The following is a 57,671-nucleotide window of genomic DNA, read 5'->3' as shown; positions in this document are numbered from 1 at the left end:
GGGAGAGGGGGTCAAGACGGTGCTGCCCAACCAGGCCCACGCCAAGATCACCTGCCGCCTGGTGGCGAATCAGCAGCCGGCCCGCATCCGGGAGCTGATCGCGGCCCATATCAAACAGCACACGCCGCCCGGCGTGAAGGTCAACGTGCATCCCTTCGCCAGCGCGGCTGACCCCTATCGCATGCCGGTGGACCACCCCGGCAACCAGGCGGCCCGGGCCGTCCACCTCCAGCTCTACGGCAAGGAGCCCTACTACGTTCGCAGCGGCGGCACCATCCCGGTGTGCAGCCTCTTCCTGCAGCACCTGGGCGCCTACACGGTGAATTTTGCCTTCGGGCTGAAGGATGAACAGGCCCACGCGCCCAACGAGTTTTTCCGTCTGAGCAGCTTTGACCGGGGCCAGCAGGCCTACTGCCTCCTGCTCCACCAGCTGGCCACCGTCGACAGTGCCGACTAGATAGGGGTAATCGTGCCTACCACAGCCAGTGGCGTGCTCGGGAAGGCCGCCCGGGGGGCCGGTGTGTTGCTCGATCCCGAACGCTCTTTTCAACCCGGGCCAGACGATGTCCGTGTGCCTGCAAACCTGATCCGCCGCTATGAACTGGTGGAAGGGGCCACGGTGGCCGGCCCTGTGCGCCGCCAGAAGGGGCGGGCCGTCCTGGCGGATGTCACCAGCATCTGCGGGCTGCCCCCCGAACGCTTCCGGGAGCGCACCCCCTTCCAACAACTGGTGGCCATCGATCCCAACGAGCGCTTCGACCTGGGGGCCAGCGGGGAGATCAGCATGCGGGTGGTGGATCTCATCGCGCCCATCGGCAAGGGGAGTCGGGCCCTGATCGCCGCGCCGCCCAAGGCAGGCAAGACCACCCTCCTGGCCCAGATGGCCGCGGCGATCCACGCCGTGGACCCGGAGACGCGGCTGATCATGTTGCTGGTGGACGAGCGCCCGGAGGAGGTGACCCACTTCCGGCGCACCGTCCCGGCCGAGGTGCTGGCCAGCTCCAACGATCAGCCCATCCGGGAACATGTGGCCCTGGCCGAGCTGGCCCTGGCCCACATCCGCTGCGAGCTGGAATGTGGCCGCAACGTGGTGGTCTTCATCGACAGCCTGACCCGCATGGCCCGGGCCTTTAACCTCCACGGCGCGGGCAGCCGGCGCACCCTCTCCGGTGGCGTGGATGCCGCAGCGCTGGAGATCCCCCGGCGCTTCTTTGGCCTGGCCCGCAACATCGAGAACGGCGGCTCGGTCACCGTGATCGCCACCGCCCTGATTCAGACCGGTTCCCGCATGGATGATTACATCTACGAGGAGTTCAAGGCCACAGGGAACAGCGAGCTGGTGCTGGATCGCAGCCTGGCCGAAGCCCGCCTCTTCCCGGCGGTGGATGTACTGGCCAGCGGCACCCGCAAGGACGAGCAGCTCTACCCGCCGGAGCTGGTGCCCCGGTTGACCAAGCTGCGCCGCTGGTTGGCCGGTGGCACCCCCAAGGTGGCCCTGAGTTCGCTGCTCAAGCTGCTGGAGCAGGTCCCGACCAACGAGGAGTTGCTGCGGCGGATCAACGTCTGAGGCCAGGAAAGCTTACCAAACAAAACAGCGAGCGACCAGTACAGTCTGGCGTAAATACCACGGCAGAAATTCGGCGGCATTCCCTCTGGTGGGAACCATCGGCGAATTTCTGCCGGGATTTACGAGATCGCCCGCTGTTTGCTTGATGGCACTTCGTGGACTGGGACCACCCCGGGCAGGCCCGGATGGTCCTCAGGGGGCTGTTACTGGACCGACAGACCCAGCACTTCGCCCGTCTCCGCGTCCACGGCCACGATGGCTTCCTTGCCCTGGCCGGAGAGGCTGACCACCCAGATGGTGCGGCCGTTGCGGACCTGCTGCTCCGCAGAGGCGGAGTCGAACTCGGTCATCAGGCCGGTGCGCTCCAGGGCCCGCTTGGCGATGTCGATGGCGTCGGACAGGGAGACGGCCGTCTGCGTCTGACCCTGGCTGCCGCTGCCCGGCCGCTCGCCCAGGGTAACCTCCAGGGTGACCTCGTCGCCGTTGCGCAGGATCTGGAGGGGCACGGTGTCACCCGGGTTGGTGTGGTTGAACAGGTAGCTGAGCAGGTCTTCGAAGCGGGTCACCGGCTGTTCCCCGATGCCCACGATGATGTCCTTCTCCTGGACGCCGGCTTCATCCGCCGGGCCGCGCCGCACCACGCTCTGCACCAGGACGCCCAGGGTGTTGGCGGGCAGGTTCTCCTCCTTGGCCACGTCGGCGTTGATGGTCTGGCCGGCGATGCCCAGGTAGGCGTACTTGAAGGCACCGTCCTGGATCAGGGCAGGGACCACCTTCTGGACCACCGAGACGGGAATGGCGAAGCCCACGCCCGAGTTGGCCCGCACGGGCGAGTTGATGGCGAAGTTGACACCCACCACCTCGCCGTTCAGGTTAAGCAGCGGGCCGCCAGAGTTGCCGGGGTTGATGGCCGCGTCCGTCTGGATCACGTCCGGCAGGGAGTACTGGCCGCCGGTGCCGCTGTCGCCCGTGGGCAGGCTGCGGCCCAGGGCGCTGACGATGCCCATGGTCATGGTCTCTTCCAGGCCAAAGGGGCTGCCCAGCGCGACCACGTAGTGGCCGACCTTCAGGCTATCGGCCTGGGCCAGGGGCAGGGGCTGCAGGTCCAGGCCGGCGGGAATGTCCACCTTGAGCACGGCCAGGTCCGCATAGGGATCGGTGGCCACCAGCTCTGCATCGGCCCACATGCCGTTGTAGAAGTAGACGGTGATGGAGTCGGCGTTTTCCACCACGTGGTTGTTGGTCACGATGTGCCCCTGGTTGTCGTAGAGGAAACCAGTCCCCTCGGCCTGGGCCTGGCGAGGCGTCTCAGGCGGTGTGAACGGGAAGCCGAACGGAAACTCCGGCACGCCAGACTGGGCGCTTGGTTCGGTCACGGTAACCCGGATGTTCACCACCGACGGGGCGGTCGTTTCGTAGAGGCGGGCCAGGGTCTCCTGGTCCGGCAGGACCGAGGCGGCCTGGCTCTGGGGAGCGGTCACGGCACGGGCGACCGTCTGCTGCAAGGCCGGCGCTGCGGTGACGGTGCTGCCCGGCTGTACCCACTGTCCAGCTCCAAAGGCGATGACCAGGGCGACAACTAGAATCGCCGCAGTCAGGTAGATGGCTTTGGACAGGAGTTTGGGTTGCTTCATCGTCTTTTCTCCTTATTGCTCCAGAATTCAGGTTCTACTTCAGGCCCTTCTGCAAAAAGCCACGGATTGCACGGATGTCTTGACTGCAACAAGGTCAAACAGGACGCTGACTCTCGCAGATGAACGCTGATGCCAGGAATTCTCTCTTGAGTTTCTCTGCGTCTTTGCGCCCTTGCGCCTTTGCGTTAAAAAACACCCTTCTGTGAAATCTGTGGTTTCTGCAGTGGACCCACTTCAGGAATCACTGCTGGAATACCCTGTTTCCTGCATTCATTATAGCAGGTTCTTGATCCGCCTTCCTTAACTGCAGGCTAAACGATGCTTAGCGTTTCCTCATATGCCAGGCCATATGCCAGGCCGGTTCATCCAGGCTGGCATCCTCTGCCGGTCTCCATGGTAGAAGATGTTTGTCTTGCTCGCGTATGCAAACTGTATGTTTTTTGTCTGTTCCTTTCTCCGGCTCCAGCCAGGGCGGAGGGTTTGCAGCGCGGAGAGCCCCTGGACCAGGGCCAGAATCCCCGGTTACTTTGACCATCCCCATGCGCCTGTGCTACAATCCGCTTGCACTGCCGACCGCTTGCGCGCGGATGAGGGTGCATCTCACTGGGGAAGAGCTACGCATAGGGCGGCCGTGCCCGGCTCCACCTCCCAACAAGGGGTGCGCACTCCACGGATTACGGCACAGGGCAAAACCATGGAATCCTATCCGGAAGGGGTGAGGCAGATCCAACAGGGGCCCATTTCCTGGTCCACGGGGGCGGCGGAGATGCACCAGGCCGTCAACCTGGCCCAGGAGTCTCGACGGACGCTGGACCTGGCCATCATCATCCTGAACTACAATACGGTAGAGCTGCTACGCCATTGCCTGCGCTCCGTGTTTGCCAGCCAGGTGGACTTCCGCTACCAGGTGATTGTGGTAGACAACGCCAGCACCGACGGCAGTGCCGAGATGGTGCGTGCCGAGTTCCCCCAGGCCCGGCTGATGGTCAACGGGGTCAACGTGGGGTACAGCGCCGGCAACAACGTGGCCCTGCGGGCTCTGGGCTTTGCCCAGGAGAGCAATGGCGCAGCACCGGCGGATCCGGCCTTGTTGCCCCGCTACGTGTTGTTGTTGAATCCGGACACGGTGCTGCCACCCACGGCCCTGGCCGAGATGATGGCCTTCATGGAGGCCAACCCCCGGGTGGGGGTGGCCGGTCCCCGGGTGCGCCGGCCGGACGGCAGCCTGGATCGGGCCTGCCGGCGCAGCTTCCCCACGCCCCGGGTCAGCTTTTACCGCCAGGTTGGCCTGAGCCGACTCTTTCCCAAAAGCCGCCGCTTCAACGCCTACAACCTGGAGTACCTGCCGGAGGATGGCGTCTACCCCGTGGATTCGGTGGTGGGCGCATACATGCAGATTCGCCGGGAAGCCATCCTGCAGGCGGGGCTGCTGGACGAGGCGTTCTTTATGTACGGCGAGGACCTGGACTGGGCCAAGCGGATCAAAGACGCGGGCTGGGAGGTCTGGTACAACGGCCAGGTGGAAATCACCCACGTCAAAGAGGCTTCCAGCCGCCAGAGCGGCAAGTCTCGGGTCGATTTCTACGAGGCCATGTGGATCTTTTACGACAAGCATTACCGCGCCGAAACCCCGTGGCTGCTGGATAAGTTGATCCTCTGGGGCGTGGTGGTCAAGGGGGGGCTGGACATGGCCCTCCATCTGTGGCGCTTCTGTCGACGCCCCGCTTCGGGCTGATGGATGCCGGCAGATTTCGCGATACACGGGTTTAACGGTTAGCGTACGCTCGTATGCAGCAAAGTCTTACTGAGGTTACCAGCTACGAGGAATATCGAGCCCGGCGAGGGCAGCGGCCTCTCCTGATGAAGCGGCCGCAGTTTTTCTTTGTCCTGGCGCTGGTGATCCTGGACCTGGCTTGCACCTGGCTTTCTTTTTTCCTGGCCCACACCCTGCTGGACCGGAATCCAGACGTCATCATCGGCCCCTTTCTGGAATTCTGGCCCCTGCCCACTGTCTACTCGGTGGTGATGGTCATCACCTTCTTCTGGCAGCGCATGTATCAGCGCCGCCGGCTGATCAGCCACCTGGACGAATTCATCAAGATCTTCCTCTACAACGTTTTCACCACCCTCATCACCGTAGCCCTGTTGACCCTGGGGCTGCGGGACTTTGAGTACCACCGCTCCTTCATCGCCTACGCCCTGGGCATCAACATCCTCGCCATGACCCTGGTACGCACCCTCCACGCCCAGGTTCAGTGGCGGGCCCAGGCCCGGGGCATCGGCGACGACCGGGTGCTCATCATCGGCAGCGGCGAAGTGGGCCGCATGCTGCTGCAAAAGCTCATCCAGAACAAGAAGCTGGGCTATCAGGTGGTGGGCATCGTCACCAACGGACCGGAAGAGCGCCACCAGACCATCCTGGGCGTGCCTGTGCTGGGCAACATCATCGACACGCCCTGGATCATCGAACGTTACAACGTGGATGAGGTGATCGTGGGGCTGCCCGAAGCCAGCCACCAGGAACTGGTGGGCATCATCAGCCTCTGCGAGCGGGAGAAGGTGGGCATCCGCGTCTTCCCGGACGTCTTCCAGATCATGGCCAGCGAAGTCAACATCGGCGATCTGGGCGGCCTGCCCCTGCTCACCATCCGGGATGTGGCGCTGCAGGGTTGGAAGTTGACCCTGAAGCGGGGCATGGACATCGTGGTCAGCGCCGTGGGCCTGGTCCTGTTGAGCCCCTTCCTCCTTCTCACCGCGCTGCTCATCAAGCTGGATAGCCCCGGGCCGGTCTTCTACATCCAGGAGCGCATGGGGCTGGATGCCAAGCCCTTCAAGATGATCAAGTTCCGCTCCATGCGCCAGGACGCCGAGGCCAATGGGCCTGGATGGACGACGCCGGACGATCCCCGGCGCACCAAGCTGGGCACCATCATGCGGCGCTTCAACATCGACGAATTGCCCCAACTCATCAACGTCCTCATCGGCGACATGAGCCTGGTGGGCCCCCGGCCGGAGCGCCCGGTCTACGTGGAGCAGTTCCGCCAGAGCATCCCCCGCTACATGGATCGCCACCGGGAGAAGGCCGGCATGACCGGCTGGGCCCAGGTCAATGGCCTCCGCGGGGATACCTCGATTCTGGAGCGGACCAAGTACGACCTCTGGTACATCGAGAACTGGTCCCTGGCCCTGGACATCAAAATCCTGATCCGGACCGTGATCCAGTGGATCTTGAATACCGACCGGAACGCCTACTGACCCCTGCGTTTTGACTCGAGCCTTCCCCGGCCATTCCCAGGCCATCCTCTCCGTCGGGTAGGACCCCATTCAACCGTGGTCCATCCATCCGCCAGATGACTGGGGACATACCCGTGGCGCGCCATCCTTTGACATGCGCGCGTGGCAAGTGATATGATTAAAAAAGGAGAAGTTTTAGCACTCGGTCTGTTGGAGTGCTAGTCGATCCCGGCAGAAATTTGCCGAGCGTTTCCACCAGAGGGAGTGCGCCCAAAGGGCACCCGGAATTTCTGCCGTGGTCCTTACGCCAGACTGTACTGGTGGCCTGAGGCTAGTTTCAGTCGTTCACGATTTCGACTCGTTCACGGTTTCGACGCGGAGTCGGCACCTGAGAATGCTCACTCCGCCAATGGGTAACCATCGCGAAAGACTGAATCTGTGGTTTTTGCCGTTAGAGTCACAGAATGAGACGGGGACGCGAACCGGCCGAGCATGCCGGCAAGGAGTTACAACCAACCACAATGGATGCGGACCGTTTAACCGAGCGCCAGCGGGAGCTGTTGCGCATCGTCGTTCAGGAATACTGCCGCTCGGCTCAGCCAGTGGGCAGCAACACCATCGCCCAGAATTACGATTTGGGCGTCAGCTCGGCGACGATCCGCAACGACCTGGCCGCGCTGGAGCGGGAAGGGCTCCTGACCCATCCCCACACCAGCGCCGGGCGCATTCCCACCGATGCCGGCTACCGGTTCTTCGTGCACAACCTGATGTTCGACCCGGAGCTACCATCGGCGGAGCGGCGCAACATCCGCATCCAGTTCCGGCAGGTGCGCCAGGATCTGGACCAGTGGCTGCGCCTGAGTACGGCCGTGCTGGCGCGCACCGCCCAAAACGCGGCCGTGGCCACCGCACCCCGGGCCAGCAATAGCCGCTACAAACACCTGGAGCTGGTGGCCATCCACGGCACCAAGGTGCTCCTGATCCTGGTCCTGCAGGAAGGCACGGTGAAGCAGCAACTGCTGGACCTGGACGAGCCCATGGAACAGCACGAGCTGAGCCGCATCAGCAACGAGCTCAACGACCAGTTGGCCGGGGCCAATGTCCAGGCCATTGGCGAGCGGTACGCCAGCCTGACCCCCTTTGCCCAGCAGGTCGCGCTCCTGGTGCGGGACATCATGCAGCGCATCGACCGCCAGATCGATGGTGAAATCTACCGGGACGGCCTGGTCCAGGTGCTGGAGGCACCCGAATTTGCTGAAGGGGAGAATGCCCGGCGCATTGTCCACGTGCTGGAAGAGCGCTCCTGGCTGGAGCAGATCATGGATGAATACGGCGACGACAATGCCGACATCCATGTGGTCATCTCCGGCGATGGACGCTTTGCCCAACTGCGGGACATCAGCCTGGTACTGGGGCGCTACGGCGTCAACGACCGGGCGACCGGCGTGCTGGGGGTGATCGGCCCCCTGCGCATGTCCTATGGCCGCACCATCGGCGCGGTCCGATTCGTGGCCACCCTGATGAGCGAGATCGTGGAGGAGATCTACGGCCCTTCGTCCTAGCGGGAGGCTAGGAGCGGCTCACGGACCCGCCCGATGGTGCCACACCCAGGCGGGCGAAGGGACGGCGACATCTGGCCAGCGCATACACAGGTTATACACACTTCAAACACAGATCTAGCGTCGATCTGACATTGATCTGGCAGAGGTCTTCATAGAGGACTTGGTGATAGAGGACTTGGTGGATGTGTCCCCCATTGGGGGTGAAATCCCAGGAGGGGCACCGTCTGCTCGGGAGGTTCCGACTGTGACATGGTCCCCTACCTGGGATTGGCTCTGGGATTGACCTGGAGATGGTTGTCATGGATGGGATGGACATGGACACCAGGAACCAGACGGGCAATTATCAAACAAACGAAAAGATGACCGGACAAAATATGGCAGAGAAAAACTGGACAGAACAGAACGAGAACGGCAAGCCGACGGCTGGTGCCCCAGGGGCCGAAGAGCCCATGGCACAGGGCAATGCCCCGTCGGAGGCTTCCGCGGGGGGGAACGGCCTCGGCCAGGAGGAGGCCCAGGTCCAGGGGCGTGAAGGGGAAGGCGAAGAGGCCCTCCCTGCGCCTGTGGCCGAGTCCACCATCGGCTCCGACGGCACCTCCGCCGAAGCGGAAGGGGACGAAGTGGCGCGCCTGCGGGAAGAGCTGGCCACCGTCCAGGCCCGGGCCGACGAGTATCTGGACCAGTTGCAGCGGACGGTGGCAGAATTCCAGAACAGCCGCCGTCGCCAGGAAAAGCAGCTGGCCGACGAGATCGAACGGGCCAACGCCAACCTGATCAAGCGCCTCCTGCCCATTCTGGACGACTTCGACCTGGCCTTCCAGAACGCATCCGCTACCCTGGAGGGTGGGCAGGCGGCCACGGTCGAAGCCCAACAGGCGTGGCTGGAAGGCTTCCGCCAGATTCAAAAGAAGCTGCTCTCCATCCTGCAGGATGAGGGGGTCACCGTGGTGGCCGATGGCGGCCCCTTTGATCCCAACCGTCACGAGGCCATCAGCAGCGAGCCCTCGGACACCGTGGAGAGTGGCCACATTATCGAGGTCGTCCGGGCCGGCTATGAGTACAAGGGCCGGGTCTTGCGGCCAGCGCTGGTGCGGGTGGCTGCCTGACGCCGGCACACTCCGGCGTCCGTTCCCCCAGAGGGCGGGCCACTATCCTGGTTCAGAGCAGATTTTCTTGACGGATATGATATGACGGCCATCAACGCTGCCCCCGGCTGTTTCCAAAAGGAGCTCCAGACGGGCATTCGTCCCTTCGACATCGGCCGGGACCTGCGCCCCGTGGCCGAGCTGATTGCCGACGCCTTCACCGACGAGCTGGATCCCCGGGGGCTGGCGGCCCTGCGCGAGATGCGCATCATGAGCCATGTGAGTGGCCTGCTGAAGCTCCTGAGCCGCAGCACGGGCGAGTTCGACGACCTCTTCGGCGGCTTCGTCTGGCTGGAGAGGGGCCGGATCGTGGGCAACGTCACCGTGCAGCGGGCCGACCGCTACGGCAACCGATGGCAGATCGCCAACGTGGCCGTCTCGCCCCAATTCCGTGGCCGCGGGATTGCCCGCAGACTCATGCAGCGGGCCCTGGACCACATCGCCGAGTGCGGTGGCCAGTGGGCCGTCCTTCAGGTGTATGAACAAAACCAGGTGGCCCGCACCCTCTACGAACACCTGGGCTTCGAGGAGGTGGGCGGTACGGTGGAACTCCGCCTGGACCGGGTGCCGCCGGTTCCCTTCCCGGAGCCAATTCCCAACTTCCGCGCGTTTTCCGCCCATCACTGGCAACCCCTTTTCGAGCTGGCCAGCCATCAGCTCAACGGTCAGGCCCAGTGGTGGCGTGCCCTGCGCCGTAGCGACTTCCAGCCCAACCTGGAGCAACTGTTCCTGGAGTGGCTGTGGCGAACCCTGGGCCGCCAACGCATCTATCGGCGCTCCATCCAGACCACCCGCCGCTTTGAGGCGGCCCTGATCCTGACCGCCCAACGGTGGCGCGGGACCCATACCATCAACCTGTGGGCCCGGCCGGAAAACTATGGCCGCTACGAACAGCCCATGCTCCAATGGGCCCTGGCCACCCTGCAGGCCTATCCCAAATGGCCGGTGAAGATCAGCCTGAACAAGGAGCACGAGGCGGCCCTGGCCGTCTGTGAAAGCTTTGGCTTTCGACGCCAGCAGACCCTGCTCACCATGCGGCGCCGCATCGACGGGGCGCCGATCACCCCATCGGCCCCATCCGCTCCCTAGACGAGCCGGGATGGCCGGTTACATCGCTGTACGAACATGCGCAGCCCTGGCGCGCTGCCTTTGGCGCCATGGCCCAAGTCAGTTCAACGTGGTTGCCCTGCTGCGGCCTATGGAAGGAGTCATCCCATGTCCCGTCTGGTCCTCCGGCTCGTCATCAATGCGGCGGCCCTGTGGGTGGCGGCTCGCCTGGTCAGCGGCATCGCTGTGGAAAGCGACGCCGTCAGCCTGTTGATCGTGGCCCTGATCTTCGGCCTGGTCAACGCCCTCATCAAACCTATCGTGGCCCTGTTCACCTGTCCCTTCTACCTGCTCACCCTGGGCCTCTTTACCTTTGTGGTCAACGCCCTGATGTTGATGCTGACCAGCTACCTCTCCGGCGGGCGTTTTGTGGTCCAGGGATTCGTGCCGGCGCTGCTGGGCGGCATCGTCATCAGTGTGGTGAGCACGGTCCTGAGCATCGTTCTGGTAGACGAGGACTAGACGCACCAGCTATGCAGACCCGCTTTCTCCACTTTGCCGACTGTCACCTGGGCTACTGGCAGTACAACAGCCGGGATCGCTACAACGACTTCGCCCGGGCCTTCTTCTCCATCATCGATACGGCTGTGGCCGAAGAGGTGGACTTCGTCATCCTCGCCGGCGACCTCTTCCAGAAGCGCGCCATCGATGCCCTCACCCTGAACCAGGCCATGCGCGGGTTGGAACGGCTGGCCGCTGCCAATATCCCGTGTATTGCTGTGGAGGGAAACCACGAGCGGGCCTATTTCCAGGAGCACATCGGCTGGATGGAGTTCCTTGCCCTCCGGGAGCTCCTGATCCTGCTCACACCCGAATTCAGCGAGGGAGCCGTCCGGCTGAAGCCCTATACCAGCCGCCACGGCGCCTACTTCGACCCGGTGCCGGGGGTGCGGGTCTACGGCCTGGGCTACTGCGGCGCCAGCACGGCCCGGGCGGTGGAAAGCTACGCCGAAGCCCTGGCCGCTGCACCATCTGACGGTGTGGAGTACACCATCTTTGTGGCCCACGCCGGCGTGGAAGGGGTGCTGGCCAACCAGGCAGGTGGCCTCAGCGTCCGCCAGTGGTCCGTCCTGCGCCCCCATGTGGATTACCTGGCCCTGGGGCACATCCACAAGCCCTTCGATTTTGACGACTGGATCTACAACCCCGGCAGCCCGGAGACCTGTTCCGTGGCGGAGGCCGCCTGGCCGGAGCGGGGGTACTACCTGGTGGATGTGAACACAAAGCAGACGGAGGGGCCCAAACACCAGGCCCGGCTCTGCGCCAACCCCCGCCGCCCCTTCCTGCGCCTGACCGTCAAGGCGGACCTCCACACTACCCCCGAGGCCCTGATGGACCATTGCCAGGAGCTGCTGGCCCGCAAAGCGCGCGACCTGACTCCCGGCAGCCCACAGCCGGTGGTGGAATTCTTGCTCACCGGCGTGCTTCCCTTCGACCACGCCGCGCTGGACCTGGCCCGCCTGGAATCCATGGTCCACGAAACCCTCTCGCCCCTGAAAGTGTTGCTGCGCAATACCACCCGCGGGGCCGAGTATGGGGTGGCGCCGACCGAAGGGCTGGGACGGGCCGAGCTGGAGCGGCAGGTTCTGGCCGGTCTCTTGAACCGGGATGCCCGCTTTCAGCCCCAGAGTGAAGCGTGGGCAGGGCTGGCCGTGAGCCTGAAGCAGCTGGCCCTGGACGGCGTGGATCCCGACGTGCTGCTGGACGAACTGGAGCATCGGGTCCGCCTCCTGGACACGATGGCCGCCGAATCGCCCGCGGCCGAGCCCTCTCCCAAGGACCCATCCCCTGAGGGCCAGGCCGCCGACACGCCCGACCCCGCCTGAACCGCTATGCAGATCCTTTCCCTGCACCTGGAAAACGTCAAGAGCTACGAAGATTGCCGGGTAGAGTTCGCCGAAGGCGTCAATGCCATCGTCGGCCACAACGGCGCCGGCAAAAGCACCATCCTGGAAGCCATCGGCTTCGCCCTCTTCGACTATCTGCCCTATACCCAGAGCAACTTCGTTCGGGCGGGCGCCAAAGGCGCCTCCGTCACAGTCACCTTCCGCAGCGACGTGGACGAGCGCGTCTACCAGGTGGTCCGGCGCTGTGGCAGCAGCGGACAGCACTACCTCTACGACCCCGAGCTGGACGCGCGCATCTGCGAGGGAAAGGCCGACGTGCTGAGCTTCCTGCGCCACCACCTGGGCGTGGAAGGGGACACCGACCTGGCGTCCCTCTTCGCCGATGCGGTGGGCGTCTCCCAGGGCACCTTCACCGCCGCCTTTCTAGAGACGCCGGCCAGGCGCAAGGGCATCTTCGACCGTTTGCTGCGGGTGGAAGAGTACCAGCGCACCTTCGAACGGCTGCTGGAGCCCCTCCAGCGGCTGGGGCAACGCATGTCCGAGTTGGATGTCACCCTGGCCGGGCTGGAGAGCCAGCTTGCCCGGCTGCCGGCGCTGACGGAGGCCATGGCCCAACGGCGCCAGGAGATCCAGCAGCGGCAACAGCGCCTGGCGGAGGCCCAGGCCCGGCTGGAAACGGTGGTTGCCCAGCGGGCCGGGCTGGAGGCCGTGCGCCATGAGCTGACTGGCCTCCAGCAGCAGCTGGCCCAGGCGGAGCAACGCCTGCAGGGTGTGGAAGAACAGCTGGCCGGGGCCCGCCAGGCCCACGCTGAAGCTGAGGCCGCCCGGACCCTGGTGCAGACTCACCAGGCCGACCACGACCGCTACCTGGCTGCCCAGGCCCACCAGCAGGAGTTGGAAGCCCAGGTGCAGGCCCGCCAGGCCCTGCGAGATCGCTGTGCCCGGCTGGAAAATCTCCGCGGCCAGCTGGCGGTGCGCCTGCAACTGTTGCAGCAGGAACAGGAGACCATCGCCGAGGCCCAGGCCACCCTGGCCGCCCTGCAGGAACCCGTCGCCCGGCAGACCGCCCTGGAGGAAGCCCTGGCAGCCGCCCGACAGCGACTGGCTCGCCTGGAGGATGCCCGCGCTGAGGTGGACCGCCAGACGGAGCGCCTCCATCGACTCCAGGCCCGGGCCGCCGCACTGGAGCAACAACTGGCCCAGGCCCAAGCCCTGGAGGAGCAACGGCGGGAGTTGGAGGCCCGGCTGGAAGCCCTTCGCCAGCAGCTGGATGAGATCCGCCAGGAGCAAGCCCGCTGCCAGGCCGAGGCCGACCCCATCCGCCGCCAGAACGAGGCCCTGGCCGAGGCTTCCACAGCCCGCTGTCCCGTCTGTGAACAGCCGCTGACCCCCGAGCACCGGGAGCAGCTCCTGAGCCGCAACCAGGCCCGGCTGGATAGCCTGCGCCAGGAGTATTCCCGGCTGCAGCAGCAGGGGCGGGACGCCCGGCAAACGCTTCAGGCCGAGGAGGCCCGGCTGCGCCAGCTCCAGGAAGCCCTCCAACGCCTGCCCAGGCCGGCCGAACTGGCCGAAGTGCAACAGGAGATCCAGGCCGGCCAGGAGGCAGTCGCCACGGCCCAGGCCCGGGTGACTGAACTGGCCCAGGCGGCCGACCAGGTGGAAGCCCTGACGGCAGAGCTGCAGGCCCTGGGCGATCCCCGCCAGCGCCAGGCTGTGGCTGCCTCCCAGGCAGCCCGGGCCGATCAGGTGGCCCGGGACCTGGCAACGGTGTCAGAGCAGCTTGCGGCCCGGCAACAGGAGCTGGCGGACCTGGAGGCCCAACTCCAGGCGTTCGCCGGTCTGGATGACGCCCTGGCAGAAGTGGCGGCCCAGTTGCGGACGTTCGCGGCCGCATACGAGGTGGTATTGGCCAATCGCAGGCTGGCGCAACAGGTGGAGGAACGCCAGGCCCAGATCCAGGCGCTGGAAGAAACCCGAGAGCGCCTTTTGGCAGAGCGGGCGGACACGGCTGCCCGTCTTCAGGCGGTGCAAAGCCAGTTCGATGAAGCGCACTTTCAAGCCCTGGGCGTGGAGGAGCAGGAACTCCGGCAAGAGCTGGGGAGCCTGCAGACGGCCATCGAGTTGCTGACCCGACAGCAGGCGGACGACGAGGCCCAGATTCAGGAACTGCGCGCGTTGGAAGCCCAGCAGCAGGAGGCAGCCGACCGGCGGGCCCATCTGGCCAGGTTGCGGGAGATCCTGGAGACGCTGCGCAAACTGCTGCGGGAAGCGGGGCCATTCATCACCGAAGCCCTGGTGCGCCAGATCGGGGAGGGCGCGGCCCAGATCTTCGGGGAGATCATGCAGGACTACACCCGCCACCTGGCCTGGACCAAGGACTACGGCATCACCCTGGAGGTGGACGGCCACGAGCGGGAGTTTGCCCAACTTTCCGGCGGCGAGCAGATGAGCGCGGCCCTGGCGGTGCGCCTGGCCCTGCTGCGGGAGATGAGCAACATTGACGTGGCCTTCTTCGACGAGCCTACCGCCAACCTGGACGAGGCCCGCCGCTCCGCCCTGGCCCAGCAGATCCTCCAGGTGCGGGGCTTCCGCCAGCTCTTCGTCATCAGCCACGACGATACCTTCGAGCAGGCGACCCAACACCTCATCCGGGTGGAGCGGGTCAACGGCACCAGCACCGTCCACTACCTGTAGGCGCAACACGTAGGGGGTGAAAAATTTTTCGTCCCCCAGCCGTCGCCGTCCCTTCACCCGCCCGGGGCTGGCGAAACCGTGCGGCCAGAGACCGCACCTACGGCACGGGGGGGCCATCCGTCCCGATTGGATGCCACGGAAACGTAGGGCGGGTCTCCGGCCCGCCGGAGGTGGCCGGATCTGGGGGGCGCCGGCGCCATCGGGGGGCACGGGGTCCCATCCCTACGAAACCTGGCTACCCCTTCACCCGCCCGGGCCCGGCGAAACCGTGCGGCCAGAGACCGCACCTACGAGAACCGACCTCCCCTTTTTGTAGACGCTACCCCGTGACAAAAACAAAGATCAGGTCGTTGACGTTGGTCTGGGTGGGCCCAGAGCGCAACAGGTCATCTGTGGCTGCCAGGAAGGGGTAGGCATCATGGCGGCGCAGATGGGCCTCCGCGTCCAGGCCGGCGGCGCGGCCCCGGGCCACGGTGGCGCCATCGGCCAGGCCGCCGGCGCTGTCGGTGGGACCATCGGTGCCGTCGGTGGCCAGGGAGACCACCGTGATGCCCTGGGTGCCGGCCAGGGCCACGGCCGCAGCCAGGGCCAGCTCCTGGTTCCGCCCGCCCTGGCCCGGCTCCGGCCCCAGGGTGACGGTGGTCTCACCGCCCAGGATGAGGCAGGCGGGCGGCTGGACCGGCTCGCCGCTGGCGCGGATCTCCTTGCCCAGCGCGGCCACCACCCGGGCCACCTGGGCCGCTTCCCCTTCCACGAAGGTGCTGAGCAGGAGGGTGTGGAAGCCCAAGGCCTGGGCCTGGGCTCGGGCCGCCAGGGCTGCGGTGCGGTTGTCCGCCACCACCACAGTCTGGCAGCGCTCAAAGACGGCATCACCGGGCTTGGGCGTGTCTGGGATCTGGCCGGCCAGACCGGCCTCCAGCCGGGCCAGGATCGGCCGGGGGAGCTTTTGGGCCAGCTCGTAGCGCTCCACAATGGCCCAGGCGTCGGCCCAGGTGCTGCTGTCCGGCACGGTGGGTCCGCTGGCGATGACGTCTAGGGGACTGCCCACCACATCACTCAAAGCCAGGGTGACCAGGGTGGCCGGGTAGACGGCCCGGGCCAGCTGGCCGCCTTTGACGGCGCTGCAGTGTTTGCGCAGGCAGTTGATCTCGTTGATGGTGGCGCCACAGGCCAGCAGGGCATCGGTCATGGCCTGAATGTCGGCCAGGGTCAGCCCTTCCGCGGGGGCCACCAGCAGGGCAGACCCGCCGCCCGAAAGCAGCGCGATGACCAGGTCCTCTTCGCCGGCTGATTGGGCCAGCTCCAGGATGCGCCGGCCCGCTTCCACGCCGGCCTCGTCCGGGCGGGGATGGCTGGCCTCCACCAGCTCCACCGTGTGGGTCGGGCCGGCGTGGCCGGTCTTGACCACCACCAGGCCACCTGTCAGCCTGTCCCCCAACACCGCTTCCACAGCCTGGGCCATGGGCGCGCCGGCTTTGCCCGCGCCGATGACGTAGATGTGGCGGTACCGGTCCAGGTCGTAGGTGCGGCCGGCCACGGTGAGGCGGTGGCCCTCCCGTTGCAGGAATCGCCGGGTGGCCGCGGCCGGATCGACGGCCTTGAGCCCCGCTTCCAGGATCTGCAGGATAGTCGCGCGGAGCTCTGGATTGGGGCGCAATACAGAGGGATCGAAGGGCATGGCCGTGACCTCTTTTTCCGGTTTTTCCGGGACTATTTTGGGCTCTACTGCACAAAGGTCAAATGAGGACGCTGAGCCACGCAGATGAACGCTGATTCGAGTGATTCTCTCCTGCGCTTCTTTCCGCCCTTGCGCCTTTGCGTTCAAAAATGCCCTTTTTGCCGGGGAGTCATTTTTCCCCCTGGTCTGGGTTGGATGGCCGGGCCTTGTATCAGGTGCTTCAGGTCAGCAGGATGGAGTTGACGCTGCCGTATTCGTTGGGTTCTGTGGCGTCGGCGTCCGGTTCATTGAACCACTGACCATCTTCGCTGTAGTATCGAAACGCAAAGCGTTGGCCCGTGGGCAGGCGCAGGGCCACGCTGCGGGTGTTGTTGCTGCGTCGGATCAGGCGGTTGGCCGTGGTGTCCCAGTCGTTGAAGTCGCCGACGACGTAGATGGCTCCCTGAGCGGGGTCGTGGGGAACCACGAAGGTTACTTTTACCTGGTCGCTGTTCTTCACCGGTTCACGCTTGATCATGTTCTCCCTCATTCCGTCGTGACACAATGCCATCGGCTCATCTGCCACCAATGTGCGCTACCCGCCCCGGTTTCGCAGGGAACCGAACAGGTTCGCACCCATTTGGGAGATGAGCCTCCCATCTGTGGCGGGAATCGGTCGCCTATCAGTGCTACCCGGCGCGGCAGGCTCTCCTGCCGTGCCCGCCGGGATCATAGCAGGGATTGCCAGGGGAGACAAGCCGATTTTTGCCCAAACCCGGAAGAGTATTTTTTGTCCACATTGAATGAAACGGTGGCCCTACGGGGGCGTGGGCCGGGTTTCGGCCTCGGCCGGCTTCCCCGCCGGGGCGTCGGACCCGCCTCGCTTTTGCCCACCCTGGCTCAGCTCTGGCTTGGTGTCCTTGGGCAGCTTGGGCTTGGCCGGCCCCGTCTGCTCCTCTTCGCCGTCGGGTGGGGGGGCCTCCTGGGGGCGCTTCCCGGCGAGGGCCTCCCAGGGGATGCCGCTGCGCAGGTGCAGATCCCGCTGGGGGAAGGGGATCTCGATCTGATTCTTTTCGAACTCCCGCCAGATCATGAAGCGCAGGTCGCTCAGGACGTTCAACATGTTCTGGGATTCCACCCACACGGCCAGCTCGAAGTCCAGGCTGGATTCGCCAAAGTTGGTGAAGTAGACCACCGGCTCCGGGTTTTTCAGGACCAGGCCGTGGTTCTGGGCGATGCGTAACAGGATGTCCCGTACCTGAGTTGGGTCGCTGCTGTAGCTGACACCCACGGGAATGATCCGGCGCACGATCCGGTCGGTGTGGGTGTAGGTGGAGACGGACGAGGTGAGCAGGGTCTTGTTGGGCACAAAGATCTCCACGTTGTCGATGGTGCGCAGCACGGTGGCCCGCATGCGGAGCTGGTTAACCGTACCTCGCTGGCCGCTGACTTCGATCACGTCACCCGGGCGCAGGGACTGCTCGAAGAGAAGCAGGATGCCGCTGATGAAGTTGGCCACCAGCTCCTGCAGGCCAAAACCGATGCCCACCGAAAGGCCACCGAAGATGATGGTCAGGGCCGAGAGATTGAATCCCAGCGCGCTCAGGGACGTCAGGATGCCCAGGCCCACGATGGTGTAGTAGCTGACGATCATGATGGTGCTGGCCGCGCCCATGTCCGCATCCGGCCGGCTGGCCAGGTAGCGGTTGAGCAGGTCCCGGCTGATCCAGGCCAGGGCGATGAAAAGGTAGAGCACCACGGCCGCCCGGAAGAGGGAGGTGAGGGTGATGGGCGTCTCCAGCAGGTTGATCAGCTCGATCTCCCCAATGGGGAAGGTCCCGGAGAGACGGCTGGAGAGGATGCCCAGCACCAGGATGAGAAAGACCGGGCCCAGGAAACGTCGGTTGTAGAGCCGGGCGTTTTCCGGCGTCAGGACGGCGTGGAGCAGGCCTGCCAGGATGCGATAGGCCAGCAGGAGCCAGAACAGGGGCAGCAACAGCTCGATGAGCCCGTTGCGCCAGCCGTTGGCATCGAAGAAGTCGATGGTGAGCCGGCCCAGCAAGAGGCCCAGCAGCGGGAAGAAGGTGTACTGGACGGCCTGGGCCCAGCGCAAGATGCGGCGCTGCCAGCGCCGCCATCGACTGGCCGCCGGGGCACGGGGCTTGGCCGGCGCCAGCCTGGCCAGGATTCGGCTCAGCAGGTGGGGGAGGTACCAGGCGACCAGCACCACCAGCACGAAGGCCAATAGCTGTCGCTGGACCACCGGCCGCTCCAGCACCAGAAACAGGGTATCAAAAATATTCAGTAGCGCCTGCAAACGGGGATCTTGAGCCACCGCTTCTCCCTTCTTAAATCCAACTCACACTCTTTTCTCCGAAAAATCTCTGTCCATCTGTGAAACCTGTGGATCCAATCAGCCCGTGCTTCAAGGGCCGTTGCTTGGTCCATTCAGGCCGGCGGCGTCACTGCTCCCCCCGCCGGATGCCGCCGGATTGGTGGCCTCGTTGAGGGCGGCAGCTGCCGCGGCCACCGCCTCTGTCGGCGGTACGCCCTCCATCAACACGGCCTGATAGACCGAGGCAGCCAGCCGCCGGACCGTCTCTATCTGGGGGAAGGTCGGATAGAGGATGGCCGAGCGGGCGGCATCCACGAAGACCGCGATCTGGGGATAGGGGCCCAGATCGATGTTGGCGTTGGAGGGTAGCTGGCTGGCCATGCGGATGGCCATTGCCTGCCGGTCCGGCAGGGTGGCATATTTCACGAATTCCAGGGCCATGCGGCTTTGGTCTTCACTGGCCGCGGCGTTAAACAGGTAGCCGGTCACCCAGAGGAAAGGCGTGGCTTCCCCTTCCGGCCCCGCGGGCAGGGTCGACACCCCCAGCGCCCCATCCAGGAACGCCTCCCGCAGCTCGGCCAGATCGTTCGGGCCGCCCACGTAGTAGGCCGAGCGGCCGGTCTTAAAGTCGCTCTTCATGACCGCTTCGTCCTGGCTTACCCGCAGGCCGAAGTCCTGGCGAGATTCCTTCAGCCAGGCCAGCCAGTTGGCAAAGCCGCCATCGTCCAGGAAGATCTGGCCCTGGGCGTCGAAAAGGCGGCCGCCGAAGGCGCCGACTCCCCAGTAGGCCTGGTCGAAGCGAATGTCCAGGGTCACCGGGATGCCGTCGGCCAGTTGCGTCCGCAGATCCGTCAGTGTCCGGGCCGGCTGGTTGACCAGCGTCCGGTTGTAGTAGAGAGCCGAGACATCGAAGAAGGCTGGAATGCCGTAGAGGCCGTTCTGGTAGCGGAGGCCGTCCACGGCGAAGGGGCGGTAGCGTTGCAGGAGCTGGCCGTTCACCAGCCCGCTGATGTTCCGGATCTCTTCCCCCATCACCAGTTCCGGCACCCAAAGATGGGAGGCCAGGATGAGGGTGGGCTGCCGGTCGTCTGTCCCGGCCTGGAGGCTGTTGCGCAAGGCCGAGGGGGACATACGGGTAACTTCGACCTGGGTACCCGGGCATTGGGCGCTGAAGAGGGCAGCCAGGGTGTCCACCACCTGGGCGTCGGCGCCGTCCAGGCTGTGGGCCAGGCGAATGGTCCCAGGGCCGGGGCAGCTATAGTCTGCCACGGCCAGGGGCGGGATGCCGTTGGCTTCATTGATGGCCGCGGTGACGGCGGCGGCGGCTTCGGCCGGCTCCAACACCCCTTCCAACACCTTGACGTAGGCATCATCGGCCAGCCGCCAGACTGCATCCATCTGAGGGACGTTGGGCACAGGGACGGCTGTGCGGGCCTGGGTGGCAAAGCTGTTGACCACGGGGTTGAGCCGGGGGTTGATGCGCACCCGCACGTTGGCCGGGACCTGGCCCACCCGTCGCATCAGGGTGGCGCTCTGTTCGGCATTGGTCACAAACTGGGCCACTTCCAGGGCCACCCGGCGCTGGTTGGCCGAGGAGGCGCTGTTGAACAGGAAAGCCTGAACGCTGAGGAAAGGACCGGCCGGGCCATTGGGGCCGGCCGGCAAGGGGGCCACCCCCACCTGGTCGCTGCCCAGGGCCTCGGCAATGGCCGGGTATTCCCGGGCGTCGCCCACGTAGTAGGCGACACCCCCTTCCAGGAAGCGGGTCCGCAGGGCATCCCGGTTGGTGTCCAGGATCATGCCCGGGGCATCCCGGGCCATCTCCAGCCAGGCCAGCCAGTTGGCGAAGCCACCCTGATCCAGGATCACCCGCCCTTCCTGATCCATGAGCTGGCCGCCAAAGGCCTGCACGCCCCAAAAGGCGTCGTAGAAGTTGGTGCTCATGGTGACCAGCCTGCCGGCGGCGGCCTGGGCCAGGAGCTCGTCCAGGGTTCTGGGGGGGGTGTCTACGATGGTGCGGTTGTAGTAGAGGGCCAGGGTGTTCAGGGATTGGGGCAGGCCGTAGAGCCCGTCGCCGTAGCGGACTTCCGCCAGGGTGGCGTCCATGTAGCGCTGCAAGATGTCCTCGGAGATCTCGCCGCTGATGTCGGCGATAAATCCCTGATCCGCCAGGGGACGGATCCAGTCGTTGGGCCCCAACAGCAGGTCCGGACCCAGGCCAGAATCTGCGGCGGCCTCGAAGGCCCGGCGCAACTCTTCCTGGCTGGCAAAGGACTGTTGTTTGATGGTGGCGCCTGGGTGAATCTCTTTGAAGCGGCCCAGAATCTCGTTGAGGACGGTGGTTTCCTGCTCGGTCCAGGCGTGCCAGAGGAGGATACGCCCCTGGACGGCCGACTGGGTGGTATTTCCGGGCCGAGGCGCGCCGCAGTTGGCCAGCGCCAGACCTGCCAGCAGCAGGGCAGGCAGCAGGAAGAGGAGTGTACGTTGAATGCGTTTATCCATGGTGGTCAAATGGACGTTCCCGCCCGATAGTACCTGGCGTAGTCGTTCACCAGGAGATACAGGGGCGGTTCATCTTCTTCGATGGCAGGGAAGCGCCCTACCGGTTCATAGAATCGGTTGTCGGTGGCATCGTCGTTCACAGTGGAGACTTCACCCACCAGTACCCGGCTCTCCGCCCCCCAGAACTTGTGATAGCAATAGGGCGGCAGGGTGATGCTTTCGCCCGGGCTGAGTACGATGGTGTCGCCGGCTTTGACCGTGCGCCGGACGCCGTCGGTGCTGACGGTGACGTCGCTGTCGGCCAGGCCTTCGTCCGGCGTGGCATTGTAGAGCTGGATCACCAGCTTGCCGCCTCCCCGGTTGATGATGTCTTCGGTCTTCAGCCAGTGAAAGTGGAGGGGAGTCACCTGGTCCACGTCGACGATGAGCAGCTTCTCGGCGTAGAGCTTGCCCCGCCCAGCCCGCAAGTTGGCCACATCGCCGTTGCGCAGGGTGAAGAGGAAGAGGCCGATCCGGGCGTAGTCGCCCTGGCCAAAGTCGGTGATATCCCAGCCCAGGCCCCGGGCCACAATCTCTTCCACTTCATCCCCTTTTTGACGCCACTCCTCGGGCGTCCAGTAGGCAAAGGGGGGCAGGTGAAAGCCCTGCCGCCGGATGAAGGCATCGGCATCGCGTATGATGGCGTTGATTTCTGAACGTTTCATACTCCTTGTCCTTCTTTTCGTCCATCTCGGGGCCCCCGCCAGAGGCCGGCCGACGCATCCCACTGCCAGTCTGGCAGGGAGAGGCCCACAGGGCGCTGGGGCCAGCCGGCCTGGACCCGCTGCCACATGGCGTCCCAGGACATCATGCCGCTGATGGCGTCGGCCTGTTCCACGTTGCAGGCGCCCGCGGCCGTGGCGGCGGTCAGGCTAGCTTCCGGGGGAAGTCCCCGCAAAAGGGCGGCCAGGAAACCGGCAATGGCACAGTCGCCGGCGCCGGTGGTGCCCACCACCTGAACCTGGAAGGCCGGCGCCAGGAGCTCCCGGCCCAGCCAGACCGGTTCCAACCCCAGGGAGGCCAGTCGCGCCGGGTTCGAAGTGGTGCGCAGGTAGAGGCCCTGCTCGCCCAGTTTTAAGCCTACCACAGCCGCGCCCAGGGTCAACAATTGGTCGGCCAGCTCGCCCAGGAGGGCGCCGTCCACCGCGGCCAGGAGGCCAGCGTCGCCTGCCCGTTCCACCGTGGCCTGGAATCGCTTCCGGTCCAGTATGAAGAAGGCTTCTTCCAGGTTGGGCAGGAAAAGGTCCACCGTGGGGAGGCATTCGTGTAGCCATGCGCGCCAGTCCACCTGACCGGCGGCCGACTGGCTGTCCACGTGGGCCATGTCCAGGGACGTGATCAGGCCTGCGTTCCTGGCCCGACGGAGTAGGGTGGACAGTTCCACGCCGCCGTCGGCGTACATCTGGCGCATGAGGGGTGGATAGCCAAAGTGGAAGATGCGGGCGCCGACCAGCTGCTCGCTCTGGACGTCAGCGGAGCTGAAGGTGTCGTTGGCGCCAGGGCAGTGGAGGAAGCTGCGATCCACGCCGGGCGGGTTGATGACAATGGTGTAGGAGCTGGGCACGGTTTCATCGACGATCATGGTCTCGGCCAGGCGTGGATCCCGCCGGCGGATGACCTCCAGGATGGCCTGGCCGAAGAGGTCGGCGCCCACTTTGCCCATGAGCCGGGTGGTTACGCCCAGGCGGTGCAAGGCCAGGCCGGTGTTGGAGACAGCGCCGCCGGTGGCAATCTGGGCCGGGCCGACGTGAACCAGCCGGCCGGGCGCCAGCAGGTGCTCCACGCCGGTCCGTTCCTGTCCAAAGGTGGGGATGATGTCCAGGCAGAGATGCCCGGCTACGATGACATCAATCTGGCTCATACGACATCCTTTGGCTTGGATTCACGCTTCATGCATCTTGCTCCGCAGGTCCGGTCTCTTGGCCGGACAGCCGGGCGTGCCGGTTCGTGTGCCCCTGTCACGCAGGGAAGCGTGACCTACGCAGCCCTGGCGATGACGATCCATGGACCCGTCGGTCCGGTCTCCTGGCCGGACAGTCGGGCGTGCCGGTTCGTGTGCCCAAGTCACGCAGGGATGCGTGACCTACGTGGTGGGCGGGTCAAGCCATTATATCATGGCCCGGGGAAGGGTCGGCTTACCCAACGCCCGACTCCAGCTGCCCGGCGAGGAGCGCCTCCAGGGCCTGGGCGACGCCATCCTCGTCGTTGCTGGCGGTGATGTGATCGGCCACGGCCTTCACCTCGGCCACCGCATTGGCCACGGCCACACCCAGGCCTGCCCGGCGCACCATCTCCACATCGTTGACGTCGTCGCCGAAAGCCATCACATGCTCCAGCCCCAACCCCCACTGTTGCACCACCATCTCCAGGGCCCGGGCCTTATCCGCACTGTGGGAAAGGATCTGCACCAGGTTGTACTTTTCCGACAGGAGGGCCCGGGTACTGGCCGGCAGGGCCTGGAGCAGGGGACGCAGGTCGGCCATGATCTCCTGAAATTGGGCGTCCTGAAAGAAGAGAATTTTGGCCGCGGGCTGGTGGCAGATCCGCCGCAGGTCGGCCACCTGGTAGGGAGACGTGCGCTGGATGGCCCGATTCAAGTAGAGGATGTTGTCCACCTCCAGCCCCACGATGCAATCGGGCAGCCGGGCCTGGATCATCTCCACGATGGTCCGGGTGTCCTCCGGAGGGATGAGATCCTGGAAGATGGTCCGGCCGTCTATCTGGATGGCCGCGCCGTTGTAGCAGACCCAGGGCACGTCGAACAGTTCCCGGGGGAGCACTTCGGCCACGGTGCGGGGTGGGCGGCCGGTGGCGATAACCAGGTGATGGCCCTGGGCCCGCCATCGCCGCAGCAGGGCCAGGCTCTCCGGACTGACGGTCTTGTCACTCCGCAGCAGGGTATCGTCCAGATCCAGGGCAATGACGCGAATCAATGGGTATAACCTCCACAAAATGCTCAGACTTGTTCCTCGCCGGGAGTCACCGTCACCGCCGGCAGGTGGGCCAGGAGATGGTCGCCACCCCGCAGGAGGATGACCATGGGGGTGGCTGTCTGCCGCCAGGTTTCGACGGCGTCGGCCAAGATGGCATAGGCCGTGGCCCACACCTCCGGCGCATGGGCGGCCAGGGTCACCGGGTCCTCGTAGAGGATGAGGTAGCCGGCCGCGGGGACCCAGGCCAGATCGGTGAGGCACTCCTCGAACGCGTCCCAGTTCCAACCGAAGTAGCCCGGAAAGGCCATGGCTTCGGCGGCCAGGCGCAGGAAGGATGGCTTGTCGACGGCCCGGCGGCCATCCAGGAAGAAGACGCGCCAGCCCCGGGCGGCCACAGTCTCCGCCAGGGCTGCCGGGTCGCCCGTCCAGTCCAGGCGGTAGAGGCCTGATGGATTCTCTTGAGTCAGGAGGGCATCCAGGGATGGCATCAGCGGATTACCCGTTTGAAGCTGGCGTAGTGGTCATCGGTGTAGTAGAGCTCCCCACCTGCGCCGGCCACAATGCGCCGTGCGCCCCGATCCGGCTCGCCTGGCGTGATGACGGTGTATTCCCGATAGTAGCCCCGGGGCCGCAAGGGCAACAGCCGTTCCCGGTTCTGGAAGATGCTGCCATCCTTGCTGAAGGGGAAGGGCCCGCCCTGGTCGATGAGGGCGATGGTCTCCTGGGCCTCTTGGGGCAGCTGGTCGAAGGCGATGGTGGGCAGGCCGTCGTCCGGCGGCGACTGCTTGGGCGTGGTGGCCAGGGGGGAGGGCGTGGCCGGGATTTCGGTGGCAGGAGGCCGGGGGACAGCCTCCTGTTGGGGCGCGGGGGTAGACGTGCCGGCGGACGGCGCCTGTCCGACCTCGGCCGGGGGTGTTTCCGCCGGGGCCGCCAGGGTGGCAGAATCGGCGGGCGCTGCCGTCTGCAGCAGCTCGTTGACCACCGGAACCAGCCCAGGGTTGGCCTGCAGGAGCAGGTAGATGGCCAGGGCCAGGATCAGGGTGGCCAGGGAGATGGCTTTGCCTTTGCCAGGAGGCGAGCCGGGTGTCTTGGCGGTCATGGATGGCTTCTTCTCAGCGCCAGTCCCGGGACCAGTCTCGGGTGTGATATTGGCTGCGGATCCGCCACTCCCGCAGGACGTCCAGCAGTTCTTGTTTTTTGGCGGCCGCGGCCGGGTCGTCCCACAGGTTGTGCACCTCGCCCGGATCTTCCTGCAGGTTGAAGAGCTGGCCGAAGGGCTCGTCCAGGAAGTGGACCAGCTTCCACTCCCGACTGCGCACCATGGTCATGTAGTCGGTCTCCTGGAGGATGCCGTCCCGGCAGTGTTCGGCGAAGACGTAGGGACGCCCTTCCCAGGCTTCTCCCCGGAGCGCGGGCAGCAGGGATTGCGCCTCGAAGGAAGCGGGCGGGGTGATGCCGGCCAGCTCCAGGATAGTGGGGCCGATGTCCATGAGCTGACAGAGGCCGTCCAGCTGGCGTCCGCCGGCGAAGCGGCCCGGCGCCCAGACGATGAGGGGCATGCGGGTGATGACGTCGTACATGGTCCACTTCTGGCTGTGGCCGTGGTCGCCCAGGGCGTCGCCGTGGTCGGAGGTGAAGATGACCACCGCATCCTCCAGGTAGCCTTGCTGGTCCAGGGTTTGGAGGATCTGGCCGATCTTCTCGTCGATCATGGTGACGTTGGCCAGGTAGTAGGCCCGCTGGCGGTGGAGCTGTTCCCGGGTGGGGTTGAGCAGATGGACTACCGAGTCGTGGTCGACCTCGGCGTTGTGTTGGCGCATGGCCAGGAAGGGGGGCGGCTGTTGGGCCAGCTCCTCCTGGGTGACCTGGGGCAGGGGCAGCTCCCGGTCCAGGTACGGCTCCGCGTAGCGGGGGATGGGGTCGTAGGGTGGGTGGGGGCCGGGGAAGCCGATCTGCAGGAAGAGGGGACCGTCGGGCTTCGGCTTGGTCTTCAGCCACCAGGTGGCCATGTCTCCCACGAAAAAGTCGGAGTGGGTGTCCTCGGGCAGCTCCCACTCAAAAGCGCCCAGCCGTTCTCGATAGTCGGGGCGCTGGCGGTAGAGCTCCCGCTGCTGTTTGACCAGACCTCGGGCCCGCAGCCCTTTGTCCCACTCGTCGAAGTAGTAGCGCCCTTCCAGGTAGCGGTCCTTGTTCTCCACCACGTAGCGTTCGTGGAAGCCCAGGGGCGTTTCGAAGGGGGAGGTGTGCATCTTGCCTACGTTGACGCAGTAGTAGCCACTCTCGGCCAGCAGCTCCACCCAGGAGCGGGTCCAGCGATCCCCGTTCTTGAGGATGCCGGTGGTGTGGGGATAGTAGCCGGTGAAGAGGCTGGCCCGGGACGGTGCACAGGAGGGGGCGGTGATGTGGCATTGGGTGAAGGTCACCCCTTCCTGCACCAGCCGGTCCAGGTTGGGCGTATCCATGTAGGGGAAGCCCAGGGCGCGGATGGTGTCGAAACGTTGCTGGTCGGTGATGATCAGGATGATGTGGGGGCGTGGCTGGCTCACGGTCTGATCCTTTCATCTGGGCGCCGGCTGCCCTGGTACTCTCGTCGGAGCAGGGCAAAGCAGCGCATGTCGTGGAAGCGGCCTTTGAAGAAGTCATGTTCCCGCAGGATCCCCTCCTGGGTGAAGCCCAGCTTGCGCAGGAGCGCGGCCGAGCGGGCGTTTTCCACCATGACCAGGGCTTCAATGCGGTTCAGGCCCAGGCGCTCGAAGCCGAAGGCGATGATGGCGTCCAGGGCTTCGGCCATGATGCCCTGTCCCCAGTAGGGCCGGGCCAGCTCGAAGCCGATCTCGCCCCGGTGCTCCCAGAGGACCACGTAGCCGCAGGTGCCGATGAGGCGGTTATCTTCCTTGCGGGCAATGCCCCAGCGGATCTGACGTTCCACCTCGAAGCTTTCGGCAAAAAAGTCGATCAGCTCCTGGGCTTCTTCCAGGCTGTGGTAGGGGTAAAGGTCGTAGTAGCGGGTGACCTCTTCGTCGGCGAAGATCTCCAGGATGGCAGGCGCGTCCTCCTGGCGGATTTCCCGCAGCAGGAGTCGCTCGGTCTCCAGTTCTGGGAAGGTGGCGAAGATGTCGTCCATGTGGGCTTGTCCGCGTGGTGCGTGATCCATGCCAGGCTGGTCCACGCACCACGCCTGATCGCATCTCTTACGAGGCGGTGGCCAGGGGCAGGGGGATGGCGCGGCCTTCGGCCATGCTGCGGGCCACGGCTTCGGTGAATTCCATGTATTTGACGCCATCCTCGAAGCTGGTGTGGGTGATCACTTCCTGCCCGCGGATGGCGTTGACGAACTCTTCCTCCACCCGCCAGCCGCCGGCCTCCTCGGGCGGGATGGGGATCTCCTGGAGCTGGCTGTCGCCCTTGCGGCCGCCGAAGAGGCGATTGTCGGCAAAGCGCAGGGTGCCCTGGCTGCCGAAGAGGAACACCTCGGGGCCGCCGGCCAGCCCGGTGACGCTGGAGATCTGCATGTGGAGCTGGGCGCCGCAGGCCATGTCCGCCACCACGTCGATGTGCTCGGGGATGCGCACCGCTTTCAGCCGCCCGTCCGCGGCCTTGCGCATCTTGACGTAGGTCTTGCCCATGGCCGTGACCCGGGTGGCTTCCCCCACCCAGCGCATGACCGCCTCGTACCAGATGCCCATGCTCATGGTGTTGAAGCCGCTCAGGTCGAAGTCGTGGCGCCAGTGCAGGGGTGCGTCCGGGTCCAGGAACGACCCGCCGGCCCGTACCTCCACGGCCAGTACATCGCCCAGGTAGCCTTCGGCCAGCAGCCGCTGGATGGTCCGGTCCACCCGCAGGGTCATGGGGGAGGGGACGATCTGGGCCACCAGGTATGGCTTGGCCCGGGCTGCGTCCCGCATGCGGTGGGCTTCGGCGGCGTTCATGGCCATGCGCGCTTCGCACATGACGTGCTTGTCCGCGGCCAGCGCAGCCAGGGTCACCCGGCAGTGCATGTAGGGCCAGGTACCGATGACGATGGCGTTGGTGTCCGGCGCGTTGACCAGCTCCAGCCAGTTGTCGTAGACAGTGGGGATGCCGAATTCCCGGGCCACCCGTTCCGATGAGGCCCGGCTGCGGTTGCAGACGCTGACCACCTGGACGCCCTCGATGGCCTGCAGGCCGGGGATGTGTTTGGACGTGGTGTTAGCGCCGGCGCCGACAATGCCGACCCGAATGGGTTCTGTACTCATGGTTCCCTTCCTCTGCTTTGTGTCGGGTTGTATCTGAAATGGGTCGGGGCGCTGCTCTGGTGCGCCCGGGGCGGTGGATAAGGACCGGTTTGTGTGGTACTATATCATCATTCCCACCGGTTGTTAAGTAGGGGCGGGCCTCTGCGCCCGCCCGATGGTGTCCGACCCGCGACAGGGCACCGTAGACCCAGCCACGTTCGGCGGGCCAGAGACCTGCCCTACGTCTCCGTGGCGCTCAATCGGGGCGGATGGCACCCCGTGGCGTAGGTGCGGTCTCTGGCCGCACGGTGTCGCCAGCCCCGGGCAGATGAAGGGGCAGCCGGTTCCCGTAGGGGCGGGCCTCCGTGCCCGCCCGATGGTGCCGGACCGCGAGAGGGCACCCGTTCTCGTAGGGGCGGGGCTTGCCCCGCCCGCTGTCGCCAGCCGCGGAAGGCCGCCGTAGCCCAGCCACGTTCGGCGGGCCGGAGACCCGCCCTACGTCTCCGTGGCGCTCAATCGGGGCGGATGGCACCCCGTGCCCGCCCGACAATTTCGACGGACACCAGGAGAAGTAAATTCAAAGGAGGCGTGCTGATGGCCCGGGTAAAAATTCGAGATATGGTGGTGGTCCTGCCAGGCATTACCGGCAGTGTGCTGCAGAAGGACGGCCGGGATCTGTGGGCCATCTCCGGCCAGGCGGTCTGGCGGATCCTGGCCTCCCTGGGCGACACCCTCCAGGATCTGCTGCTGGTGGGGGATGACCCGGCCGTGGACGACCTGGGCGACGGCATCCGGGCCACCGGGGTCATCCAGGATCTGCACATGGTGCCGGGCCTGGTCAAGATCGACGGCTACAGCGGCCTGCGTCGCCTCTTCACCCAGGAGTTCGAGGTGGTGCCCGGCTCGCCGGACGACGAGAGGCCGGCCAACTACTTTGAGTTTGCCTACGACTGGCGACGGGACAACCGCTACGCGGCCCGCAAGCTCCAGGAGCTGGTCAACCGGAAACTCCCCCAGTGGCGCGATCACTCCGGCGCCCAGGACGCCCGGGTGATCCTGGTGGCCCACAGCATGGGGGGGCTGATCAGCCGCTACTACCTGGAGGTGCTCCAGGGGTGGCGAGACTGCCGGGCCCTCATCACCTTCGGCACACCCTATCGGGGCTCGGTCAACGCGCTGGGCTACCTGGCCAACGGCTACAAGCAGCTCTTTCTGGATCTGACCGAGGTGATGCGCAGCTTCACGGCCGCCTACCAGCTGTTGCCCATCTACCGGTCGGTGCAGACGGGCCAGGGTTTCGCCCGGGTGGCCGAGATCGACGGCATCCCGGGGATTGACCGGGATCGGGCCGCGGCAGCCCTGCGCTTCCACCGGGAGATCGAGGAGGCTGTGGCTGCCAATCGCAAGGAAGCCGACTACTTCACCCAGGGCTACCGCATCCTGCCCGTGGTGGGCACCCGCCAGAAGACCTTCCAGTCGGCCACCCTGGCCGGCGGGCGTCTCACCGTGGCGCACGTCGCGCCGGAAGGGGTGCCCACCTTCCTGGCCGATGGCGACGGTACTGTGCCTCGGGTGTCGGCCATCCCCATCGAGCTCTCCAACGAGTTTTTCGACACCTTCGTGGCCGAGAAACATTCTTCCCTGCAGAACAACGGCGCCATGTTGGAGCAACTGCTGGAGCGGGTGAAGCTAATGCAGGCACCGGAGCTGGGCGGCATCCGGGATGTGCCGCCGGCCCGGCCGCCGGTGGAGCAGATGCCGGCCCTGGCCCTGGAGGTAGAAGACCTCTACCTGGCCCAGGAGCCGGTCACCATCCAGGCCCAGACGTTCAATGTGGAGGAGCCGGTGGGGCTGGTCGCGGAGATTGTGGCCATCGACGGCGGTGCACCCATGCGCCTGCCCCTGGTGCGCCAGGAGGACAGTTGGGGCGCCACCCTGGAGAGCCTGGCCGCCGGCAGCTATCGGATCACCCTGAAAACAGATTGGACCGGCCCGGAGGCGCCGGAGCCGGTCCACGATGTCTTTGCTGTGGTCGATGGGCGTGGCTAAGGGGTGCTATTCCGCCGGCAGGGAGCGGAGCCACTGGTAGAGGGCCTGCATGCCGCTGGGGCTGATGGCGTTGGGGCCGTACAGGTGATCTGGCCCCAGGCTGCCGTTGCCGCCGGTGCGCAGGATGTCGGTGAATTCCTCTTCGCTGAGGGTCAGACCAGCCAGGGCCGAGCCCTTGCCCGGCACCCCCTCGCCCTGGGCGCCGTGGCAGTCGCCGCACTGGCGGTTGGCGTAGATGCGGGCGCCCCGTTCCAGGTCGGCCGAGGCCACCGTCTCGGTGGCGGTCACCGTGGCGGTGATGGGCACGGTACCGGTGAAGGCCGTCTGGGCCACGGCGGTGAAGCGGGCAGCCGGCATGGTAGGCACCGCCGAGGCGCCGCTCTCGGTCGGCGTCCCGGGCCCTGCAGCCGGGGCGGAGGGGCTCCCACCACAGGCGGCCAGCAGTCCTAGCAGGGCTACCAGCAGAAGGCCTGGTACCAGGCCTGTGAGGAGGGAGGGGAGGCTGGAATCCGGGTGCCGGCTGGAGCCGACCGGCCGCTTTAAACCCGGCCACGGAGGCTGAGTGCTCACGTTCGTTCTTCTGTGCATGGTTCCAATCTCCCTTCGAACTCCTGGTTGACTGACACCCGTTCCCTCGTTTTGTACTTTAATTTTGAACCACAGATTCTACGGATTACACCGCATCTGACGGCGCTTACTCCGCCAATGGCCAGCCATCGCGATGCGGAGTCGGCATCCTCGGATGCCGATCCAGACAGGACCGCGTCGCATCGACCACCCTGCCCTCCTGCACCCTGGAACTGGCGCCCCGGATTACAGGCTCTGGTTCGGGTCCAGCGCGTCCCGCAATCCGTCGCCCACGAAGGAAAAACCCAGCATGGTCAGCGCGATGGCCAGGGTGGGGAAGAGGGCCATGTGCCAGGAGACCCGCACGTAGGCGCCGGCCACCCCTACCATCTTGCCCCAGCTGGGGATGGGATCGTTGACGCCGATGCCCAGGAAGCTCAGGCCTGCCTCGCCGAAGATGGCGGTGGGAATGCCAAAGCTGACGGCGATGAGCAGTGGCGAGAGGGCGTTGGGCATCAGGTGGCGGAAGATGATATCCCGCTGGGGAACGCCCAGGGCCCGGGCCGCCTCCACGTACTCCTTCTCTCGCAGGGAGAGGAGCTGCCCCCGGGTGAGCCGGGCGATGCCGATCCAGCTGGTGATGCTGAGGGCGAAGATAACCTTCCACAGGCCGCCGCCCAGCAGGGTGATCACCAGGATGGAAAAGAGCAGCCCCGGGAACGCGGTCATGATTTCGATGATGCGGGTGACCACGAAGTCCACCTTGCCACCCAGGTAGCCGGCCAGGCCGCCCAGGGGGACGCCGATGAGCAGGGCAATGAGCTGGATGGAGATGCCCACGGTCATGGAGGTGCGCGCTCCGTAGATGAGGCGGCTCAAGTAATCCCGCCCCACTTCGTCGGTACCCAGTGGATGGGCCGGATCCCGCATGGGCAGCAGCCGGACCTTGGAGAAGTCGGCCTTGTCGTAGGGGAACGGCGCGATCAGGTCGGCGAAGATGGCCAGGAAGAGCAAGAAGACCACGATCACCAGGCCGAAGACGGCCAGACGGTTGCGCATGAAACGGCGCACGGCATCCTGCCACAGGGTCCGATGTCGTCCCATTTCCTGGGACAGCTCCCGGTTGGGCTTCAGGGCAACGGAGAGTTCTCCGCTTTTGGCTTCGGCCATTTACTGTCCCTCCTGCGCGCCCAGGCGCACCCGTGGGTCGATCCAGGTGTAGACAATGTCGGTCAGCAGGTAGACCAGGCCCCAGAGCACGGCGATGAGCAGGATGGTAGCCATGATCATGGGGTAGTCCCGGTTGAAGGTGCTGGTCACGAAGTATTTCCCCAAGCCTGGAATGCGAAAGATGGATTCGATGAAAATGCTGCCGGTCATCAGGTCTGGGATGATGGGGCCGGCAACGGTAACCAGGGGGATCATGGCGTTGCGCAACACGTGGCGGAGCATGACGCTTCGTTCCCCCAGCCCTTTGGCCCGGGCAGTGCGCACAAAGTCGGCGTGCATATACTCCACCACGCTGGCCCGGGTGTAGCGGGCGATGATGGCCATGGGCGCCAGGGCGTAGGCCACCACCGGCATGATCCAGTCGGTGCAAAAGTAGCGCCCCACCAGGCAGGTCGAATCGCTCCAGCCGCCCATGGGTAGCCAGTCTAGATAGACAGCGAAGAGGAGGATGGCCAGGGTGCCGATGACAAAATTGGGCATGACAATGCCCAGGGTCGCCATAAAGGTCACCGCGTTGTCGATCCAGGAGTTTTGGTGGTAGGCGGCAATGATGCCCAGGGTGATGCCCAGACTGAAGGCCAGGAAGACGGTCAGGGCGCCCACCTGGGCGGTGATCTTCCAGGTCTTGGCGATCAGCTCGGCCACGGTGGTGGTGGGCTGCTGGTAGGGAATGCCGAAATCAAAGCGCAAGGCGTTTTTCATGTAATTCAGATATTGTTGCCAGACCGGCTTGTCCAGGCCATATTTGCGCATAATGTTGGCCTTGGCAGCCGGAGGCAGGGGCTGTTTTCCTTCGTCAAAGGGGCCGCCGGGCACGGCGTGCATCAGGCTGAAGGTGATCATGGAGACCATGATCACCACAAAGAGCAGCGACAACAGGCGGCCCAGGATGTATCGGGTCATAGACCTGTACCTTCGTTCCGTTGAGAACGTCCCACCACCAGGGCGGCGGAGGGATTGGGGGAATGGGTAACTGGGTGATTGGAGGAGAATGTCACCCGGTCACCCACTCCTAATCCCCGAATCCCCTTGTCCCCCGCCGCCCTGGCAGTGAAAGCCTTCATCAGTGTTCAGCGATCATCAGTGTTCAGCGATATAGAGGTCACCCCAGACCCAGTCGTTGCCCCAGTGCCAGGCGGCGATGCCGTTGGAGTCGGGCGTCCGCAGGCCTTCACCCTGGACGTAGGGCTGGTAGAGGGTCCCCTGCCAGCGATGGGCGATGAAGACGCCGCCCACGTCATCCACCAGGATGCGCTCCGCTTCCCGGAACATCTGGTCCCGCTTCTCCGGATCGCCCACCAGCGGCGTGGCTTCGCGGATCAGGCGGTCGAACTCGTCATTCTTCCACGAGTGGCGGCCGGTGGAGACCCAGATGCCCAGCAGGTTGGAGGGATCCAGGTAGTCCATGCCGTAGGAGATGGCGCCGAACTTGAGCTGGGTGGGCTTGGCGTTCAGGGCGTCCATGTAGACCTTGTAATCCTTGTTGGACACTTCGATCTGGATGTTCAGGCACTCGGAGATGGAAGCGGCCACGGCCTGGAAGACGGCCTGGAGCGCGGGGCTCTCGTTGCGCAGCCACATCTCCAGCTTGGGGAAGCCTTCGCCGTTGGGGTAGCCGGCGTCGGCCAGGTACTGCTGGGCCAGCTCGCAGTCATACATCTGATACTCCTTCAGCTTCCCTTCGGTGTCGGAGGAGGGGAAGCCGGGCATCAGCATGGAGTAGGCGGGCATGGCTTTGATCTCGCCGTAGACATTCTTCACGATGCTCTCCCGATCCACCGCGTGGGCGAAGGCCTTGCGCACGTTGAGATCGTTGAAGGGCGGCGTGAAGGTATCGAAGAGCAGGTAGTCGGTGCGGAAGTCGCCGTAGTGGCGCAGGTAGTTGGCGCTCAGCACCGGGTCGTTCAGGATCAGGTCGAAGTCGGCCGGGGTGAGCTGTTCGTAGCCCACCGCGTCGATCTCACCGTTCTGGAAGGCGGCGAAGTAGGTGCTGGGATCCATGTAGATGATTTCCCGGCGCTTGAGGTAGGGCGGGTTGGGGCCCTTGTATTTCTCATTCGCCTCCAGCACGATGCGCTTGCCCGGCTCCATGGAGACCAGCTTGAAACGTCCCATGCTCACCGAGGTGGCCGGGTCGTTGTTGTAGTAGGGGCCGTGCTCTTCCAGGGCCTTGGCCTGCAGCGGCCAGGCGAAGTGCATCATGCCCGGCAGCGGCGGGAAGGGGTTGTAGGTGGTGATCTGCAGGGTCAGGTCATCCACCGCCTGGACGCCCAGCTCCTCCACCGGCAGCTCGCCCGCGATCACCTCGTCCCAGTTCTTGATCACGCCCGAGTAGAACCAGGCGAAGTCCCAGGCGTGTTCTGGATCGGCGGCGTAGCGGTAGGTGGCCACCCAGTCGTGGGCGGTGACTGGCGTGTCGTCCGACCAGATCATGCCAGGGCGGATGTGGAAGGTCCAGGTCAGGCCATCTTCCGAAACCTCCCAGCTCTCTGCGGCCATGGGGATGACGTTGAAGTCCTTGTCCAGGTCCACCAGGGCCAGGGAGAAGGAGCTATCCCCTGCGCAGAAGCGCTGGTAGACAGCCACCATGAAGTCAAAGGTGGTCTGGTTGGCGGTGATGTCGCACGGCTCCCGGTAGACCTGCTGGTCGTAGGGGACGGCGTCCTCCGGCAGCCGTTCCCCGAAGACCGTGATGTAGGCGTCTTCGGGCGCGGCTTCGCCTGCTTCCTGGGCCTGGGCTGTCGGTTCAGCCGGGGCCTCTGCCGCCTGTTGGGGCGGCGGCGCCTGGCAGGCGACCAGGACCAGGGTAAGCAGCGCCAGGAGGGTCCACACAGCCCGACGGCCGGATAGACACCAGTTGAGGCGTATTGTGTTCACATGCTCCTCCTTGTTGATGGTTGCAGGTATACGTGGATGGTTAACATAGATGGTTGACGCTCCAGATATTTTGGATTTGATGGGTTGTGAGTGATGATTGGTTGTGAACGAAATGCCGCCCAAAAGTGAGCGTTTTCGTCAGGGATAAACTGGTACTTTGAACGGTTCGGCCTGCAGGCCACGGCCCGCAACCGGGCGCAGACGTGTTCCCGGCGCCGGATTTCAGAGGGGGAAAGGTGTCATCAATGGCCGGTGTTTCAGGCGCGACGGCGTCTCGGGGGGCACCGGGCGATGAGACGTCCAGAGATGCCGGGTGAGACCGGCCACTGGAACAGACGTCGTTCCAGCGAAGTCCAGCGAAATCGATGAACAGGTCAGCGTGCCCTGGCCTGCCATCGCGAGGCGCTCTTCATTCTAATCAAGAACGCTCATGAGCGCAAACAAGCTTACGGGTGGGGTGTTTGGCCTTGTGAGAAGCATGGGGTGGGAAACCCGGGGGGAACACGGGGCAGCAGCCCACGGGTTCGCGGCCATATGTCCCCAGGTAGGGCACGTATCTAGGTTCTGTGACGTTTGACTTTTCGGTTGACGGCTAGAATAATGACATGGGATGCACGTTTCCATCCACCCGGCGGCGACGCCGGCATCGAAACCATTTCACCGTTCTACTCGACAAGCAACCTGTGCACCAACCTGAAGGATGGTTTTCATGTCCCATACCCAGGCAACCCGCGTCCAGGCTTTACCCCTGCCGGCGCTGGCCGATCAATTTCTGCTGGACCCCACCATCACCTTTCTGAACCATGGCAGCTTTGGCGCCTGCCCTCGGCCTGTCTTCGAGGAGTACCAGCGCTGGCAGCGGGAGCTGGAGCGGGATCCGGTGGATTTCCTGGGGCGGCGCGTGCCGACGCTCCTCACCCAGGCCCGGGAAACATTGGCTGCCTTTGTCGGCACCCAGGCAGACAACCTGGTCTTCGTCCCCAACGCCACTTATGGCGTGAATGTGGTGGCCCGTTCCGTGGGCCTGCAGCCCGGCGATGAAGTGCTGGCCACCGACCACGAGTATGGGGCAGTCAACAACACCTGGCGCTACCTGTGTGAAAAGGTGGGCGCGCGCTACATCAATCAGCCCATTCCCTTGCCCGTGACGGATGCGGAGAGCTTTGTGGAAGCCCTCTGGCAGGGGGTGACGCCCCGCACCCAGGTGATCGCCATCAGCCACATCACCTCCCCCACGGCCCTGATCTTCCCGGTGGAGGCGGTCTGCCGTCGCGCCCGGGAAGCGGGCATCGTGACCGTCATCGACGGCGCCCATGCCCTGGGCCAGGTGGATCTGGACCTGACCGCGATGGGGGCCACCTTCTACACCGGCAATGCCCATAAATGGCTGTGCGCGCCCAAGGGCGCCGCCTTTTTGTATGCCGACCCCGCGCACCAGCCCTCCCTGGAACCGCTGGTGGTCAGCCACGGCTGGTCCAACGGCCGTTCAGGCTCGCGCCTGTTGGACTACTTCTCCTGGACCGGCACCATGGATCCCTCGGCCTACCTGAGCGTGCCGGCAGCGATTCGTTTTCAACGGGAACACGACTGGCCCGCGGTGCGCGCGGCCTGCCATGCCCTGGCCAGCCAGGCCCGGGCCCAAATCCAGGCCCTGACGGGGCTGCCGGCCATCTCTCCAGACAGCCCCGCCTGGTTTGCCCAGATGTTCACCGCCCGCCTGCCGGAGGGGGAGATCGAGGGCCTGAGCCAGCGGCTGTGGGAGGAACACCGCATCGAAGTGCCGATCTTCACCTGGAACGGCCAGCCCATGATCCGGGTCTCCATCCAGGCCTACAACGGGCCCCAGCATGTGGAGCATCTGCTGGCGGCGCTGACCCAATACCTCTTCTAAGGCAAGATACTTCATCGCCTCCATCGACCTCTCTCCCTGGGGTATTGGCTCCTGTCCAATCACCAGTTTGCTAGAGGGCATTCGCCCTTTCTTTAGGTTAGGAATCGTCAAAGGAGTTGTGGGTCAATGAAAGGAGCTTCCCATGGTGTTGCGAATTCGATGGATGCGGCGTATGTGGTGGATGGTTTTCCTGGTTTTCGGGCTGGTGCTGGCCGCCTGTACACCTCCGGCGCCCACGTCGGCTCCGGGAGGAGAATCGGCGGCGCCCGCCCAGGCGACTGGCGGCGAGGAAAAGGTGTTGCGGGTCTGGATCACGTGGGGTGACAATCCGGCACAGCTTCAGTCCCTGTTTAACCAGTATGGCGAAGCCAACAACGTGCGGGTGGAGGTCAATTCCCCGGTCGAAGACGATAAGGTGATCGCCGCCCTCTCGGGTACCGAACCGCCGGACGTGCTGGTGACCGGCGGGCCGGACTCGGTGGGGACCTGGGCCCGTGAGAATCTGGTGACCCCCCTGGACGATTTCCTGGAGGGGGGCGAAGTGGATCTGGCCGATATCTTTGAGGCGCCGCTGAGCCAGTGTCTTTACCAGGGGAAGTATTACTGCTTGCCCTGGGGGACCGACACCTACGCGCTCTTTTGGAACAAAGATCTCTTTGAGGAGGCTGGCCTGGATCCGGAACAGCCGCCTCAAACCCTGGAGGAGTTGGCCGAGTTTGCCCGGAAGTTGACCAAGGTGGATGATAACGGCCAGATCACCCAGGTCGGTTTCATCCCCGATTTCTCCTGGTCTCACCTGGGCCTGTACACGGTCATGATGGGCGGCTATTGGTACAGCGAGGACGGCACGCAACTGCAATTGACTTCAGAGCCGGTGATCAATGCCTTGAAGTGGGAGCAGCAGTTCTACTGCGACTACAATGTGGATGAAGTGCTTCGCTTCAGCTCCTCCTTTGGGGGCTACGCATCGCCGGACAATGGTTTCTACGCCGGCAAGATTGCGATGCAGGTGGAAGGTGAATGGCAGCCGGGTCCCAATTTCATTCAGAAATACAAACCCGAGCTGTACTACGGCGTGGCCCCACTGCCGCCGCCGGCCGCCCATCCTGAACGGGCCGGCACCAATCTGGTGAGTGGCACCGTGGCCATGATCCCCAGCGGTGTCAAAGACAAGGAGGCGGCCTGGAAGCTCATGGCCTGGATGATGTCGCCGGAGATTGTGGCCGAGGAGATGGTGGCCAATTTCAACCTGCCTTCCAGCAAGAAAGCCGCAGAAGATCCCCGCTTCCGGGAGAATGAGAAGTTTGTGGTCTTCCTGGAACTCATGGGGAACCCCAACGCCCGGGCGCCCATTCTCACCCCGATCAATGCCGAAGTGGAGACGGAACTGGGGCAGATTGAGGAGCAGGTGCTCCACACCTGTGCCGACCCAGAGCCGTTGCTGCAGGCGGCCCAGGAGAAACTCCAACCCCTCCTGGATAAGGCCCTGGGCAACTGACCCTGTCACAGCGGAGCGATCGTAGAATCCCCTTCGGTTGGCCAAAATGGGGCACGGCCCGTCAGCCATGGCCGTGCCCCTCCTCGAACGTTTGGGTATCAGGTTTGGGTATCAGGAGGTGCCATGGCCCTCACAAACACACCCAGGGTCCATCCCGGTCGGTCGCCGAAACGGTGGAGTCCCCGGACCCGTCGCCAGTTATGGACCGGCCTCGCCTTTATCTCCCTCTGGATCTGCGGTTTTTTCCTTTTCAACCTCTATCCCATGTTGGCTTCGCTCTACTACAGCTTTACGGAATATCACATCAAGCAGCCGCTGGTGTGGATTGGCTCGTTGAACTATGTCAACCTGGTACGGGATCCACTCTTTTGGCGTTCCCTTTACAACACCGGCTACATGGTCGTCATCGGCGTGCCCCTCTCTTTGATCGTCTCGTTCATTTGTGCCCTGTTGTTGAACATCAAGATACCTGGCCAGTCTATCTATCGAGTCATTTACTTTTTGCCTTCCATCGTGCCGGTGGTGGCAAGCACCCTGCTTTGGCTCTGGATCTTGAACCCCAACAGTGGGCTACTGAATACCCTTCTGGCCGAAGTGGGCATCCGGGGGCCGAACTGGACCCGGGATCCGTTCTGGGCCAAGCCCTCCCTGATCCTGCTGGGGTTGTGGGGCGTGGGCAATACCATCATCATCTACCTGGCCGGTCTTCAGGATATCCCGCAGACTCTGATGGAAGCTGCCGAGCTGGATGGCGCTTCCTGGTGGCAACGGCTTTGGAAGATCACCATCCCCCTGGTGTCGCCCATTACCCTCTTTAACTTGATCATTGGCGTGATCGCCACGTTTCAATACTTCGCCCAGGCTTATGTCCTCAGTGCTGGGATCAGCCCCGTGGGCAGCGGCCTGGGGGCGCCCCTGAATTCCACCCTGTTTTACAGCGTCTATCTCTACCAACAAGGGTTCGTCTACCTGAAAATGGGATATGCATCGGCCCAGGCGTGGATCCTGTTTGTCATCATCCTGATCTGTACGGTGCTGTTGTTGCGTTCGTCCGAACACTGGACCTACTACGAGGGAGGTTAGCCATGGCCGATTGGGCAGTGACACCGGGGCGATCTACCGGCCACACCCTCCTTGCGGTACGCCAGGTTCGCCGCCTGTTGGCCCGCCTGGCTTCACACCTGATGGTCATGGCCGTGGGGCTCTTCTTCCTGGTCCCTTTCCTCTGGATGCTCTCCACCGCACTCAAGTCGGACCAGGACGTCTTCCGGGTTCCACCCACCTGGTTGCCCCACGACAACCTTTACGTGCAGGTAGGCGACCAACAACTGCCCATGTACCGGGTGACGATCGAAGGCCATACCCGACAGCTGGCCCTTCAATCCATCGCCGAAGGCTACGGGATTTTTCTTGATCCGGCCAACCCGGCACAGACCGAGAAGATCCGGATGCGGTACGCGGAGCCGGTCCTGGTGGTGGGGCTGCGCTGGCGTAATTTCGTGGACGCCATGAACCGGGCCACCCGTCCTGGACTGGGCGTCACCTTTTGGACCTACGTCCAGAACAGCCTGATCGTCGCCATCTTTTCGATTATCGGCACATTGGTGTCATGTGCGCCGGCGGCCTATGGCTTCGCCCGCATTCGCTGGCCGGGCCGCGACCTGGTTTTCATCCTGGTGCTGGCAACCATGATGCTGCCGTTCCAGGTCACCATGATTCCACTTTACATCTTCTTCACCACCAGGTTGGGGTGGAGCAACACCTTCCTTCCCCTGATCGTGCCCACCTTTTTTGGTAACGCCTTCGACATCTTCCTGTTGCGCCAGTTCTTCCGCACCATTCCTGAAGAGCTGGCCGACGCTGCCCGGGTGGATGGCGCTTCCGAGTTTCGCATTTTCTGGAACATCATGCTGCCCCTATCGGTGCCCGTGCTGGCCACCATCACCGTCTTTACCTTCCTGTGGGCATGGAACGACTTTCAGGGGCCGCTCATCTACCTGACCGATCCCCGACGCTTCACCATGGCCCTGGGGCTGCAGGATTTCCAACAGCAGCATGCCGTGGCCTGGAACCAGCTCATGGCCGCTGCCACCATCTTCACCGTCCCCATTGTAGTTCTCTTCTTCTTTGCCCAACGCACCTTCATTCAGGGGGTTAAGCTGACCGGGTTGAAGGGATAAGGGACGGGCATCGGCCTACCCGTTGGCGCCGCCTCTTGGGGCCAGCGGCATTCCCGGCCCCTTCGCCATCAGGGCGGGCACAGAGGCCCGCCCTGGTCGCCGCATTTAGATCACCTCCAGCTCGTTGAGGCCCGGCAGGGGCGGGAAGGGGGCGTGGGGCTCCGTCTGGTACCAGAAGGCCGTCGAGGCGATGTCGTCCTGGAGGGGCAGGTAGCGCCGCTGGCCGCCCAGGGCCGACCGCCACCCCAGGGCCTGGATGGTGACCCGCAGATCCTGCTTGAAGCGCACCGGATCCATGATGTGCCAGCGGTACATGCCAAACCGTTGCTGGGAGCGGTAGAGGCCATCGGGCTTGATCACCTGGGGCAGGCCGCTGTAGGGCGAGGAGAAGACCCCGTACTCTCCCCGGGGATGCTCAAAGTTCCACGCGCCGCCAAAGTAGTCTTCGGTGCCTGTGCCGCAGATGGTGGGCCAGTCGGTGTCGCCGTCCATGTAGAATTTGATTTCCCCTTCACCCCACCAGCCGTTGTTGTGGACGCCCCACGCCAGGTAGGTGCCCACGTAGTGGCCCTGGCCGCGCACGCCGTCCAGGATGGTGTGCACCGTCTGGTAGGGGAGGGGGTTGCTGCGCCGCCACTGGGCGTGGAAGTAGGCCCGGTCCTCCGGAACCTCGGTCAGGGTGTAGTTGATCTGGTAGTAGAAACCCCGGACTTCCTCGGGACTCAGATTCTCCACCGTGATGCGGGCATGGCGGCGAAAGGGCATCTCCCAATAACTGTTGAAGCCGCCCGCGGGGTTCACACAGACGGCCAGGGAGGTGACATTGCACCGCTCGCACCAGCCGTTGCAGAAGAAATCGCCGATGGGCACCTCTACCGAGGGATTCTCCTCCTCGTCCCAGTAGCAGCGAAAGACCAGCCGCCGCCAGTGCTCCGGGTGCACGGTCAGCCAGATCTGCTGGATGGCCCCCGGCCCCTGGATCTCGGCCAGGGTGGCCGTGCTCTCGCCGGCGATGTGGATGCTGGGCGAGACCTTCCAGCCCTGGCCCAGCTCTCGGGCTGCCACCGCGCCGGTTCCCTCGGTGGCCATACCTCCCTTGCCCTTCTCGCCGGTGAAGTTCTCCGGACTGATGGAGCGGGTCTCTGCATTGGAGAGACGCGACAGGTTGCCCAGGCTCATGCCCAGGCCGTTGAACGTGAGATTCATGGTGGCCTCCTGATGGTGAATGTGGGACGTTAGATGACGAATATCATGACTTCGTCCGGGCCCACTCAGGCCAGCCAGCGGTCCAGGTTCGCCCGGACGAAGTCGTCGTCGTTGAGGTGGGGATAGGCCCGGTAGACCCGGTCGATCTCCTCGGCCTGGCCGGGCGAGAGACATTCAGCGGGGTTCAGGCACCAGTTGCCCTGCATCAGCCCCTGGCGCCGCAGCACCTCGTGGATGCCCGCAATGCAGCCCCGGAAGTGGTTGGCCGCATCAAAAAAGGCGGCGTTGGCGTCGGTCACCTGGGCGCCGTAGGCCAGCCAGCGTCGGTAGTCCAGCCTTCCTTGACGGCGTTCCTCTTTCATGCGCTCCAACATCTGGACGGCCGTCCGGGTCCAGACCGCCCAATGGCCCAGCAGGCCGCCCACAATGCGCACGCAGGCCTTGCCATCGCCGAAGCAATATTCGGTCAGCAGATCGGCCACCAGGTTGTCGTCGTTGCCGGTGTAAAGGGCGATCTCCTCAGCCCGACCGGCGTCGGCCACCGCCCGGGCCACGTCCAGGGTGCGATAGCGGTCGAAGGGAGCCACCTTGATGGCCACCACGTTGGGGATCTCCACGAACTGGCGCCAGAAGCGGTAGCTCAGGTGTCGTCCACCCACCGCGGGCTGAAGGTAGAAGCCGAAGATGGGCAGGATCTCGGCCACCAGCCGGCAGTGGTGCAGGAGCTCTTCATCGGAGGCTTCCTTGAGCGCGGCCAGGCTGACCAGCGCGGCATGGTAGCCCAGGTCCGCGGCCAGGGCTGCCTCCCGCAGGGCCTGCTCCGTGGGGCCGATGACGCCGGCCACCTTGACGAAAGGCCGGGGAGAGGCGGTCAGCGACTCGTCGATAACCTGGCTGGCCAGGCTCAGCACCGGCTCCAGCAGCCCCGTCTTGGGGTCATGGATTTCAAACTGGGTGGTGTGAACGCCCACCGCCAGCCCACCGACGCCGGCATCGCAGTAATAGCGGGTCAGCGCCGCCTGATGGCGTTCATCCAGGGTGCGATCCGGGTGAATGGCCAGGGGATGGGCGGGGATCACCTGCCCCTCACGCAGGTGATGGGCCAGCTCCAACGGCATGGACGTCATCAAAATCTCCCGTCACGGGTTTCAAAATGGGTGGGTTTGTTCCAGGTCACACCATTTTCCGCGACCCATGCAGCGGTCCATTCCACCATTTGCTGGAGAGAGACCCGCGGGTAGCCGAAGAGCTGGTGTGCCCTGGCGGCATTGCTCAACAGAGCCGTCTCGGCCTCCTGGCCGACGAAGCTGGGGCGTACGCCGAAGAGGGCGCCGAATCGTTCGGCCAGGCGGCGGATGGATACGGTTTCCGGTCCGGTGACGTTGAGAACGAAGGGCGGTACACTGCAGTGGGGCAGCAGGGCCAGGGCCCAGGCGTTGGCGTCCCCCTGCCAGATCACATTCGCCGCCCCCATGCTCACATCCACAGGCTGGCCTGCCCGAACCCGGAGGGCAATGTCCAGGAGGACCCCATAGCGCAGATCGATGGCATAGTTGAGGCGCATGATGGCCACCTGCAGACCGCGGGTCCGGGCGAAGTACTCGAAAATTCGTTCACGCCCCAGGCAGGAGCTGGCGTATTCGCCCACCGGCTCCGGCGGGTCGGTCTCCACCGCGCCCCCCTCCACCACCCGGGTGAGGGGGTAGACGTTGCCGGTGGAGAAAACCACCACCCGGCCCGTCCCATAGCGCTCGCAGACATGCAGGGGCACCCCCACATTCATGGCCCAGGTCAGATCCGGGTTGCCGCTGGTGCCAAATTTCTGGCCGGCCATGAAAATCAGGTTGCGGCTCTCCGGCAACCGACCGACTGCCTCCCGATCCAACAGATCACAGGGGATGGTGTGGATGCCCCATGTCTCCAGCTTTTCCCGCAGGCCGGGCTGGGAGAAGCGGGCCACGCCAATGACCCGGTGGGGCGAGCCGATGGTCGCCAGAGCCCGGGCGGCCATGCGGGCCAGGGTGGGACCCATCTTGCCGCCCACGCCCAGGATCAGCAGGTCGCTGTCCAGGCTGCGCAGGGCTTCCAGGACCAGGGGGGTGGGTTCGGACAGGCGATCTTCCAGCTCTTCTTCGCTGCGAATGGGTTCTGTGTAGAGCGGTTGGGTGGGTAGGGCGTTGTGCTGGGCCATTGTGGTTTGGGCTGTGTTGTGGGTGTTTGGGTTTTTCGGGCAGATTTTAATCGGGTATCAGGCCAGGGCCATATAGTTTGTTCTGCGAATTAATGCGCGTATGGTATCATCCCCATGGAAAATTGTCAACCGTGTTGGACAAAAGGGGATAGGCTCGCTCCAGCTTGTTGGGGTCCGCCCATTGGGTGGCGTCGAAGGCAACGCCTGCAGGGATTCCGTGTCGGGTTCCTCCGCCTGCCAGCGCGGGGATCTGACATGGCTCGTGAATGAGTCAGGTCGCCAGATTCATGGAGGTACCCCATGAAGGCGAAGGAAACGGAGCGCAAGATGGGCTGCGCCCATGGAAGGGGGCACCGGTTCTCGTAGGGGTGGGCCTTTGGCTCGCCCGATGCTGCCCGAGTCGACGGCTGAACGGATGGTGACGCGGCGTCGTAGAGGGGCCCGGGAAATTCATCTGGGCTTCACGGATTTCACAGGTTGCATGGATGACATGATAGACTCTCCTGCGAAAAGCCACGGATTACACGGGTGGCACGGACTCTTTCCCTGGGAAATCTAGGGTCATCTGTGAGATCTGTGGGGCGAGTCGAATCAGGCGAGATGTGAAAAGGTTGTGTAAAAGGTGTAAAATTTCCGGTTGACGTGAAAAATAGGCTGTGTTACAATAGCCCTGCCTTTAGTTTTGTGTGGAAACAAACTGGGGGAGTGCATGACCACATGGGTTGCCCGCCCGGAAAGCGGCAAAGAACTCAACCGACGTCTCATCCTGGATCAGATCCGGCGTAACGCCCAGATCTCCCGCAGCGATCTGGTCCGGCTGACCGGCCTGAGCAAGGCGACGGTCTCCTCCATCGTGGCGGAGTTGATGGAGGCTGGACTGGTGGAAGAGGTGGGCAACCAGAACCCGCCGGTGGGCCGACCCCGTATCCTCCTCTCCCTGGTGGCCGACGCCAATTTTACCCTGGGGGCCGAGTTGACCGACGAGGAGTGTCGGGTGGTGCTGACCAACCTGCATGCCGAACCCATTCGCCGGGTCTACCGCGCCGTGGGCAGCACCGACCTCTCCCCCGAGCGCCTGATCCCGGTGTTGGAGGCCTGTGTCACCGAGGCTGTGGACGGCGTGGATCCCGCCTGCATTCTGGCCATGGGCGTCTGTGTGCCGGGCATCGTGGACCCCTCGTCCGGGACGGTGACCCTCTCGGTGATGTTGCCGTGGCGGGATGTACCCCTTGGGGCAGAGCTGAACAGCCGCTTCCCCTTCCCGGTGGCCGTCTTCTCCCGCGGAACCGCGGCCACCTGGGGAGAACGCTGGTATGGCGTGGGGAAGGATGTCTCCAACCTCCTCTACGTGCGGGTGGGCAGCGGGATCGTGGCCGGGCTGGTCATCAACGGCCAACCCTACCTGGGCCGGAATTTTGGCGCCGGTGAACTGGGGCACTTTACCGTCCAGCCGGACGGCGCCCTTTGCCGCTGTGGCAACCGGGGCTGCCTGGCCACGCTGGCGACCACCGGCGTGCTCTTGAGCCGGGTGCGGCAGCTCCTGCGGGAGATGCCCGACGCGGCCATGTCCCGGGCCATGCAGGAAAACTTCGACCACCTGAAGCTGGAGGATGTGGTGGCGGCTGCCGAGGCTGGGGCTCCGGCTGCCCTGCAGGCCTTTGCCGAGGTGGGGCGGTGGCTGGGCATCGCCCTGGGATCCACCATCAACCTGCTGAACCTGGACATGGTGGTCATCGGCGGCCCCATGGCGTTGGCGGGCGACTACCTGCTGCAGCCCCTCCGGCAGGAACTCCACCAGCGGGCCCTGCCGACGCATCTGGCCCAGATGTCGCTGGTCGCCTCCATGCTCAAAGAAGATGCTCCCGCTGTGGGCGCCGCCAGTCTGGTCTTGCATGAGCTCTTCTCCCCCGTGCGCACCTCTGCTGGCATGTTGCCCGCCGATCGGGTGAGTCTGTTCGCCTAAGTTTTTTGCCTGAGTTCCGATAAACTCTTTTTGCCCCTCTGCTGGTTAGGATCCTGCCCGTGGCCACCCTGGCCACCGGGTCAGGCAGTTTGTTCCAACGCCGGTGAACCCCGGCAGCGCTTTGTCGATCCCTGTCCTCCGAATCAGATGCCGCCAGGTTTCGACCGGGGCATCGAAGCCAGCCTGTATTGCCGTGGATTTCTGGTGATAGACAAGGTCGAAAACAAGTTCAGAAGGAGGAACAGATGGCCACACGGTCAACCATCAGCCGTCGTCAATTTTTGTGGATATCCGGTGCCTCGGTCGTAGGGGTTGTGGCGGCGGCATGCGGCTCGCCGGCCAGTCCGGCCCCGGCGGAACCGGCTGCTGCGCCGGCGGCGACTTCGGCACCGGCCGCTGTGGAGGCCGGGACAGGTAGCCGCTTCAACGAAGCACCCATGTTGCGGGAGTTGGTCAACCAGGGGCAGTTACCGCCGGTGGACGAGCGCATGCCCCTCAATCCCCTGGTCTCAGAAGTGGAGGAGGAGATCGGCCAGTATGGCGGCACCTGGCGCCGGGTCTGGCTGGGGCCGTCGGATGCCTACGGCATGTGGCGCCTGCGCCACGAGACGTTGCTGCGCTGGAGCGCCGACAGCACCTACGTCACGCCCAACGTGGCCGAATCCTGGGAGGTCAACGAAGATGGGACCGAGTTCACCATCCACCTGCGGGAGGGGATGCGCTGGTCCGATGGCGAGCCCTTCACCGCCGACGATATGCTCTACTGGTACGAGGTCCAGCTCAACCCGGATCTGACGCCGGTGAAGAACGTGCGCATGAGCCTGGGCGATGAGTTCGGCAAGATGGAGAAGGTAGACGACTACACGGTCAAGATCTCCTTCTCCAAATCCTACGGCCTCTTCGAACTGCAGATGGCCAGCGAGTTCGAGCCTTACCTGCCCAAACACTACATGCAGCAGTTCGACCCGGCCCACGCGGATCCGGCCGAGCTGGACGCCAAGCTCCAGGAAGCGGGCCTTGACCAGCCTCAACAGCTCTTCTCCCTGCGCAGCTCCTGGTCCCAGAATCCAGATCTGCCGGTGCTCAGCCCCTGGGTGGTCAAGGCGGAGCCCACGGTGACCCTCTGGCCGGCCGAGCGCAACCCGTACTATTGGAAGGTGGACGAGGCCGGCAACCAGTTGCCCTACATCGATACCATTATGCACGAATTGCTGCAGGAACGGGAGCTGGTGACCTTGAAGGTGGTGGCCGGGGAGGTGGACATGCAGTCCCGCCACCTGGGCGTCAATGACCTCCCCCTCTACATGGAAAACCGCGAGAAGGGCGACTATCGGGTCCTCATGTGGCCCACCACCCAGGGCAGCAGCTACTGTCTCATGTTCAACCAGAACTACGACGCCGATCCCAAGGTGGCCGAATTTCTGCGCAACGTGGACTTCCGGCGGGCCCTCTCCCTGGCCATCAACCGGGAGGAGATGAACCAGGTGGTCTACCTGGGCCTGGGCACCCCACGTCAGTCCACCCTGCTCCCCCAGAGCCCCGGCTTCAACGAGGAGTGGGCCACCGCCTACACCGAATATGATCCGGAACGGGCCAACCAGATGCTGGACGAGCTGGGCCTGACGGAGCGGGATAGCGAGGGCTTCCGCCTCCTGCCCGACGGTAGCGGCCCTCTCACCATCGTCATCGCCCATCCCAACAACATCGGCAGCGATCCCACCGAGCTGGTCAAGTCCTACTGGGAGGCGGTGGGGGTCAAGACGGTCATCGACACCCAGGAGCGTTCCGTCCACTACGAGAAGATGCACGCCAACGAGCTGCAGGTGGCGCCCTGGGGCAACGAGGAGATGATCTACCCCCTTTTCCTGGTCTACCCCTGGTGGGTGATGCCCTACGGCACTTCCTCCCGCATTGCGCCCCTTTCCGGCCTCTGGTACCAGACCAACGGCCAGCAGGGGGTGGAGCCGGAGGGCGACCTGCGCCGGGTGATCGAATTGTACGAGCAGGCCAAGGCCACGCCCAACGAGGAGGAGCGCTTCCAGGCGGCCATGGAGATGATGCGCATCAACGCCGAAAACCTGTGGACCGTGGGCTGCGTGGCCGTGAGCGAGACGCCGGTGGTGGTGAAGAACAACTTCCGCAATGTGCCGGAGAAGCATCTCCACGGCACCGTCAACGGCTCGCCGGGCAACGCCCGCCCCTGGACCTGGTTCTTCCGCCAGGCGTAACAGGGTTGTAGAGACGCACGGCCGTGCGTCTCTACAACCTACCGGGCCCATTCACGTCAAAGGGAGGGTGCCATCCATGGCCAGGCCAGTTTCGTATGCCGAGAGCTTGCGCCCCTGGTACGATCCAGAGTCGGGGGCCAAAATCGTCCAGCTCACCAGTGCGGCCTGTATCAGCACCCATATCTATCCTGAAGCACCCATCTTCTCCCCCGACTCCCGCTATTTCATCTTCAACCGCTTCGCCAGCCTGGACCGGCCCAATCAGTTCTGGTTGGGGGATACGGAGAGTCTGCAGTTGATCCGTCTCACCTCGGGAGAGATGCCCGTGACCGCGCCGGTCATGGCGCCCGACGGCGGCTGGCTCTGTTATCTCTCCGTGCAGGCGCCCACCGACTGGACCCTGGAGCGGGTGGATCTCTCCACCTTTGAGCGGGAACCAGTCCTGCAAATTCGGGGATACCGGCGGCCCTACCCCCTGGCCACCATCAGCCCGGATGGCCGCTGGTACGTCACCGGCGTCTGGCTGCCGGAGGGAGATTTCGGCCTGCTACGGGTGGACCTGCTTCTGCGGGAAGCCCAGATCATCCACCGGGATCCGGAGATTCTCAACCCCCACATGCAGTTCGACCCTGGAGGCGGTCGCGATCTGCTGGTGCAGCACAACCGGGGAGGGCAACTGGACGAGGCCGGTAACATCGTCCGGCTGGTGGGACCGGAGGGGGCGACCTTCTACCTGGTGGACATGGATGGCCAAAACGTTCGCCGCCTGGCCATCGGCAAGCCCTACAGCGCGCCAGTCCAGGGGCACCAGTGCTGGATCGGCACCACCGGCCGCATCCTCAGCACCCTCTCCGGGGAGATCGAGGCTGGCAACCTGGTCACCATCGGCGAGGGAGATGAGGCGCCCACCGTGGTGGCCCGGGGGATGGACTTCTGCCACCCGGCTGCCTCCCGGGATGGCCGCTGGTTTGTGAGCGACGTCCGACCTGAGGGCGAAATCGTGGTGGGCTCCCTGGAGACGGGGCGCTATCGCCTCCTCTGCCGGTCGGGGGCCTCCTTCGGGCGCCCCCAGTACACCCACCCCCACCCGTTCTTCAGCCCGGATCGCCGCCGCGTTTTCTTTAACTCCGACCGCACCGGCCTGGCCCAAATCTACATGGCCGAAATACCGGAGAGCCTGTGGGACGAGTTGCAGGGATAGGGTCTCTATCATTTTCGCAAAGGAGTGAAACCCCATGAACGAGAAGCGACAGGTCAGCCGACGCCAGTTCCTCCACCTTTCAGCCCTCACCGCGGGCAGCCTGGCTTTGGCCGCTTGTGGGGCGGCTGGTGGCGGTGAAACGGCCCCGGCCGCGGAGGCGCCCGCACCGGCTACAGAGGCCCCGGCCACCTCGGGGAGTGCTGCACCCGCTCAGGGCTCTTCCCGCTATGGCGAGGCGCCCATGCTGCAGGAGCTGGTCAACGCAGGCCAGCTACCGCCCGTGGAAGAGCGCCTGCCGGTCTCCCCCCTGGTGGTGCCCGTGGTGGAAGAAATCGGTCAGTACGGCGGCGACTGGCGTCGAGTCTGGCTGGGTCCGTCGGACGCCTACGGCATCTGGCGGCTGCGGCACGAGAAGTTGCTCTCCTGGAGCCCGGACAGCAGCCACGTGATCGCCAATGTGGCCGAGTCCTGGGAGATCAACGACGACGCCACCGAGTTCACCATCCACCTGCGGGAGGGCATCCGCTGGTCCGATGGGGAACCCTTCACCGCCGACGATATGATGTTCTGGTATGAGGCCCAGCTCAACGAGGAGCTCACCCCGGTCAAGCATACCCGCATGATGCTGGGGGACGAGTTCGGCAAGATGGAGAAGGTGGACGACCACACCATCAAAATTTCCTTCTCCCGACCCTATGGCCTCTTCGAGCTGCAGCTGGCCAGCGAGTTCGAACCTTTCCTGCCCAAACATTACATGTCCCAGTTCTTCATCGATTATGCCGATCCCGACGAGCTCCAGGCCAAGGTGGAGGAGGCCGGCTACGAGACCTGGTTCCAGCTCTTCCAGGCCCGCAACGAGTGGCTGAACAATCCGGAGCTGCCCGTGCTCAGCCCCTGGGTGGTCAAGTCCGAGCCCACCGCCGCCCTCTTCAAGATGGAGCGCAACCCCTACTACTGGAAGATCGACGAGGCCGGCAACCAGCTCCCCTACATCGACACCGTCACCCACGAGCTGCTCCAGGATCGGGAGCTGATCAACCTCAAGGCGGTGGCCGGCGAAATCGACATGCAGTCCCGCCATCTGGCGGTCAAGGATATGCCCCTCTACATGGAAAACCGGGAGAAGGGCGACTACCGGGTCCTCCAGTGGTCCAGCACTGCGGGCACGGCCTACTGCCTCCAGTTTAACCAGGACTGGGAAGGGGACGAGTTCCTGGCCAGCCTGATTCAGAATCCCGATTTCCGCAAGGCCATCTCCGTGGCCATCAACCGGGAGGAGATGAACCAGGTGGTCTGGCTGGGGACCGGCATCCCCCGGCAACGGACGCTGTTGCCCGAAAGCCGGGGGTACCGCCAGGAGTGGGCCGACTACTACGCCCAGTACGACCCGGACCTGGCCAACCAGATGTTGGACGAGCTGGGTCTGACGGAACGGGATAGCGATGGCTTCCGCCTGCGGCCGGACGGCACCGGCCCCATCACCATTACCGTTTCCCAGTTCGGCGACATCGTGGAGCCCAGCGAGATGGTCAAGAACTACCTGGCCGACGTGGGCCTGAAGATGGTCATCGACAACCAGGAGCGCTCGGTCCACTACGAAAAGCTGGCGGCCAACGAACTGGCCGTGGTGGCCTATCAGACCTCGGAGGATGTCTATCCCCTGTTCCTGGTCTACCCCTGGTGGGTGATGCCCTACGGCACGGCAGCCCGCATTGGCCCGGCCTCCGGCCTCTGGTATCAGAGTGGCGGCACCCAGGGCAAGGAGCCCCAGGGCGATCTACGGAAGGTCATCGACCTCTATGAACAGGCCAAGGCCGCGCCCACCGACGAGGAGCGCTTCGAACTGGCCATGCAGATCTACGAGCTCAACATGGAGAACCTGTGGATCGTGGGCTGTGTCACAGCCACCCTGGTGCCCGTCATCGTCAAGAACAACTTCCGCAACGTCCCGGAACAGCACCTCCACGGCACCATCAACGGCTCGCCCAACAACGCCAACCCCTGGACCTGGTTCTTCAAACAGAGCTGAGCCCGGGGTAATGGCTGGGCTGCGAGGGGCGACGCCGACACGCCGGCAGCACGCCTACCGGCTGGGTCGTCGCTCCTCGTCCGCCCCCCATTCATATGAGACTTTCTGCAGGCAGATCGCGAACCATGAGAGCCTCCATCCCAGGCAGCCTACACCTGCCCGACTTCAGCAAGATGCAGCTCCCGGCCGTTGAGACGGAGATGAGCCGGCGCTACCTGGCCGTGATCACCCGCTGGATTCCGGTGGCCCTGCGCTACTACAACGACTGGCCCGGCCGGCCCGACTGTGGCCACTTCTTCGGCGGCGTGCTCTGGTATGGCCAGGACACCTGCCAGCCCATCGCCACCCTGGCCCTGGCCGCCTCCTCGCCTGAATTTGACGCCCAGGCCGCCGGCATCTCCGCCCAGGAGCTGCGTCAGATCGCGCGCAAGGGTCTGCGCTACCTCTGCTTCACCCACGACACCGGCCCGGAGGACTGCGTGCGCCCCCTGGAAAGCTGGGGGCGGCCGGAACCCGCGGGAACCAAGTGGGGCGAGCGGGGCCAGGGCTTCTTCCGGGAGAGCCAGTGTGGCAACACCATCGCCTACCTGGCGTTGACCGCCGCCCTGATCCAGGACCTGTTGGGCGAGGAAGAGCGTACCATGCTGGCCCACATCGCGCTGGACTACCTGGCCCGCTTTGGCACCATGGCGCCCCGTTCCGGCGTCTACTACGACACCCAGACGGAGGAGAACGGCTGGACGGCCCTGGGGCTGGTGGCCAGCATGGCCCTCTTGCCCGGCCATCCCCAGCAGCCTGACTGGTGGGAACAGGCGAAACGATGGATGTTCCACACCACCAGCCGTCCCCAGGATTCCATCAACCACGCGCCCTTCGCCGACGGCAAGACGGTGCGCGAGCTCTGCGGCCGCACCTACACCACCCTCCCCGACGGTACCGCGGAAAACCACGGCTTCGTCCACCCCAGCTACATGGCCAGCGCGCTCAACCTTTCCGGCACAGCCATGAACCTGTTGACCCTTACCGGGCAGCCTATCCCGCCCCACATGTACTGGCACCGGCAGGACACCTACGACCTGCTCAAACGATGGTGCGACGAAACCGGCGCCTTCCACTGCGTCCAGGGGATGGACTGGCCCTACTTCGCCTATCAGGCCGTCTGCCACACCCACGCGGTGGCCAACTGCTACCTGCGGGATCCGGATGGGGCCTACCTGGAGCGCCTGGCCCTGGCCACGGTGGAAAAAGCTTCCGTGGCCCACGGCGGGCGCATGGTGCCGGAAGAAACGGTCCAATATTGCCACGGCCAGCAGGATCCCGCCCTGATGCGGGAGCGGATGGCCATCTCCCTGGCTTGTGCCTATCTGGCCCACCGGCTGACGGGACCGGACATGCCACCCACCCCCCGGGCGGATTTCGAGCGGCGCATGGCCGGCGTGGCCGTCTATCCCCACGGCGGCGCGCTGCTACACCGCCATCCCCACGGACGGACCAGCCTGGCCTGGCGCAACCGCACCATGGTGCTCCCTGCCACCCAGGCCGGCCTGCGGGACATCGGCCCCACCGAGGGGTCCATGCTGGCCACCATCCACGTGCGGGATCGGGCCGAGAGCACCCAGGAGCGCGTGCTGAAGATCCGAGAGGGTGCCGATCAGGTGGCCGTGACCCTGGTCCAGGATCTGGCCCAGGATGCCGTGCGCCGTTTCGTCTACTTCGCCTCCCTGCCCAACGGCAAGTGCCTGACCTACGAGCGCCTGGTCGCCAGCCAGGCGGTCACCGTAGAGCGGGTGCAACAGGGCTTCCTGAGCATCATCAACGACGGCTACTTCGGCGACCATCCCGACCGCCGGGGGCGGCGTCGAGTGGCCTGGGCTGGCCACCAGGAGACCTTCGTGGGCTACCCCGCGCCCCACCCAGATGACGATCGCTGGGTGGAACTGGGCGATACCGGCTGGGTCAACGTGGACGACCGCTTTGGCCTGGTCTTTCAGGGCAGCGGCCGGCCCATCTACCATCACCGCCACCATTTCCCGGTGTGGCACGCGGTCAAGGATGACCTGATCCTCAGCCTCCAGGATCGCCCGACCGATTACCCGGCCGGCGCCACCATTGCCGAGCTGGTCGCCCTCTGGTGTCCGGCCCAGACCGCGGCGGAGACCACGGCCCAGGCGCTGGAGCGCCACGCCGTTGGGGAAGACGCCTTCGCCGCCACGGTGGACGGCTATCTGTGCGCGGCCAACTTCAGCGACCAGCGCCTGGGGCTGTCCCTTTCTTTCCCTGTGGGCGAGGGAGAGCTTGTCTCTCCCACCTGGAGTGTGGCAGGAGGCGCGAGGGAGCCTGTCCCTGTGACGCCGGTGCTCGGCCCCTGGGAGCCCTGGATCGGCGTGCTGGCCTGACGCAGGTCTACAGGGTGGGTGCCCTTGCTGCAGAATTTGGAACCTGTTTGATGAGGACCGTCCATGATAGCGTACACTATTCGGCGAATCCTGTACATCATTCCAACCCTGCTGATCATCTCCATGATCAGCTTCGCCATCATCGAGCTGCCACCGGGAGACTACCTGACGGCGTACATGGCGAACCTGTCGGCCCAGGGGACTGAGGCCAGCCAGGACCAGATCGCAGCCATGCGGCAGCTCTACGGGCTGGATCAGCCCATCTACATCCGCTATGTGAAGTGGCTGTGGCGCCTGCTCCATGGCGACATGGGCATCTCCTTCGAGTGGAACCGGCCTGTTTCAGACCTGATCTGGGAGCGCCTGGCCCTGACCTTTGCCGTTTCCCTGTTCACGGTGCTTTTCATCTGGGTCACGGCCCTGCCCATTGGCATCTATTCGGCGGTGAAGCAGTATTCACCGGGCGACTACATTTTTACGGCCATCTCCTTCATCGGCCTGGGGATTCCCAACTTCATGATTGCCCTGGTGTTGCTCTGGCTGGCCTTCGACTATTGGGGCGTGGCCCTGACGGGCCTCTTTTCCCGGGAATTCGTGGATGCCCCCTGGAGCTGGGCCAAGTTTGTAGACATGTTGAAGCACATGTGGGTGCCCATCATCGTCCTGGGGACCGGCGGCACGGCAGGGCTGGTGCGCACCATGCGGGCCAACTTGCTGGACGAACTGCGCAAACCCTACGTGGTCGCTGCCCGGGCCAACGGCGTCTCAGAGCTGAAGCTGCTTTTTAAATATCCCGTGCGCATCGCCATCAACCCCTTCATCAGCACCATCGGCTGGATTCTGCCCCAACTGGTCTCCGGCGCAACCATCGTCTCGGTGGTGCTGAGCCTGCCCACCACCGGCCCGCTGCTCCTCAACGCCCTGCTCAACCAGGACATGTACCTGGCCGGCAGCTTCATCATGATGCTCAGCGTGCTGACGGTGATCGGCACCCTGCTTTCGGATCTGTTGCTGGCCGTGGTGGACCCGCGCATCCGCTTTGAACGGGAAAATGCCTGAGTCAATCCCGGCAGAAATTCGCCGAGCGGGCCTCTGGCCCGCGGCTTAGCCGATCGGTTCCACCAGAGGGAGCGCGCCCAGAGGGCGCCCGGAATTTCTGCCGTGGTATTGACGCCAGACCGTACTGAGGGAATGGGAGAGAAGAGATCGCATGACCGTTGAACGTGCCCAAGATGTGGACCAGACCCTGGTCCCGCCGGTGGAAGAGAGCGGCGAAATCCTCCTGCCGGGCTTCAAGGAAGAAGGCGAGGAGATCTATGTGGCGTCCCAGTGGCGGCTCATGTGGTGGCGCTTCCGCAAACATCGGATGGCGGTCCTCAGCCTGGTGGTGTTGGGCCTGCTCTACTTTGGCGCTGCCTTCTGCGAATTTGTCGCCACCAACGACCCCCGGGAGGTGTACCAAAACCTGACCTATGCACCCCCCCGCAAGATCCACTTTGTGGACGAGAATGGTTTTTCCTGGCGCCCCTTTGTGTACGGTTACAAAGCCACCCGGGACATGGAGACCTTTAAGCTGGTCTACGAAGAAGACCGGGAACGCAAATACTACCTCCACTTTTTTGTGGAGGGCGATGAATACAAGCTCTTCGGGCTTTTTCCGGGCAACATCCACCTCTTCGGCCTGAAGGACGCAGACGAGCCCCTCTACCTCTTGGGGGGCGACCGCCTGGGCCGGGACCTCTTCTCCCGCATCATCTACGGCTCCCGCATTTCCCTGACCGTGGGGCTGGTGGGGGTCTTTCTGAGCATGATCCTGGGGACCCTGATCGGCGGCATTTCCGGCTACTACGGCGGCACCATCGACGTCATCGTCCAGCGGGTCATCGAACTGCTCATCTCCATCCCCTCCATCCCCCTGTGGATGGGCTTCAGCGCCGCGCTGCCGGCCGACTGGTCGCCGGTGAAGACCTACTTCGGCATCACCATCATCCTCTCCATCATCGGCTGGAGCGGCCTGGCCCGGGTGGTGCGGGGTAAGTTCATCGCCCTGCGGGAAGAGGAATTCGTGGTGGCAGCCCGGCTCATCAACGCCAGCGAAATGCGCATCATCGTGCGCCACCTGGTCCCGTCCTTTGCCAGCCACCTGATCGCCTCCCTCACCCTCTCCATCCCCGGCATGATCCTGGGCGAGACCAGCCTCAGCTTCCTGGGGCTGGGACTGCAGCCGCCGGTGATCAGTTGGGGGGTGCTGCTGCAGGAGGCCCAGAACTTCCAGACGGTGGCCAACGCCGCCTGGCTGCTCCTGCCCGGCTTCTTCGTGGTGATCGCGGTGCTGGCCTTCAACTTCGTGGGCGACGGCCTGCGGGACGCCGCCGATCCGTATGCGTAACGGTTGGAGCGAAGGATTGCCCATGGCACCTGACGAACGACTGTTGGAAGTCAACAATCTCAAGACCTATTTCTTCCTGGACGAAGGCATCGTCCGGGCGGTAGACGGGGTGAGCTTCACCATCCGCCCAGGCCAGACCCTGGGCGTGGTGGGAGAGAGCGGCTGCGGCAAGAGCATCACCGGCCGCTCCATCCTGCGCATCGTGGACCGGCCGGGCCGGATCGTGGAGGGACAGATCCTCTTCCATCGTCGGCCGGAACCGGGCGATGCCAGCCAGCAGGAAGAGGTGCTCGACCTGGTGCAGTTGGACGAAAATGGCTCCACCATGCGGGCCATCCGCGGGGGGGACATCTCCATGGTCTTCCAGGAGCCCATGACCTCCTTCTCACCGGTGCTGACCATCGGCAACCAGATCATGGAGGGGATCCTGATCCACCTGCCTGTGGACAAGAAGGAAGCCCGGGAGATTGCCATCGACATGCTCCAACGCTGCGGCCTCCCCCGTCCCCACCAGGTCATCGACAGCTACCCCTGGGAGCTCTCCGGCGGCATGCGCCAGCGGGCCATGATCGCCCGGGCCCTGGTCTGCCGGCCCAGCCTCCTCATCGCCGATGAGCCCACCACCGCGCTGGACGTCACCACCGAGACCCAGATCCTGCAGTTGATGCAGGATCTCCAGGAAGAGCTGGGCATGGCTATCATGTTCATCACCCACGACCTGGGCGTCATCGCCGAGATGGCCCAGGAGGTGATCGTCATGTACCTGGGTCAGGTGGTGGAGCGGGCCAGCGTGCTGGATCTCTTCCAGCGGCCCAAACACCCCTACACCCAGGCGCTGCTCCAGTCCATCCCCCGCATCGACCGGAACCGCAAGAAGCGCCTGAACGCCATCCGGGGCATGGTCCCTTCGCCCTTCAACGTCCCACCCGGCTGTCCCTTCCACACCCGCTGCCCCCAGGCGATCCCCGGCATTTGTAACCGGGTGACGCCCAGGACGGTGGATGTGGGTGACGGCCATCTGGTCAACTGTGTCCTCTACGACGAAACGATTGCACACCATGAGCGAGCCACAAGCGTTGAATGAGAAACCCATTCTGGAAGTACGGCACCTGAAAAAATATTTCCCCATCACCAAGGGCTTCCTGCGCCGGGTGGTGGGCCAGGTCAAGGCGGTGGACGACGTCAGTTTCACCGTCCCCGAGGGAAAGACGGTGGGCCTGGTGGGGGAGAGCGGCTGCGGCAAGACCACCGCCAGCCGCTGCATCCTCCGGGCCATCCAGCCCACTGCCGGCGAGATCATCTTCCA

General features: G+C 64.6%; 44 protein-coding genes (2 of these 44 cut by a window edge). 24 read left to right on the top strand and 20 right to left on the bottom strand.

Features of this window, described 5'->3' with window-relative positions; all coding sequences use genetic code 11:
- On the top strand, window positions 1-457 hold the final stretch of the coding sequence (locus tag FKZ61_RS13135; RefSeq protein WP_141610572.1) for a dipeptidase. 923 nt of this gene lie to the left of the window's left edge; the window shows 457 of its 1,380 coding nt (coding positions 924-1,380); its start codon lies beyond the left edge, outside the window; its stop codon occupies window positions 455-457.
- A gap of 12 nt (window positions 458-469) precedes the next feature.
- Complete coding sequence (gene rho, locus FKZ61_RS13130; RefSeq protein ID WP_326838570.1) at window positions 470-1,567, top strand: transcription termination factor Rho; 1,098 nt, start codon at window positions 470-472, stop codon at window positions 1,565-1,567.
- A 203-nt stretch (window positions 1,568-1,770) separates the two neighbouring features.
- Here the strand turns inward: rho and FKZ61_RS13125 are convergent, their stop codons facing one another.
- Entirely contained in the window at window positions 1,771-3,201 is a 1,431-nt protein-coding gene (locus FKZ61_RS13125) for a trypsin-like peptidase domain-containing protein (RefSeq protein WP_141610571.1), read from the bottom strand.
- Between the two features lie 694 nt (window positions 3,202-3,895).
- Between FKZ61_RS13125 and FKZ61_RS13120 the strand changes: the two genes are divergently transcribed.
- The 8 genes from FKZ61_RS13120 (at window position 3,896) to FKZ61_RS13085 (ending at window position 14,790) form a co-directional block, all read left to right on the top strand.
- Window positions 3,896-4,936, top strand: a complete 1,041-nt coding sequence (locus tag FKZ61_RS13120) for a glycosyltransferase family 2 protein (protein ID WP_211358545.1) — start codon at window positions 3,896-3,898, stop codon at window positions 4,934-4,936.
- A gap of 53 nt (window positions 4,937-4,989) precedes the next feature.
- The gene (locus FKZ61_RS13115) at window positions 4,990-6,456 is read left to right on the top strand and encodes an undecaprenyl-phosphate glucose phosphotransferase (protein WP_141610570.1); all 1,467 of its coding nucleotides are present in this window, start codon (window positions 4,990-4,992) and stop codon (window positions 6,454-6,456) included.
- A 500-nt stretch (window positions 6,457-6,956) separates the two neighbouring features.
- Window positions 6,957-7,997, top strand: coding sequence for a heat-inducible transcriptional repressor HrcA (gene hrcA, locus FKZ61_RS13110; protein WP_229964242.1), 1,041 nt, complete (start codon window positions 6,957-6,959; stop codon window positions 7,995-7,997).
- Between the two features lie 374 nt (window positions 7,998-8,371).
- On the top strand, window positions 8,372-9,103 hold the full coding sequence (locus tag FKZ61_RS13105; RefSeq protein ID WP_170199667.1) for a nucleotide exchange factor GrpE: 732 nt from the start codon (window positions 8,372-8,374) through the stop codon (window positions 9,101-9,103).
- An 81-nt stretch (window positions 9,104-9,184) separates the two neighbouring features.
- Window positions 9,185-10,231 carry a GNAT family N-acetyltransferase gene (locus FKZ61_RS13100; protein ID WP_141610567.1) on the top strand — a complete coding sequence of 349 codons (1,047 nt, stop codon included), beginning with the start codon at window positions 9,185-9,187 and terminating at the stop codon, window positions 10,229-10,231.
- A 126-nt stretch (window positions 10,232-10,357) separates the two neighbouring features.
- Window positions 10,358-10,711: a phage holin family protein gene (locus FKZ61_RS13095; RefSeq protein ID WP_141610566.1), complete on the top strand. Its 354-nt coding sequence runs from the start codon at window positions 10,358-10,360 to the stop codon at window positions 10,709-10,711.
- An 11-nt stretch (window positions 10,712-10,722) separates the two neighbouring features.
- Window positions 10,723-12,075: a metallophosphoesterase family protein gene (locus FKZ61_RS13090; protein WP_141610565.1), complete on the top strand. Its 1,353-nt coding sequence runs from the start codon at window positions 10,723-10,725 to the stop codon at window positions 12,073-12,075.
- Window positions 12,076-12,081: 6 nt separating this feature from the next.
- Complete coding sequence (locus tag FKZ61_RS13085) at window positions 12,082-14,790, top strand: AAA family ATPase (RefSeq protein WP_141610564.1); 2,709 nt, start codon at window positions 12,082-12,084, stop codon at window positions 14,788-14,790.
- Window positions 14,791-15,109: 319 nt separating this feature from the next.
- Here FKZ61_RS13085 and FKZ61_RS13080 read toward each other — a convergent pair whose 3' ends face one another.
- The 12 genes from FKZ61_RS13080 to FKZ61_RS13025 form a co-directional block, all read right to left on the bottom strand.
- Complete coding sequence (locus FKZ61_RS13080; protein ID WP_141610563.1) at window positions 15,110-16,468, bottom strand: glycerate kinase type-2 family protein; 1,359 nt, start codon at window positions 16,466-16,468, stop codon at window positions 15,110-15,112.
- Between the two features lie 220 nt (window positions 16,469-16,688).
- Window positions 16,689-16,985: an isoamylase early set domain-containing protein gene (locus tag FKZ61_RS13075; RefSeq protein WP_170199665.1), complete on the bottom strand. Its 297-nt coding sequence runs from the start codon at window positions 16,983-16,985 to the stop codon at window positions 16,689-16,691.
- Window positions 16,986-17,264: 279 nt separating this feature from the next.
- Entirely contained in the window at window positions 17,265-18,782 is a 1,518-nt protein-coding gene (locus FKZ61_RS24310; RefSeq protein WP_141610561.1) for a mechanosensitive ion channel family protein, read from the bottom strand.
- Window positions 18,783-18,872: 90 nt separating this feature from the next.
- The gene (locus FKZ61_RS13065; RefSeq protein WP_229964246.1) at window positions 18,873-21,284 is read right to left on the bottom strand and encodes an extracellular solute-binding protein; all 2,412 of its coding nucleotides are present in this window, start codon (window positions 21,282-21,284) and stop codon (window positions 18,873-18,875) included.
- Window positions 21,285-21,289: 5 nt separating this feature from the next.
- Window positions 21,290-21,988: a D-lyxose/D-mannose family sugar isomerase gene (locus FKZ61_RS13060; RefSeq protein ID WP_141610559.1), complete on the bottom strand. Its 699-nt coding sequence runs from the start codon at window positions 21,986-21,988 to the stop codon at window positions 21,290-21,292.
- Entirely contained in the window at window positions 21,985-23,184 is a 1,200-nt protein-coding gene (locus tag FKZ61_RS13055; protein WP_141610558.1) for a carbohydrate kinase family protein, read from the bottom strand. The genes FKZ61_RS13060 and FKZ61_RS13055 overlap by 4 nt, the downstream gene beginning before the upstream one ends.
- 274 nt (window positions 23,185-23,458) lie before the next feature.
- A complete protein-coding gene (locus FKZ61_RS13050; protein WP_170199663.1) occupies window positions 23,459-24,256 on the bottom strand; it encodes an HAD family hydrolase in 798 nt (265 codons plus the stop codon).
- Between the two features lie 23 nt (window positions 24,257-24,279).
- Window positions 24,280-24,744: a barstar family protein gene (locus FKZ61_RS13045; protein ID WP_141610556.1), complete on the bottom strand. Its 465-nt coding sequence runs from the start codon at window positions 24,742-24,744 to the stop codon at window positions 24,280-24,282.
- Window positions 24,744-25,355, bottom strand: coding sequence for a ribonuclease domain-containing protein (locus FKZ61_RS13040; protein WP_141610555.1), 612 nt, complete (start codon window positions 25,353-25,355; stop codon window positions 24,744-24,746). Before FKZ61_RS13040 ends, FKZ61_RS13045 begins: the two co-directional genes overlap by 1 nt.
- Before the next feature lie 13 nt (window positions 25,356-25,368).
- Window positions 25,369-26,802, bottom strand: a complete 1,434-nt coding sequence (locus FKZ61_RS13035) for a sulfatase family protein (protein WP_141610554.1) — start codon at window positions 26,800-26,802, stop codon at window positions 25,369-25,371.
- A complete protein-coding gene (locus FKZ61_RS13030) occupies window positions 26,799-27,380 on the bottom strand; it encodes a GNAT family N-acetyltransferase (protein ID WP_141610598.1) in 582 nt (193 codons plus the stop codon). The genes FKZ61_RS13035 and FKZ61_RS13030 overlap by 4 nt, the downstream gene beginning before the upstream one ends.
- A 67-nt stretch (window positions 27,381-27,447) precedes the next feature.
- Window positions 27,448-28,491 carry a Gfo/Idh/MocA family protein gene (locus FKZ61_RS13025; RefSeq protein ID WP_141610553.1) on the bottom strand — a complete coding sequence of 348 codons (1,044 nt, stop codon included), beginning with the start codon at window positions 28,489-28,491 and terminating at the stop codon, window positions 27,448-27,450.
- 573 nt (window positions 28,492-29,064) lie between these two features.
- Between FKZ61_RS13025 and FKZ61_RS13015 the strand changes: the two genes are divergently transcribed.
- Complete coding sequence (locus FKZ61_RS13015; protein ID WP_211358543.1) at window positions 29,065-30,519, top strand: lipase/acyltransferase domain-containing protein; 1,455 nt, start codon at window positions 29,065-29,067, stop codon at window positions 30,517-30,519.
- 6 nt (window positions 30,520-30,525) lie between these two features.
- On the opposite strand, the gene FKZ61_RS24305 is transcribed toward FKZ61_RS13015, so the two are convergent.
- The 4 genes from FKZ61_RS24305 to FKZ61_RS12995 all read right to left on the bottom strand — a co-directional run bounded on the left by FKZ61_RS24305 (window position 30,526) and on the right by FKZ61_RS12995 (window position 35,193).
- Window positions 30,526-31,089, bottom strand: coding sequence for a c-type cytochrome (locus tag FKZ61_RS24305; RefSeq protein ID WP_229964241.1), 564 nt, complete (start codon window positions 31,087-31,089; stop codon window positions 30,526-30,528).
- A 243-nt stretch (window positions 31,090-31,332) separates the two neighbouring features.
- Window positions 31,333-32,256: an ABC transporter permease gene (locus tag FKZ61_RS13005; protein WP_211358542.1), complete on the bottom strand. Its 924-nt coding sequence runs from the start codon at window positions 32,254-32,256 to the stop codon at window positions 31,333-31,335.
- Window positions 32,257-33,219: an ABC transporter permease gene (locus tag FKZ61_RS13000; protein ID WP_141610552.1), complete on the bottom strand. Its 963-nt coding sequence runs from the start codon at window positions 33,217-33,219 to the stop codon at window positions 32,257-32,259.
- A gap of 177 nt (window positions 33,220-33,396) precedes the next feature.
- Complete coding sequence (locus FKZ61_RS12995) at window positions 33,397-35,193, bottom strand: peptide ABC transporter substrate-binding protein (protein WP_141610551.1); 1,797 nt, start codon at window positions 35,191-35,193, stop codon at window positions 33,397-33,399.
- Window positions 35,194-35,902: 709 nt separating this feature from the next.
- Here FKZ61_RS12995 and FKZ61_RS12990 point away from each other — a divergent pair.
- From FKZ61_RS12990 to FKZ61_RS12975, 4 genes are all read left to right on the top strand, one after another.
- Window positions 35,903-37,084: an aminotransferase class V-fold PLP-dependent enzyme gene (locus tag FKZ61_RS12990; protein WP_141610550.1), complete on the top strand. Its 1,182-nt coding sequence runs from the start codon at window positions 35,903-35,905 to the stop codon at window positions 37,082-37,084.
- Window positions 37,085-37,256: 172 nt separating this feature from the next.
- Window positions 37,257-38,582 carry an ABC transporter substrate-binding protein gene (locus FKZ61_RS12985; protein ID WP_170199659.1) on the top strand — a complete coding sequence of 442 codons (1,326 nt, stop codon included), beginning with the start codon at window positions 37,257-37,259 and terminating at the stop codon, window positions 38,580-38,582.
- A gap of 123 nt (window positions 38,583-38,705) precedes the next feature.
- Window positions 38,706-39,665: a carbohydrate ABC transporter permease gene (locus FKZ61_RS12980; protein ID WP_141610548.1), complete on the top strand. Its 960-nt coding sequence runs from the start codon at window positions 38,706-38,708 to the stop codon at window positions 39,663-39,665.
- A 2-nt stretch (window positions 39,666-39,667) separates the two neighbouring features.
- The gene (locus FKZ61_RS12975; protein ID WP_211358541.1) at window positions 39,668-40,762 is read left to right on the top strand and encodes a carbohydrate ABC transporter permease; all 1,095 of its coding nucleotides are present in this window, start codon (window positions 39,668-39,670) and stop codon (window positions 40,760-40,762) included.
- Window positions 40,763-40,867: 105 nt separating this feature from the next.
- Here FKZ61_RS12975 and FKZ61_RS12970 read toward each other — a convergent pair whose 3' ends face one another.
- The 3 genes from FKZ61_RS12970 to FKZ61_RS12960 all read right to left on the bottom strand — a co-directional run bounded on the left by FKZ61_RS12970 (window position 40,868) and on the right by FKZ61_RS12960 (window position 44,111).
- Window positions 40,868-41,968 carry a glycoside hydrolase family 172 protein gene (locus FKZ61_RS12970; RefSeq protein ID WP_141610547.1) on the bottom strand — a complete coding sequence of 367 codons (1,101 nt, stop codon included), beginning with the start codon at window positions 41,966-41,968 and terminating at the stop codon, window positions 40,868-40,870.
- A gap of 65 nt (window positions 41,969-42,033) precedes the next feature.
- Complete coding sequence (locus FKZ61_RS12965) at window positions 42,034-43,095, bottom strand: dihydrodipicolinate synthase family protein (RefSeq protein WP_141610546.1); 1,062 nt, start codon at window positions 43,093-43,095, stop codon at window positions 42,034-42,036.
- Complete coding sequence (locus FKZ61_RS12960; protein WP_141610593.1) at window positions 43,095-44,111, bottom strand: NAD-dependent epimerase/dehydratase family protein; 1,017 nt, start codon at window positions 44,109-44,111, stop codon at window positions 43,095-43,097. Before FKZ61_RS12960 ends, FKZ61_RS12965 begins: the two co-directional genes overlap by 1 nt.
- A gap of 757 nt (window positions 44,112-44,868) precedes the next feature.
- Here FKZ61_RS12960 and FKZ61_RS12955 point away from each other — a divergent pair.
- From FKZ61_RS12955 to FKZ61_RS12915, 9 genes are all read left to right on the top strand, one after another.
- Window positions 44,869-46,122: an ROK family transcriptional regulator gene (locus tag FKZ61_RS12955; protein WP_141610545.1), complete on the top strand. Its 1,254-nt coding sequence runs from the start codon at window positions 44,869-44,871 to the stop codon at window positions 46,120-46,122.
- Window positions 46,123-46,367: 245 nt separating this feature from the next.
- Entirely contained in the window at window positions 46,368-48,350 is a 1,983-nt protein-coding gene (locus FKZ61_RS12950; protein WP_141610544.1) for an ABC transporter substrate-binding protein, read from the top strand.
- Between the two features lie 76 nt (window positions 48,351-48,426).
- A complete protein-coding gene (locus tag FKZ61_RS12945; protein WP_170199657.1) occupies window positions 48,427-49,551 on the top strand; it encodes a PD40 domain-containing protein in 1,125 nt (374 codons plus the stop codon).
- 34 nt (window positions 49,552-49,585) lie between these two features.
- Window positions 49,586-51,580 carry an ABC transporter substrate-binding protein gene (locus FKZ61_RS12940; RefSeq protein ID WP_141610543.1) on the top strand — a complete coding sequence of 665 codons (1,995 nt, stop codon included), beginning with the start codon at window positions 49,586-49,588 and terminating at the stop codon, window positions 51,578-51,580.
- A gap of 125 nt (window positions 51,581-51,705) precedes the next feature.
- A complete protein-coding gene (locus tag FKZ61_RS12935; RefSeq protein WP_141610542.1) occupies window positions 51,706-53,976 on the top strand; it encodes a hypothetical protein in 2,271 nt (756 codons plus the stop codon).
- 63 nt (window positions 53,977-54,039) lie between these two features.
- Window positions 54,040-55,035: an ABC transporter permease gene (locus FKZ61_RS12930; RefSeq protein ID WP_141610541.1), complete on the top strand. Its 996-nt coding sequence runs from the start codon at window positions 54,040-54,042 to the stop codon at window positions 55,033-55,035.
- Between the two features lie 151 nt (window positions 55,036-55,186).
- On the top strand, window positions 55,187-56,365 hold the full coding sequence (locus FKZ61_RS12925; RefSeq protein WP_141610540.1) for an ABC transporter permease: 1,179 nt from the start codon (window positions 55,187-55,189) through the stop codon (window positions 56,363-56,365).
- A 22-nt stretch (window positions 56,366-56,387) separates the two neighbouring features.
- On the top strand, window positions 56,388-57,449 hold the full coding sequence (locus FKZ61_RS12920) for an ABC transporter ATP-binding protein (protein ID WP_141610539.1): 1,062 nt from the start codon (window positions 56,388-56,390) through the stop codon (window positions 57,447-57,449).
- On the top strand, window positions 57,424-57,671 hold the 5' portion of the coding sequence (locus FKZ61_RS12915) for an ABC transporter ATP-binding protein (protein ID WP_141610538.1). Its footprint extends 781 nt past the window's final position; only the first 248 of its 1,029 coding nucleotides appear in the window; its start codon is at window positions 57,424-57,426; the stop codon falls past the right edge of the window. The genes FKZ61_RS12920 and FKZ61_RS12915 overlap by 26 nt, the downstream gene beginning before the upstream one ends.

This window comes from Litorilinea aerophila, from assembly GCF_006569185.2.
In the GTDB taxonomy this organism is placed as follows: Bacteria; Chloroflexota; Anaerolineae; order Caldilineales; family Caldilineaceae; genus Litorilinea; species Litorilinea aerophila.
This window is presented reverse-complemented; position numbering and strand designations above follow the sequence as displayed.

Coding starts and splice junctions, on each gene's coding strand:
- FKZ61_RS13125 (WP_141610571.1), bottom strand. CDS start 3,201: ATGAAGCAACCCAAACTCCTGTCCAAAGCCATCTACCTGACTGCGGCG.
- FKZ61_RS13120 (WP_211358545.1), top strand. CDS start 3,896: ATGGAATCCTATCCGGAAGGGGTGAGGCAGATCCAACAGGGGCCCATT.
- FKZ61_RS13115 (WP_141610570.1), top strand. CDS start 4,990: ATGCAGCAAAGTCTTACTGAGGTTACCAGCTACGAGGAATATCGAGCC.
- hrcA (WP_229964242.1), top strand. CDS start 6,957: ATGGATGCGGACCGTTTAACCGAGCGCCAGCGGGAGCTGTTGCGCATC.
- FKZ61_RS13105 (WP_170199667.1), top strand. CDS start 8,372: ATGGCAGAGAAAAACTGGACAGAACAGAACGAGAACGGCAAGCCGACG.
- FKZ61_RS13100 (WP_141610567.1), top strand. CDS start 9,185: ATGACGGCCATCAACGCTGCCCCCGGCTGTTTCCAAAAGGAGCTCCAG.
- FKZ61_RS13095 (WP_141610566.1), top strand. CDS start 10,358: ATGTCCCGTCTGGTCCTCCGGCTCGTCATCAATGCGGCGGCCCTGTGG.
- FKZ61_RS13090 (WP_141610565.1), top strand. CDS start 10,723: ATGCAGACCCGCTTTCTCCACTTTGCCGACTGTCACCTGGGCTACTGG.
- FKZ61_RS13085 (WP_141610564.1), top strand. CDS start 12,082: ATGCAGATCCTTTCCCTGCACCTGGAAAACGTCAAGAGCTACGAAGAT.
- FKZ61_RS13080 (WP_141610563.1), bottom strand. CDS start 16,468: ATGCCCTTCGATCCCTCTGTATTGCGCCCCAATCCAGAGCTCCGCGCG.
- FKZ61_RS13075 (WP_170199665.1), bottom strand. CDS start 16,985: ATGATCAAGCGTGAACCGGTGAAGAACAGCGACCAGGTAAAAGTAACC.
- FKZ61_RS13065 (WP_229964246.1), bottom strand. CDS start 21,284: ATGGATAAACGCATTCAACGTACACTCCTCTTCCTGCTGCCTGCCCTG.
- FKZ61_RS13060 (WP_141610559.1), bottom strand. CDS start 21,988: ATGAAACGTTCAGAAATCAACGCCATCATACGCGATGCCGATGCCTTC.
- FKZ61_RS13055 (WP_141610558.1), bottom strand. CDS start 23,184: ATGAGCCAGATTGATGTCATCGTAGCCGGGCATCTCTGCCTGGACATC.
- FKZ61_RS13045 (WP_141610556.1), bottom strand. CDS start 24,744: ATGCCATCCCTGGATGCCCTCCTGACTCAAGAGAATCCATCAGGCCTC.
- FKZ61_RS13040 (WP_141610555.1), bottom strand. CDS start 25,355: ATGACCGCCAAGACACCCGGCTCGCCTCCTGGCAAAGGCAAAGCCATC.
- FKZ61_RS13030 (WP_141610598.1), bottom strand. CDS start 27,380: ATGGACGACATCTTCGCCACCTTCCCAGAACTGGAGACCGAGCGACTC.
- FKZ61_RS13025 (WP_141610553.1), bottom strand. CDS start 28,491: ATGAGTACAGAACCCATTCGGGTCGGCATTGTCGGCGCCGGCGCTAAC.
- FKZ61_RS13015 (WP_211358543.1), top strand. CDS start 29,065: ATGGCCCGGGTAAAAATTCGAGATATGGTGGTGGTCCTGCCAGGCATT.
- FKZ61_RS13005 (WP_211358542.1), bottom strand. CDS start 32,256: ATGGCCGAAGCCAAAAGCGGAGAACTCTCCGTTGCCCTGAAGCCCAAC.
- FKZ61_RS13000 (WP_141610552.1), bottom strand. CDS start 33,219: ATGACCCGATACATCCTGGGCCGCCTGTTGTCGCTGCTCTTTGTGGTG.
- FKZ61_RS12990 (WP_141610550.1), top strand. CDS start 35,903: ATGTCCCATACCCAGGCAACCCGCGTCCAGGCTTTACCCCTGCCGGCG.
- FKZ61_RS12985 (WP_170199659.1), top strand. CDS start 37,257: ATGTGGTGGATGGTTTTCCTGGTTTTCGGGCTGGTGCTGGCCGCCTGT.
- FKZ61_RS12980 (WP_141610548.1), top strand. CDS start 38,706: ATGGCCCTCACAAACACACCCAGGGTCCATCCCGGTCGGTCGCCGAAA.
- FKZ61_RS12975 (WP_211358541.1), top strand. CDS start 39,668: ATGGCCGATTGGGCAGTGACACCGGGGCGATCTACCGGCCACACCCTC.
- FKZ61_RS12970 (WP_141610547.1), bottom strand. CDS start 41,968: ATGAATCTCACGTTCAACGGCCTGGGCATGAGCCTGGGCAACCTGTCG.
- FKZ61_RS12965 (WP_141610546.1), bottom strand. CDS start 43,095: ATGACGTCCATGCCGTTGGAGCTGGCCCATCACCTGCGTGAGGGGCAG.
- FKZ61_RS12955 (WP_141610545.1), top strand. CDS start 44,869: ATGACCACATGGGTTGCCCGCCCGGAAAGCGGCAAAGAACTCAACCGA.
- FKZ61_RS12950 (WP_141610544.1), top strand. CDS start 46,368: ATGGCCACACGGTCAACCATCAGCCGTCGTCAATTTTTGTGGATATCC.
- FKZ61_RS12945 (WP_170199657.1), top strand. CDS start 48,427: ATGGCCAGGCCAGTTTCGTATGCCGAGAGCTTGCGCCCCTGGTACGAT.
- FKZ61_RS12940 (WP_141610543.1), top strand. CDS start 49,586: ATGAACGAGAAGCGACAGGTCAGCCGACGCCAGTTCCTCCACCTTTCA.
- FKZ61_RS12935 (WP_141610542.1), top strand. CDS start 51,706: ATGAGAGCCTCCATCCCAGGCAGCCTACACCTGCCCGACTTCAGCAAG.
- FKZ61_RS12930 (WP_141610541.1), top strand. CDS start 54,040: ATGATAGCGTACACTATTCGGCGAATCCTGTACATCATTCCAACCCTG.
- FKZ61_RS12925 (WP_141610540.1), top strand. CDS start 55,187: ATGACCGTTGAACGTGCCCAAGATGTGGACCAGACCCTGGTCCCGCCG.
- FKZ61_RS12920 (WP_141610539.1), top strand. CDS start 56,388: ATGGCACCTGACGAACGACTGTTGGAAGTCAACAATCTCAAGACCTAT.